The organism is Acinetobacter sp. BSP-28 (assembly GCF_044130285.1).
Classification (GTDB): domain Bacteria; phylum Pseudomonadota; class Gammaproteobacteria; order Pseudomonadales; family Moraxellaceae; genus Acinetobacter.
On the sequence record NZ_JBIQOB010000010.1, the window covers coordinates 1 to 57671 of the forward strand.

62 protein-coding genes, 2 pseudogenes and 1 riboswitch (1 of these 65 running past the window's edge) are annotated in these 57671 nt (G+C 39.0%); of the genes and pseudogenes, 39 read left to right on the top strand and 25 right to left on the bottom strand.

Annotation, left to right across the window (positions count from 1 at the left end; genetic code table 11):
* Nucleotides 1–50: 50 nt before the first annotated feature.
* Together ACE01R_RS08835 and ACE01R_RS08840 are read left to right on the top strand one after the other, a co-directional pair.
* Complete coding sequence (locus tag ACE01R_RS08835) at nucleotides 51–257, top strand: hypothetical protein (protein WP_395550545.1); 207 nt, start codon at nucleotides 51–53, stop codon at nucleotides 255–257.
* Nucleotides 244–819, top strand: a complete 576-nt coding sequence (locus ACE01R_RS08840; protein WP_395550546.1) for a DUF4256 domain-containing protein — start codon at nucleotides 244–246, stop codon at nucleotides 817–819. The genes ACE01R_RS08835 and ACE01R_RS08840 overlap by 14 nt, the downstream gene beginning before the upstream one ends.
* 61 nt (nucleotides 820–880) lie before the next feature.
* On the opposite strand, the gene ACE01R_RS08845 is transcribed toward ACE01R_RS08840, so the two are convergent.
* The 7 genes from ACE01R_RS08845 to ACE01R_RS08875 form a co-directional block, all read right to left on the bottom strand.
* Nucleotides 881–1456 carry a lytic transglycosylase domain-containing protein gene (locus ACE01R_RS08845; RefSeq protein ID WP_395550547.1) on the bottom strand — a complete coding sequence of 192 codons (576 nt, stop codon included), beginning with the start codon at nucleotides 1454–1456 and terminating at the stop codon, nucleotides 881–883.
* 216 nt (nucleotides 1457–1672) lie between these two features.
* Nucleotides 1673–2215, bottom strand: coding sequence for a type 1 glutamine amidotransferase domain-containing protein (locus ACE01R_RS08850; RefSeq protein WP_395550548.1), 543 nt, complete (start codon nucleotides 2213–2215; stop codon nucleotides 1673–1675).
* A gap of 385 nt (nucleotides 2216–2600) precedes the next feature.
* Nucleotides 2601–3086 carry a GNAT family N-acetyltransferase gene (locus ACE01R_RS08855; RefSeq protein WP_395550549.1) on the bottom strand — a complete coding sequence of 162 codons (486 nt, stop codon included), beginning with the start codon at nucleotides 3084–3086 and terminating at the stop codon, nucleotides 2601–2603.
* A 102-nt stretch (nucleotides 3087–3188) separates the two neighbouring features.
* Nucleotides 3189–4388, bottom strand: a complete 1200-nt coding sequence (locus tag ACE01R_RS08860; RefSeq protein WP_395550550.1) for an acyl-CoA dehydrogenase family protein — start codon at nucleotides 4386–4388, stop codon at nucleotides 3189–3191.
* A gap of 24 nt (nucleotides 4389–4412) precedes the next feature.
* Complete coding sequence (locus ACE01R_RS08865) at nucleotides 4413–5699, bottom strand: acyl-CoA dehydrogenase family protein (protein WP_395550791.1); 1287 nt, start codon at nucleotides 5697–5699, stop codon at nucleotides 4413–4415.
* Nucleotides 5700–5932: 233 nt separating this feature from the next.
* Nucleotides 5933–7306, bottom strand: coding sequence for an ABC1 kinase family protein (locus tag ACE01R_RS08870; RefSeq protein WP_395550551.1), 1374 nt, complete (start codon nucleotides 7304–7306; stop codon nucleotides 5933–5935).
* Between the two features lie 375 nt (nucleotides 7307–7681).
* Complete coding sequence (locus tag ACE01R_RS08875) at nucleotides 7682–7987, bottom strand: hypothetical protein (protein WP_395550552.1); 306 nt, start codon at nucleotides 7985–7987, stop codon at nucleotides 7682–7684.
* A gap of 200 nt (nucleotides 7988–8187) precedes the next feature.
* Between ACE01R_RS08875 and ACE01R_RS08880 the strand changes: the two genes are divergently transcribed.
* From ACE01R_RS08880 to ACE01R_RS08900, 5 genes are all read left to right on the top strand, one after another.
* Nucleotides 8188–8553 carry a lysozyme inhibitor LprI family protein gene (locus tag ACE01R_RS08880; RefSeq protein WP_395550553.1) on the top strand — a complete coding sequence of 122 codons (366 nt, stop codon included), beginning with the start codon at nucleotides 8188–8190 and terminating at the stop codon, nucleotides 8551–8553.
* Nucleotides 8554–8656: 103 nt separating this feature from the next.
* Nucleotides 8657–9667 carry a 50S ribosomal protein L3 N(5)-glutamine methyltransferase gene (gene prmB / locus ACE01R_RS08885; protein WP_395550554.1) on the top strand — a complete coding sequence of 337 codons (1011 nt, stop codon included), beginning with the start codon at nucleotides 8657–8659 and terminating at the stop codon, nucleotides 9665–9667.
* A 12-nt stretch (nucleotides 9668–9679) separates the two neighbouring features.
* The gene (gene aroC, locus ACE01R_RS08890; RefSeq protein ID WP_395550555.1) at nucleotides 9680–10774 is read left to right on the top strand and encodes a chorismate synthase; all 1095 of its coding nucleotides are present in this window, start codon (nucleotides 9680–9682) and stop codon (nucleotides 10772–10774) included.
* Nucleotides 10775–10927: 153 nt separating this feature from the next.
* Nucleotides 10928–11470: a GNAT family N-acetyltransferase gene (locus ACE01R_RS08895; protein WP_395550556.1), complete on the top strand. Its 543-nt coding sequence runs from the start codon at nucleotides 10928–10930 to the stop codon at nucleotides 11468–11470.
* Nucleotides 11471–11649: 179 nt separating this feature from the next.
* A riboswitch (glycine riboswitch) is annotated at nucleotides 11650–11739 on the top strand.
* A 146-nt stretch (nucleotides 11740–11885) separates the two neighbouring features.
* Nucleotides 11886–13130, top strand: a complete 1245-nt coding sequence (locus ACE01R_RS08900; protein ID WP_395550557.1) for a D-amino acid dehydrogenase — start codon at nucleotides 11886–11888, stop codon at nucleotides 13128–13130.
* Here ACE01R_RS08900 and ACE01R_RS08905 read toward each other — a convergent pair.
* Nucleotides 13100–13621 carry a hypothetical protein gene (locus ACE01R_RS08905; RefSeq protein WP_395550558.1) on the bottom strand — a complete coding sequence of 174 codons (522 nt, stop codon included), beginning with the start codon at nucleotides 13619–13621 and terminating at the stop codon, nucleotides 13100–13102. The genes ACE01R_RS08900 and ACE01R_RS08905 overlap by 31 nt on opposite strands.
* Nucleotides 13614–14258, bottom strand: coding sequence for a hypothetical protein (locus tag ACE01R_RS08910; RefSeq protein WP_395550559.1), 645 nt, complete (start codon nucleotides 14256–14258; stop codon nucleotides 13614–13616). Before ACE01R_RS08910 ends, ACE01R_RS08905 begins: the two co-directional genes overlap by 8 nt.
* 104 nt (nucleotides 14259–14362) lie before the next feature.
* Here ACE01R_RS08910 and ispF point away from each other — a divergent pair, with 104 nt between their 5' ends.
* Nucleotides 14363–14854 (top strand): 2-C-methyl-D-erythritol 2,4-cyclodiphosphate synthase, encoded by a 492-nt coding sequence (ispF, locus tag ACE01R_RS08915; RefSeq protein ID WP_395550560.1) that lies wholly within the window; start codon nucleotides 14363–14365, stop codon nucleotides 14852–14854.
* On the opposite strand, the gene ACE01R_RS08920 is transcribed toward ispF, so the two are convergent.
* The 3 genes from ACE01R_RS08920 to ACE01R_RS08930 form a co-directional block, all read right to left on the bottom strand.
* Nucleotides 14842–15366, bottom strand: a complete 525-nt coding sequence (locus tag ACE01R_RS08920; protein WP_395550561.1) for a protein tyrosine phosphatase family protein — start codon at nucleotides 15364–15366, stop codon at nucleotides 14842–14844. The two genes, ispF and ACE01R_RS08920, sit on opposite strands and share 13 nt — an antisense overlap.
* A 64-nt stretch (nucleotides 15367–15430) precedes the next feature.
* Nucleotides 15431–16522 carry a 3-deoxy-7-phosphoheptulonate synthase gene (locus ACE01R_RS08925; protein WP_395550562.1) on the bottom strand — a complete coding sequence of 364 codons (1092 nt, stop codon included), beginning with the start codon at nucleotides 16520–16522 and terminating at the stop codon, nucleotides 15431–15433.
* A 127-nt stretch (nucleotides 16523–16649) separates the two neighbouring features.
* On the bottom strand, nucleotides 16650–17540 hold the full coding sequence (locus ACE01R_RS08930; protein ID WP_395550563.1) for a sulfite exporter TauE/SafE family protein: 891 nt from the start codon (nucleotides 17538–17540) through the stop codon (nucleotides 16650–16652).
* Nucleotides 17541–18085: 545 nt separating this feature from the next.
* Between ACE01R_RS08930 and lpxB the strand changes: the two genes are divergently transcribed.
* Nucleotides 18086–19279, top strand: coding sequence for a lipid-A-disaccharide synthase (gene lpxB / locus ACE01R_RS08935; protein WP_395550564.1), 1194 nt, complete (start codon nucleotides 18086–18088; stop codon nucleotides 19277–19279).
* Nucleotide 19280: 1 nt separating this feature from the next.
* Here the strand turns inward: lpxB and ACE01R_RS08940 are convergent, their stop codons facing one another.
* Nucleotides 19281–20204, bottom strand: coding sequence for a cupin domain-containing protein (locus tag ACE01R_RS08940; protein WP_395550565.1), 924 nt, complete (start codon nucleotides 20202–20204; stop codon nucleotides 19281–19283).
* Between the two features lie 192 nt (nucleotides 20205–20396).
* Between ACE01R_RS08940 and ACE01R_RS08945 the strand changes: the two genes are divergently transcribed.
* The 16 genes from ACE01R_RS08945 to ACE01R_RS09020 all read left to right on the top strand — a co-directional run bounded on the left by ACE01R_RS08945 (nucleotide 20397) and on the right by ACE01R_RS09020 (nucleotide 35072).
* Complete coding sequence (locus tag ACE01R_RS08945; protein WP_395550566.1) at nucleotides 20397–21614, top strand: alkane 1-monooxygenase; 1218 nt, start codon at nucleotides 20397–20399, stop codon at nucleotides 21612–21614.
* Nucleotides 21615–22799: 1185 nt separating this feature from the next.
* The gene (ybaK, locus tag ACE01R_RS08950) at nucleotides 22800–23267 is read left to right on the top strand and encodes a Cys-tRNA(Pro) deacylase (RefSeq protein WP_395550567.1); all 468 of its coding nucleotides are present in this window, start codon (nucleotides 22800–22802) and stop codon (nucleotides 23265–23267) included.
* Between the two features lie 242 nt (nucleotides 23268–23509).
* A complete protein-coding gene (locus tag ACE01R_RS08955; RefSeq protein WP_395550568.1) occupies nucleotides 23510–24739 on the top strand; it encodes an MFS transporter in 1230 nt (409 codons plus the stop codon).
* 195 nt (nucleotides 24740–24934) lie between these two features.
* Nucleotides 24935–25564 (top strand): 2'-5' RNA ligase family protein, encoded by a 630-nt coding sequence (locus ACE01R_RS08960; RefSeq protein ID WP_395550569.1) that lies wholly within the window; start codon nucleotides 24935–24937, stop codon nucleotides 25562–25564.
* Nucleotides 25561–26079 (top strand): bifunctional adenosylcobinamide kinase/adenosylcobinamide-phosphate guanylyltransferase, encoded by a 519-nt coding sequence (gene cobU / locus ACE01R_RS08965; RefSeq protein WP_395550570.1) that lies wholly within the window; start codon nucleotides 25561–25563, stop codon nucleotides 26077–26079. Before ACE01R_RS08960 ends, cobU begins: the two co-directional genes overlap by 4 nt.
* On the top strand, nucleotides 26079–27131 hold the full coding sequence (gene cobT / locus ACE01R_RS08970) for a nicotinate-nucleotide--dimethylbenzimidazole phosphoribosyltransferase (protein WP_395550571.1): 1053 nt from the start codon (nucleotides 26079–26081) through the stop codon (nucleotides 27129–27131). Before cobU ends, cobT begins: the two co-directional genes overlap by 1 nt.
* 18 nt (nucleotides 27132–27149) lie before the next feature.
* Nucleotides 27150–27767: a histidine phosphatase family protein gene (locus ACE01R_RS08975; protein ID WP_395550572.1), complete on the top strand. Its 618-nt coding sequence runs from the start codon at nucleotides 27150–27152 to the stop codon at nucleotides 27765–27767.
* A complete protein-coding gene (locus ACE01R_RS08980) occupies nucleotides 27764–28510 on the top strand; it encodes an adenosylcobinamide-GDP ribazoletransferase (protein WP_395550574.1) in 747 nt (248 codons plus the stop codon). Before ACE01R_RS08975 ends, ACE01R_RS08980 begins: the two co-directional genes overlap by 4 nt.
* Before the next feature lie 429 nt (nucleotides 28511–28939).
* Complete coding sequence (locus ACE01R_RS08985; protein ID WP_395550576.1) at nucleotides 28940–29422, top strand: hypothetical protein; 483 nt, start codon at nucleotides 28940–28942, stop codon at nucleotides 29420–29422.
* 27 nt (nucleotides 29423–29449) lie between these two features.
* Entirely contained in the window at nucleotides 29450–29923 is a 474-nt protein-coding gene (locus ACE01R_RS08990) for a hypothetical protein (protein WP_395550577.1), read from the top strand.
* An 85-nt stretch (nucleotides 29924–30008) separates the two neighbouring features.
* Nucleotides 30009–30446, top strand: coding sequence for a hypothetical protein (locus ACE01R_RS08995; protein ID WP_395550578.1), 438 nt, complete (start codon nucleotides 30009–30011; stop codon nucleotides 30444–30446).
* 37 nt (nucleotides 30447–30483) lie between these two features.
* Nucleotides 30484–30951 carry a hypothetical protein gene (locus ACE01R_RS09000; RefSeq protein ID WP_395550579.1) on the top strand — a complete coding sequence of 156 codons (468 nt, stop codon included), beginning with the start codon at nucleotides 30484–30486 and terminating at the stop codon, nucleotides 30949–30951.
* Between the two features lie 27 nt (nucleotides 30952–30978).
* Entirely contained in the window at nucleotides 30979–31356 is a 378-nt protein-coding gene (locus ACE01R_RS09005) for a hypothetical protein (protein ID WP_395550580.1), read from the top strand.
* A 187-nt stretch (nucleotides 31357–31543) separates the two neighbouring features.
* Nucleotides 31544–32275, top strand: coding sequence for a molecular chaperone (locus tag ACE01R_RS09010; RefSeq protein ID WP_395550581.1), 732 nt, complete (start codon nucleotides 31544–31546; stop codon nucleotides 32273–32275).
* Nucleotides 32276–32325: 50 nt separating this feature from the next.
* Nucleotides 32326–34620 (top strand): fimbria/pilus outer membrane usher protein, encoded by a 2295-nt coding sequence (locus ACE01R_RS09015; RefSeq protein ID WP_395550582.1) that lies wholly within the window; start codon nucleotides 32326–32328, stop codon nucleotides 34618–34620.
* Nucleotides 34621–34628: 8 nt separating this feature from the next.
* Nucleotides 34629–35072, top strand: a complete 444-nt coding sequence (locus ACE01R_RS09020) for a hypothetical protein (RefSeq protein ID WP_395550583.1) — start codon at nucleotides 34629–34631, stop codon at nucleotides 35070–35072.
* A 45-nt stretch (nucleotides 35073–35117) separates the two neighbouring features.
* On the opposite strand, the gene ACE01R_RS09025 is transcribed toward ACE01R_RS09020, so the two are convergent.
* Nucleotides 35118–35810 carry an LrgB family protein gene (locus tag ACE01R_RS09025; protein ID WP_395550584.1) on the bottom strand — a complete coding sequence of 231 codons (693 nt, stop codon included), beginning with the start codon at nucleotides 35808–35810 and terminating at the stop codon, nucleotides 35118–35120.
* A gap of 1 nt (nucleotide 35811) precedes the next feature.
* Nucleotides 35812–36246 (bottom strand): CidA/LrgA family protein, encoded by a 435-nt coding sequence (locus tag ACE01R_RS09030; protein WP_395550585.1) that lies wholly within the window; start codon nucleotides 36244–36246, stop codon nucleotides 35812–35814.
* Between the two features lie 96 nt (nucleotides 36247–36342).
* On the opposite strand from ACE01R_RS09030, the gene ACE01R_RS09035 reads away from it, so the two are divergent.
* Together ACE01R_RS09035 and ACE01R_RS09040 are read left to right on the top strand one after the other, a co-directional pair.
* Nucleotides 36343–37242: a LysR family transcriptional regulator gene (locus ACE01R_RS09035; RefSeq protein WP_395550586.1), complete on the top strand. Its 900-nt coding sequence runs from the start codon at nucleotides 36343–36345 to the stop codon at nucleotides 37240–37242.
* Between the two features lie 205 nt (nucleotides 37243–37447).
* Nucleotides 37448–37930 carry a winged helix-turn-helix transcriptional regulator gene (locus ACE01R_RS09040; RefSeq protein WP_395550587.1) on the top strand — a complete coding sequence of 161 codons (483 nt, stop codon included), beginning with the start codon at nucleotides 37448–37450 and terminating at the stop codon, nucleotides 37928–37930.
* Between the two features lie 15 nt (nucleotides 37931–37945).
* Here ACE01R_RS09040 and ACE01R_RS09045 read toward each other — a convergent pair whose 3' ends face one another.
* The 4 genes from ACE01R_RS09045 to tusD are packed head-to-tail and all read right to left on the bottom strand — an operon-like array spanning nucleotide 37946 to nucleotide 39338.
* Entirely contained in the window at nucleotides 37946–38257 is a 312-nt protein-coding gene (locus tag ACE01R_RS09045; protein ID WP_395550588.1) for a TusE/DsrC/DsvC family sulfur relay protein, read from the bottom strand.
* Nucleotides 38258–38270: 13 nt separating this feature from the next.
* On the bottom strand, nucleotides 38271–38555 hold the full coding sequence (locus ACE01R_RS09050; protein ID WP_395550589.1) for a DsrH/TusB family sulfur metabolism protein: 285 nt from the start codon (nucleotides 38553–38555) through the stop codon (nucleotides 38271–38273).
* Nucleotides 38556–38575: 20 nt separating this feature from the next.
* The gene (locus ACE01R_RS09055; protein ID WP_395550590.1) at nucleotides 38576–38926 is read right to left on the bottom strand and encodes a hypothetical protein; all 351 of its coding nucleotides are present in this window, start codon (nucleotides 38924–38926) and stop codon (nucleotides 38576–38578) included.
* A 43-nt stretch (nucleotides 38927–38969) separates the two neighbouring features.
* Entirely contained in the window at nucleotides 38970–39338 is a 369-nt protein-coding gene (gene tusD / locus ACE01R_RS09060) for a sulfurtransferase complex subunit TusD (protein WP_395550591.1), read from the bottom strand.
* 580 nt (nucleotides 39339–39918) lie between these two features.
* Here tusD and ACE01R_RS09065 point away from each other — a divergent pair.
* On the top strand, nucleotides 39919–40377 hold the full coding sequence (locus tag ACE01R_RS09065) for a DUF2147 domain-containing protein (RefSeq protein WP_395550592.1): 459 nt from the start codon (nucleotides 39919–39921) through the stop codon (nucleotides 40375–40377).
* A 434-nt stretch (nucleotides 40378–40811) separates the two neighbouring features.
* Here the strand turns inward: ACE01R_RS09065 and ggt are convergent, their stop codons facing one another.
* The gene (gene ggt, locus ACE01R_RS09070) at nucleotides 40812–42554 is read right to left on the bottom strand and encodes a gamma-glutamyltransferase (protein ID WP_395550593.1); all 1743 of its coding nucleotides are present in this window, start codon (nucleotides 42552–42554) and stop codon (nucleotides 40812–40814) included.
* A 1065-nt stretch (nucleotides 42555–43619) separates the two neighbouring features.
* Between ggt and ACE01R_RS09075 the strand changes: the two are divergent.
* From ACE01R_RS09075 to ACE01R_RS09095, 5 genes and pseudogenes are all read left to right on the top strand, one after another.
* Nucleotides 43620–43796: pseudogene (locus tag ACE01R_RS09075) on the top strand (DUF2213 domain-containing protein); the annotation flags it as partial.
* A gap of 89 nt (nucleotides 43797–43885) precedes the next feature.
* Nucleotides 43886–44629: an SDR family NAD(P)-dependent oxidoreductase gene (locus ACE01R_RS09080; protein ID WP_395550594.1), complete on the top strand. Its 744-nt coding sequence runs from the start codon at nucleotides 43886–43888 to the stop codon at nucleotides 44627–44629.
* A gap of 355 nt (nucleotides 44630–44984) precedes the next feature.
* A complete protein-coding gene (locus tag ACE01R_RS09085; protein ID WP_395550596.1) occupies nucleotides 44985–45992 on the top strand; it encodes an SDR family NAD(P)-dependent oxidoreductase in 1008 nt (335 codons plus the stop codon).
* 134 nt (nucleotides 45993–46126) lie between these two features.
* Nucleotides 46127–47521, top strand: coding sequence for a class II fumarate hydratase (gene fumC, locus ACE01R_RS09090; protein ID WP_395550597.1), 1395 nt, complete (start codon nucleotides 46127–46129; stop codon nucleotides 47519–47521).
* 197 nt (nucleotides 47522–47718) lie between these two features.
* A complete protein-coding gene (locus ACE01R_RS09095) occupies nucleotides 47719–47919 on the top strand; it encodes a hypothetical protein (protein ID WP_395550598.1) in 201 nt (66 codons plus the stop codon).
* A gap of 223 nt (nucleotides 47920–48142) precedes the next feature.
* Here the strand turns inward: ACE01R_RS09095 and ACE01R_RS09100 are convergent.
* Nucleotides 48143–48244: pseudogene (locus ACE01R_RS09100) on the bottom strand (transposase); the annotation flags it as partial.
* A 300-nt stretch (nucleotides 48245–48544) separates the two neighbouring features.
* Between ACE01R_RS09100 and ACE01R_RS09105 the strand changes: the two are divergent.
* The 3 genes from ACE01R_RS09105 to ACE01R_RS09115 all read left to right on the top strand — a co-directional run bounded on the left by ACE01R_RS09105 (nucleotide 48545) and on the right by ACE01R_RS09115 (nucleotide 51246).
* Complete coding sequence (locus ACE01R_RS09105; RefSeq protein ID WP_395550599.1) at nucleotides 48545–49684, top strand: GGDEF domain-containing protein; 1140 nt, start codon at nucleotides 48545–48547, stop codon at nucleotides 49682–49684.
* 186 nt (nucleotides 49685–49870) lie between these two features.
* Entirely contained in the window at nucleotides 49871–50362 is a 492-nt protein-coding gene (locus ACE01R_RS09110) for a hypothetical protein (protein ID WP_395550600.1), read from the top strand.
* 281 nt (nucleotides 50363–50643) lie between these two features.
* Entirely contained in the window at nucleotides 50644–51246 is a 603-nt protein-coding gene (locus tag ACE01R_RS09115) for a nitroreductase family protein (RefSeq protein ID WP_395550601.1), read from the top strand.
* A 94-nt stretch (nucleotides 51247–51340) separates the two neighbouring features.
* On the opposite strand, the gene ACE01R_RS09120 is transcribed toward ACE01R_RS09115, so the two are convergent.
* Complete coding sequence (locus tag ACE01R_RS09120) at nucleotides 51341–52546, bottom strand: MFS transporter (protein ID WP_395550602.1); 1206 nt, start codon at nucleotides 52544–52546, stop codon at nucleotides 51341–51343.
* The gene (locus ACE01R_RS09125; RefSeq protein ID WP_395550604.1) at nucleotides 52543–52980 is read right to left on the bottom strand and encodes a MarR family winged helix-turn-helix transcriptional regulator; all 438 of its coding nucleotides are present in this window, start codon (nucleotides 52978–52980) and stop codon (nucleotides 52543–52545) included. The genes ACE01R_RS09120 and ACE01R_RS09125 overlap by 4 nt, the downstream gene beginning before the upstream one ends.
* Before the next feature lie 294 nt (nucleotides 52981–53274).
* Between ACE01R_RS09125 and ACE01R_RS09130 the strand changes: the two genes are divergently transcribed.
* From ACE01R_RS09130 to ACE01R_RS09140, 3 genes are read left to right on the top strand one after another with little or no spacing between them, the layout of a single operon-like run.
* Nucleotides 53275–54714, top strand: a complete 1440-nt coding sequence (locus tag ACE01R_RS09130) for a cytochrome ubiquinol oxidase subunit I (protein ID WP_395550605.1) — start codon at nucleotides 53275–53277, stop codon at nucleotides 54712–54714.
* Nucleotides 54711–55715, top strand: a complete 1005-nt coding sequence (gene cydB, locus ACE01R_RS09135; RefSeq protein WP_395550606.1) for a cytochrome d ubiquinol oxidase subunit II — start codon at nucleotides 54711–54713, stop codon at nucleotides 55713–55715. The genes ACE01R_RS09130 and cydB overlap by 4 nt, the downstream gene beginning before the upstream one ends.
* A 9-nt stretch (nucleotides 55716–55724) precedes the next feature.
* On the top strand, nucleotides 55725–55838 hold the full coding sequence (locus tag ACE01R_RS09140) for a DUF2474 domain-containing protein (RefSeq protein ID WP_291354485.1): 114 nt from the start codon (nucleotides 55725–55727) through the stop codon (nucleotides 55836–55838).
* Between the two features lie 124 nt (nucleotides 55839–55962).
* On the opposite strand, the gene ACE01R_RS09145 is transcribed toward ACE01R_RS09140, so the two are convergent.
* Together ACE01R_RS09145 and ACE01R_RS09150 are read right to left on the bottom strand one after the other, a co-directional pair.
* Nucleotides 55963–56517: a thermonuclease family protein gene (locus tag ACE01R_RS09145; RefSeq protein ID WP_395550607.1), complete on the bottom strand. Its 555-nt coding sequence runs from the start codon at nucleotides 56515–56517 to the stop codon at nucleotides 55963–55965.
* Nucleotides 56518–56782: 265 nt separating this feature from the next.
* A protein-coding gene (locus ACE01R_RS09150; protein WP_395550608.1) for a LysR family transcriptional regulator crosses the window boundary here: on the bottom strand, nucleotides 56783–57671 show its 3' portion. Its footprint extends 29 nt past the window's final position; only the last 889 of its 918 coding nucleotides appear in the window; the start codon falls outside the window, past its right edge; the stop codon is at nucleotides 56783–56785.

The following is a 57671-nucleotide window of genomic DNA, read 5'->3' on the forward strand; positions in this document are numbered from 1 at the left end:
AACTCAGAAGTGAAACCTCTTAGCGCTGATGGTAGTGTGGGATTACCCATGTGAGAGTAAGTCATCGCCAGCTCATTATTCTAAAGCCCCCTGATCCTAACGGACAGGGGGCTTTTTTTGTGGGAAAAATATACCACTTAAAAAATAAAAACATGGTAGAGCTACAAGTTATTATTATTTTGAAACTTCTTATCCATGAAAGAAATAATGCAAAATGTTTAAAAAGAATAGAAAGGATTAAAAATGAAAGATGGTAAGCAAAAAGAAAAATTATTAAGTGAAGAGCAATCAGTAAATTTATTTGCTATTTTAAAGAAAAGATTTGATCAGAATATGCATAGGCATAAAGCTATGCACTGGCTAAAAATACAACATAAACTGGAAGCAAGTCCTGATAAAGTATGGTCACTGCACGAAATGGAGCAAACTGGTGGTGAACCTGATGTGGTATTACATGATCATATCACTGACCATTATATCTTTATGGATTGTAGTATAGAGAGTCCATCTGGTCGAAGAAGCTTTTGTTATGATCGAGAAGCATTAAATTCTAGAAAAACCAATAAACCTGAAAATTCTGTTCTCGATATGATTTCATATATGGGTGTCGAATTGCTAACAGAGCATGATTATTATGAGCTGCAGGCGATAGGTTCAATTGATATGAAAACTTCAAGTTGGTTGTTCACCCCAGAAAATATCCGTAAAAAAGGTGGGGCTTTATTTGGCGATAAACGTTATGGTCGAGTTTTCATTTATCATAATGGGGCTGAGTCATATTGTGCTGCTCGCAGTTTCCGGGCTTTGTTAAGAATCTGAAAGCAATAAATCAAGCGATAAAAATAGCTCCTATTCATGGATAGGAGCTATTAAGTTAAATTTATAAAGCACCTTTTAGTATTTTATGATGTTGCTTAACTTGCTCTGCATACTTTTTCCCTTGTTTTTTCATCTTGTTGTTGGTGTTATAACCCGCGGGGCCTACATTATAGTAGGCTAAAGCCTTCGGCCAACTTCCGGCTTTACTGTTGTATGAGGCTAAAATATAAGTACCACAATTGATATTATTATATTCTTCAATTAAATCACCTGGACAAGTTTGTTGCCAATAACGTGGAATGACTTGAGTTAATCCGACAGCCCCAGCCGATGAAATCACATAGTTTCTATAACTTGATTCTTGTCGAATTACAGCTGCTACTAATATTGGATCCACATTATATTTGTCAGCACTTTGAATAATCATGGGAGAAACACGGTTTGCAGTAGCTGGTGCAACTGAATAGGCTTTTTGTATACCTGTTGATAATTTTGCAGAGCGTTTAGCAACTGAGTTGCTAGAAGTACATCCGACAAAAGCTAAGGTAGTAATAATTATAGCTACTGATTTAAAAGTACATAAATGATAGTTGGATTTTTTTGAAGGTAAAAGTGAGAAATGCTGTGTAAAAAACAAAATTCAAAACCCAAAGTAAAATTTTATTGTAGCTATGCTAGTGGGCTGAATAGGATGAGTCAAGCGCTGACATTTTGATGGATTGGATCAATTTGATAAGTATTTTCACATGCCTAATTTATAATTAAAAATAATTCAATTATTTAAACTATGAATAAATTGTCCCATTATTTTAATGGGACTTTTCACATAAAAATATTTATTAAAAAATGATTTTTAATGATCCAGTTCTTGCAAAATTGCCAGATTAAATGCAGGAATATCATCTGGACATCGTGATGTGATCAAAGGCCAGTTATGGGTATTACAGCGATGTACTTCTTCATCTATCCACTTGGCACCCGCATTTTCCAAATCTAACTTAATACTTTTATAAGACGTTAAATTTTTATCTTTAATTCGCTGTGCATTGATCAGTACCCACGGTCCATGGCAAATAGCAGCAACAGGTTTATGATTGTCAGTGAAATATTGAATGATTTTATGTGCATCTTGATTTAAACGGAGCGTATCGGCATTTACAGTTCCTCCGGGTATGACCAAAATATCATAATCCTCAGCAGAGACTTTAGCCAAGCTCGTTTGAGGGATATAAGAGGCTGCAGGTTCATTATCACCCTTAACTGTTTGTACTTCCTTTTGTTCTTCTGCCGCATGAATCACTTCAATTCCTTTCGATTGGAGAAATTCAAGAGGCTTGATCAGTTCATCTTGTTGGACACCGCTGTTGGAAGTAATAAATAGTGCTTTTTTAGTCATGATAATGATCCTGAATCACTTATTTAAACATTGACATTAACAAAGTAGTTTAAGATCGCTGTACAAATTTTGGCTTATTCTTGTTAAGGTTTGAAAGATGCCAAAAAATAAGCCCCATATCTTGATGAGGCTTATTTTATCTTGAGACTGTGAGTGACTTCTGTCTTAGCTTGATGCTTCCTTTATATCGTTTATTTTTTTTATTATGGAAACTTCCTGTTTCCTGACGCTTTGAGCATAAAATTATGACGGCATATGCTGTAGACGTTAATGAATACTTTCAGTGTAAGTAGAAGTAGACATCAGGTTGTAAATATTGCGTAAAAATCATCCTGATTTACCTGATAGCGTTCTGTATAGATAAAAATGTATAAAATAAGACTTATTACAGTCGCTTTTCCATCCAGATCTCACAGGCATGGCTATGCCCGGTGTTTCCCTTAGGTTGATCTAAATATTGAAAACCTAATTTTTCATAGAGTTTGACTGCTTGCCAAAGTTCTTTAGTCGTTTCCAGATAACATGTCTGAAAACCATGCAGTTGTGTAAACTGAAAGGCTTTTGCTAAAAGTTGTTTGGCGAAACCTAAGCCTCGAACTTCAGGTAAAAAGTACATTTTCTGAATTTCTAAAATTGTAGAATCACCCTTTAAAGGTGATAAGCCACCGCCACCCAGAATTTTACCCTGTTGATTTTCAATTACCCAGTATTGGGCATTTGATTGCTGATAAACTGTATATAAATCATCTAAAATAGGATCGGCTACAGCAAAACCAGATTCAGGAGCAAGGCCAAACTCTTTAGAAACTTCACGAATAACCTGTGCAATTTCAGCATTGTCTTGGGGTTGAATAGGTCTGATCTGGTACATAAAACTCAATAAATAAAATAAAAGGAGATTGATTTTTATAACGCGATATCTAATAAAAATCCATCTTTTGTCCGGTTTTACGCGTAGAAAAAAGCGACAAATTTATTTTAATTCACTAGAATTTTTGCCTAACTCACGTCGAGCAATAATCAGTTGCTGAATTTGTTGAGTACCTTCAAAAATATCAAGAATTTTTGAGTCACGTGCCCATTTTTCTAACAATTCCTCTTCGTTATAGCCCACACTTGCTGCAAGTTCGACACATTTTAAAGTAATTTCATTACAGATACGGCCAGCTTTGGCTTTGGAAATGGAAGCTTCACGTGAGTTTGGTTTTTTATTATCTGCCATCCAGGCTGCTTTCATGGTGAGTAAACGAGCAGCTTCCCATTCTGCTTCCATGCGGTAAATCTGCGCAGCAATATGCGAGCTCTGTAGATAGGGAGTCTGGTAATTTTCATCTAACTGATCTTTGAAAATTTCCTTAATTCTTTCCAATGAAGCTTTGGCACATCCCACCGCCATGGCTGCGACCAATGGACGGGTATTGTCGAAAGTTTCCATGACACTTGCAAAACCTTTAGCAATATCAATTTCAGCATGACCCAACAGATTTTCTGTAGGTACACGGCAGTCAATAAAGCTGATCACAGCCGTATCGGATGCTTTGATGCCCAGTTTATGTTCAAGACGTTCTACTTTCATTCCAGGTGTTCCTTTAGGAACGACAAAGGATTTAATGGCAGCACGGCCGAGTTTCTTGTCCAATGTTGCCCAGACTACTACAGCATCGGCACGCTCACCCGAGGTTACGAAAATTTTTTCACCATTTAAGATGTAATGGTCACCGTCTTTTGTCGCTGTAGTTCGAATAGCGGCAGAGTCTGAACCACAGCCGGGTTCCGTAATGGCCATGGCCGCCCATGTGCCTTTAAAGCGCTCCAGCTGTTCATCATTGGCGACAGCAGCAATCGCAGAATTACCTAAGCCTTGACGCGGCATGCTTAGCAATAAACCGGTATCGCCATAGCACATTTCGATCACGCCAAGTACCGTAGACATATTGACGCCATTTTTGTTGCCTGAATTTGCATAGCCACGTTTGCCCACTGCAGCACCGGCATTGATGCCTTCGCCACCATCATTCATACCATCAATGAGTGAGGCGAACATGTCAAGTTCTTTGGGATAGCTGTGTTCGGCTTTGTCATATTTACGTGAAATGGGCCGTAGTACATTTAAAGCTGATTCATGAGCTTGATCTATCAACATTTTAAATTTTTTAGGATTTTGTAAATTCATCTGCATCATTCCTTATTGGATAGATTAAGCATGTAAGCCCGAATGTAAAATTGCTGTAGCGCGTAAATCACGATACCAGCGCTCAACCGGATGCTCCTTGGTAAAACCATGCCCACCCAGAATTTGCACACCATCGGTACCAATTTTCATTGATTTCTCTGCACAGAGTAGGCGTGCTAAATAGGCTTCCCTGTGAAAAGGTTTGCCAGCTTCCGCCAAGCTGGCTGCATTTAAAATCAGCATGCGCATGGCATCAATTTCAATGGCCATATCTGCAATCATAAAAGCTACACTTTGACGGTGTGAAATGGGTTCGCCAAAAGCAGTACGTTGATTGGCATATTGAATGCAGTAAGCTTTGACTGCTTCACATGTGCCTACCGCCATGGCACACCACATTAAATTGCCCAAGTCTAAAAAGGCCGTATAGTTAAAATCTTGATCACCTAAAAGTTCAGCAGGGGTATTTCTGAATTTTAAGGTCACTGTTTCGGCAGCTTTTAAACCCATGGCTGGACTTTTTTTCGCAGTAATACTGCTGTCACGTTTAACCACAAAAACTTCTGGCGTGCCATTCAGTTCTGCATTCACTAAAAATAGATCGGCAGTTTCTCCTAACAGAACTAAGGTTTTTTCTCCATCAATCACATATTGTCCATTGCTAGATGTGGCCTTGGTTTTTAATTGAAGTGGATTAAAAGCAGGTGTGGTTTCCTGGATGGCAAAGGTGGCGTGTATCTCTGCATCATTTGCAAAGCTGGACAAATAGGTCGCCTGAACTTTTTCAGAACCCCATTGTGTAATGGCATTAATTACGCTAAAGGTTGAAAGTAATCCGGCAGTTAAGCTGAAATCACCTTTGGCCAAATGTTCTGCAATCAAAATATTGCTTAAAATATTTTTTTCGGTGGCCACTCCACCCAAGGCTTCAGGCAAAGCATAATAATTTAGTCCCAAGTTTGTTGCATGTTGCCAAAGCGTTGCAGGAAATTGTTCGTTATTATCTGCCTGAGCTGCCAGTGGATAAAGCACTTCGGAGGCAAACTGATCCATAGCATCACAGCTCATTTGCTGTTCTTCAGTCAAACTTAAATCAAAGAGTGATTTCGGTTGATTGGGCAAACGTTGCTTACTGACACCGGAGCTGGCTTTAAAAACTTTTTGGGTTTTGCTTAAGGTTTTAAAACCCATTTTTGAACTTTGATAGAGAGATTTTTCCAGAAATTTACGCAGTTTAAATTGATCCAGAACATCACTGCCTGCAATTTTTGTAATGAGGGATAGCCCAAGTCCTTGAGCCTTATTTACCATATTGGTCATTTTTTTCGTCCATCGATTTTCGATTCTTTATATTTTTATGCTGACATGTGAGTATGGAAATGACTATGTCATCGCTGACAATTAAAATTGACTTGGATAAACGGTAAAAAATAAGTTTAAATTTAATTAAGTTATTGAATATTATTTATTTTATTGTGTTTGTGGTGCAGATTGAAAAATAGAAATTGACTAGAATGACAGAGAGTCATTCTAGTCTGTACAGCTTATAAAAAATCCGCCACCATTTTCCGTACATTGGTTTTTGCATCAATGACAGTCATAAAGGTATAGGCACCAATGAATTTACGACTAATAAACATAAACTCTTTAGGCGGCACACTGAAATAACGCGATGCCATCGATTTGGAAGCGCGTTGCATGACACGGCTATGGAGTTGGCTTTTTTTCCAGTCATAGCGCTGATTTTCATCCATCACACCTGCAGGCAAGTCTGGATTATTCATCAGGGTGCTAAAGGCTTCAGTAGCCAATAAAAATACTTTAGCCATATCTGGCTTGATGCTTTGCGGAATAGAATCAAAGAATTCATAACCGGTCATCGCATGAACCATTTCATCGATATTGTGATCATAACCGGCTTTGATCAGATTACGAGCGACTTTCAGCAAATGTTCATCAAACTGGCGGATTGCACCGAAATCCAGTAACACAATCTTGTCTTGAGTTTCTGCACCATCTCCCAAACGCACCAGATAATTGCCAAAGTTTGGATCAGTTTGCATTTCGCCCCATTCAAAAATCTCACGAACTGCAATTTCGAGAGATGCTTCACCTAACTGGTTGCGACGTTCTTGAGGAAGAGAGAGCATGACCGGGCTATTGATTGGCACGCCACGTTCAAAGGTCATGCACAGAATTTGGTCAGTGCAATATTCATCAATAATCTGAGGTACGATATAGCGCGGATCATCTTTTAAACGTTCGGCAAAGCGGCGAGTGGTGTCCGCTTCAATCTTGTAATTGACTTCGCGATGCATCATTTCACGCACTTCATCAAACCACTGATCAAATTCACGGGTTTGCGGCACCATGCGGGTCAGTTTGAGCATATTTCTAAACAGGCTCATGTCTGAATCAATTGCATCTGCCACGCCAGGATACTGGATTTTTAATACGATTTCCAAACCATCTGAGTTGCGTGTGGCACGGTGTACCTGGGCTAAAGAAGCCGTGCCTAAAGGTTCATGATCAATGGTTAAATCATGCAGTTTTGAACCTAATTGTTGTTCTAAGTGTGCCTTGATTGCCGGCCAAGCTAAAGCAACAGTTTGATTATTTAAGGTATTGAGTGCCTGAGTGATTTCTTCAGGTAAAAAATGTTCACCATACAGGGCCATCATTTGCCCGATTTTTACAATCGAGCCTTTTAATTTACCTATTTCGGAAACAAGATAATCAGCCTGTTCTTTCATGGCTTTTTTACGTTTCTTTTCTTTTTCTGCTTCGCTTGAAAACATGGTCGTTGCATTAGATGCAGCCCAACGCGTTCCTGCGAGTAATGAGGCTTTAGCGATAGATAAGCGTCGATCCATGGAAGAAGTTTTAAGTTGTTTAAGCTTATCGTTCTGATCTGACATTAAACAAAATCCTTTAATCAGCAAGTCGCAGAATATTTAATTGTAGCGGATATTACCGTTTATTCACGTATTAAAAAAGTTCAACGTACTTAATGGAGCGTAAATATTTTTAATATTTAATTTATTGCCCTGAAAAAGATTCACTAGACATCTTTCATAAGTCCTTTTATTTCTCCTTGCGCAGATTTGAAATACATTTCAATTCAGCTCAGGGCGAAAAATAAAGAGGGTGTTAATCATTATCAAAGAAGTTTACTGTACTTGGCTAAAGTGGCTCTTTAGATGGATTTGGGCTTCGATTGTTTAACCATGATGATATTTATCATGAATATATTGATATGGCAGCAAAGCTGCTTCCCAGGGATAAGCTGATATTTACATACGGAATTGAATTTTAATATCACTTTTTTGCTTTAATAAATTTTTATTGTCTTGAATATGTTTAAAAATCATGGCTTGAACCGTGTCATGCTGAAAACCGAGTGCATAACCTTTGACAATAATGATGCTGGGAAAACTAAAAAACAGATATTTTGCATCATCTTCTGACGGGCTGCTATGAATGGCGTGTTCAAGCAAAGTTTGCTGAAAGAATTTTTTTTCGCTTTGTACCTGTGCAGAATCGCTATCATTCCAGTAGGTTTGGCGCATTGCCATTAAGTTATTGTGTTTATAGCTCATAATGATAAAAATATTTTGTAGAAAAAGAATTGAAAATATATGGGGATATTTTAGCCAGATTCAATATGCAATATGAATGATTTTTTTGAGTTGGGGAATAAATGATCGAGTTATAGGAATTTGCACGTGATTGATGTAGTATCAAGGCATAAACACAATAATAGTATTTAATATTAAGTCTTTTAGGGCAGGGGAATATTATGCGATTGGCAATATCAGTGATGCTGAGTCTGGCTGCTTTCTGGTCAAATTCAGTTTTAGCTCAAGGCTATTCTGATGAATATAATAAATGTCTCAACACTTCTTATGGTGAAATTGAAACCGTCAAAAAGTGTGTCGAAAAAGAACTGAAAAATCAGGAAAAACTTTTAAATAAAGCTTATAAAGGCTATATAAATAAGAATGTGGTTAATCAAAGGCATATCGAGCAACGGCATAAACTTTGGCTTAACCGTGTGGATCAAAAATGCTATTTAAAAGTAACGTCTGCCTATATGGCCGTTAAACAATCCAAGTGTGTACTCGAAATGACAATGGAGCGTACTTACTATTACCAGACTAAATAAATTCGCTATAGATATTTGTTTTTAATCTGGTCGAAACATTATAAAACCCCACAAAACAAGGTATCATAAGGCGTTTTAAAAATTGACCTTGGAGATGCCTTAAGTGGATCAACTGACTATTAGCCCTGAACATTTACAGGAAGCCGCTGAAAACCTAAGCACAATTCGTGATTTTATCCGTTTTGGTGTTTCAGCTCTACGTCAATACGATGCACACTTAGGTCAAGGTACAGAAGATTTTTTTGCTGAAAGCTCGGCTTTAGTCCTGCAAACACTGGCATTGGACTGGAATGCCAATCCTGAAATTTTAGATGCGAAATTGCTGCCAAGCGAAAAAGCAGAATTTATCAGCTTGCTGGAACGTCGCATCAATGAAAAAGTGCCAACTTCTTATTTATTAAATCTGGCTTATTTCTGCGGTAAACCGTTTTATGTCGATGAACGTGTGCTGATTCCACGTTCGCCGATTGCAGAATTGATTAATCAACGCTTTGCACCATATTGTCTGGATGAACACGGTTTGATGCGTGAAGCCTTAAACAATCTTCCTGAAAATGCACAACCACAAACACCACGTCGCATTTTAGATATGTGTACCGGTTCAGGTTGTATTGCGATTGCTTTGGCTTATGCCTTCCCTGAATCTGAAGTGGATGCTACAGATATTTCTAAAGAAGCTTTAGAAGTGGCATCGATTAACGCTGAACATCACAATATGCAATATCAGGTTGCATTGATGGAATCGGACTTGTTCGCAAAAATTCCTGCTGAAAATCAATACGATTTAATCGTATCGAATCCTCCGTATGTTGATGCAGAAGACATGGCGGATTTACCTGCGGAATTCTTGCATGAACCTGAGCTTGCACTTGCAGCAGGTCAGGACGGTTTGGATCTGGTGCGTAAAATGTTAGCACAAGCTGCAGATTACTTGACTGAAGATGGCTTGATTGTCATTGAAGTTGGTAATTCTGAATGGGCGATGAAACAGAACTTTAATACGGTGGATTTCCACTGGTTAACTTTCCAAAATGGTGGTTCAGGGATTTTTGCTTTGACAGCAGAGCAGTGCCGTAAATACCGTGATTTATTTGTACAATCTGTTCAAGCATAAGGAGTTGTGAACATGGCAGGTAATAGTATTGGACAACTGTTCCGTGTAACGACTTGCGGTGAATCTCATGGCGTTGGCCTGATGGCGATTGTCGATGGGGTGCCGCCAGGGATCGAACTGACTGAAGCAGATTTACAAAAAGATTTAGACCGCCGTAAACCGGGGACTTCTAAATTCGCAACTCAGCGTAAAGAACCGGACGAAGTGGAAATTATTTCCGGCGTCTTTGAAGGTAAAACGACTGGTACATCGATTGGTTTATTGATTCGTAATACCGACCAGAAATCGAAAGACTATGGCAATATCGCGCAAACCTTCCGCCCAGGCCATGCAGACTATACCTATACTCAAAAGTATGGTTTCCGTGACTATCGTGGTGGTGGTCGCTCAAGCGCGCGTGAAACTGCAATGCGTGTAGCTGCGGGTGCAATTGCGAAAAAGTATCTGGCTGAAAAGTTTGGTATCGAAATTCGTGGTCATGTAACGCAAATCGGTACTGAAAAAACTGAAAAACTGGATTGGAATGAAGTTCCCAACAACCCATTCTTTTGTGGCGATGTAGATGCAGTACCTCGTTTTGAAGCTTTAGTGACTTCACTCCGTGAACAGGGTACAAGCTGCGGTGCCAAGCTGGAAATTCTTGCAGAGAATGTTCCAGTAGGTTGGGGCGAGCCAGTCTTTGACCGTCTGGATGCGGATATTGCACATGCCATGATGAGCATCAATGCCGTTAAAGGTGTAGAAATTGGTGACGGTTTCGCAGTTGCAGAACAGTTTGGTCATGAAACCCGTGATGAATTGACTACAGATGGCTTCTTGGCAAACCACGCTGGTGGCATTTTGGGTGGTATTTCAAGTGGTCAAACCATTCGTGTGGCGATTGCCTTAAAACCTACAGCAAGTATTACCACACCAGGTAAAACCATCAACTTGAATCGTGAAGATACTGATGTACTAACCAAAGGCCGTCATGACCCTTGTGTAGGTGTGCGTGCAACACCGATTGCTGAAGCGATGTTTGCCATTGTGCTGATGGATCACTTTATGCGCCACCGCGCACAAAATGCAGATGTAGTTGCGCCGTTTGCTCCGATCGAGCCTAAGTGAAGAGCAAAGCACACTGCTTTGCCCGAATGCAGTAAGTGATGTGCTTTTTATGATTCAATAAAAAAACCAGACATCAAGTCTGGTTTTTTTATTGCCTGATTTTTTATCTATTATTTGTGGTAATTTCTATGAAACAGAAATTTTTAGAAAAAAATGAAAGCATTAAAATATAGACTGGCAAATGCCAATGATGTTGAAGTTCTTATTGCGTTGATCAATCAGGCCTATCGTACCAATACAGGTTCAAGCTGGACCAGCGAGCAGAATATTGTCAGTGGAGATCGAATCAATGATCAACAGTTATTGCAAAGTTTGGCGCTACCGAACTTTTCTTTATTTGTTGCTGAAATGGTTGAAGATTTAGAACCTAAGATAGTGGCATGTATAGGCTTAACCTTTCAGAAGGATAGCGTGGAAATAGGTACTTTTTGTGTAGCTTCAGATTGGCAAAATCAGGGCATTGGAAAGCAGATTTTAGCCTATGCGGAAACCCAAGCCCTAGAAATACTGCCAACCTTAACTTGCTATGATATGTTTGTGCTGGATGCGAGAACTGAGCTGATTCAATATTATGAACGATGTGGTTATCTTAAAACACAGCATATTGAGTCTTATCCAATTGATGCCAATGTAGGACAGCCATTGATTGATCTGCAATTACAACAGATGTCAAAGCCGGTGCTAAAAGTGATATAAGCTAAGTGATTAAAACAGTGCATCACATCAATAAATAGCCTAAGCTAAATCATTTAGCTAAACTGGTTTTAATTCTAAGTATTTGAAAGACATATTTATTTATATTTAAATAACAGTGCTTAACAAATAAATGAATTTAGTGCTCGCGCATGGTATAAAAATTGCTCATATTAATATAAGTAATTATTGCAGGAGAGATGTTCTTCTGTGAACACGCCGAAGGAGCAACGACCCCGGAAACTCTCAGGCAAAAGGACTGTAATAATTTAAAAAATCTGGAGAGAAGCATAGTAAAAGCTATGCTCACCGAAGGGGATGGTCTGCGTTAATATTGATAACGACAGGATCGAAGCTCTCAGGTAACAATGACAGATGGGGCTCATAGAAATGTCTCTACATTTCCAAGGAGAGTCGTATGTGTCATATCGTCGTGATCGGGGCAGGTATTACCGGAGTTACTTCAGCTTATGAGCTGGCAAACTTGGGCTATAAAGTTACAGTTATTGACAAGCATTTATATCCTGCCATGGAAACATCATTTGCCAATGGTGGACAACTTTCTGCCTGTAATGCAGAGGTCTGGAATCAAAAAGCCACCGTACTGAAAGGTATTAAGTGGATGTCAAATAAAAACGCACCACTATTGCTCAATCCATCATTTGATCTGCATAAATATGGCTGGTTGATGGAATTTGTAGGCAATATCAAACATTATGAAGCCAATACTCGCGATACCGTTAAAATGGCACTATTGGCGCGTGAGCGTTTATTTGCAGTTGCTGAACAGGAAAATATTCAGTTTGATCTGGAAAAACGCGGCATTCTGCATTTTTACCATACCAAACTGGATTATGAGATCGCCAGCAAAGTAAATGAACTTCTGAATCAAGGTGGACTGGAAAGAAGGGGAATTACACCTGAAGAAATCAAAGCTATAGAGCCAAGTTTAAAAGGTGAATATTATGGCGGTTTTTATTGCCCGGGAGATGCAACAGGAGATATTCATAAATTTACCACCGGACTGGCCAAAGCCTCTGAAAAATATGGGGTGAAATACTTGTTTGGCACGGAAGTGACGGATGTAAAACACCATAAAAAAGGTGTCACTGTGCTTTACCATGCCAGTAATGAAAATATGCATTCAGATGCAGCTGTTGTGGAATCACTGGAAGCAGATGCCGTGGTGGTTTGTGGAGGTGTGGGAAGCTATCAGCTGGCCAATTTATTGGGTGATCGGGTCAATGTTTATCCGGTGAAGGGTTATTCGATTACCCTGAATCTGAATGATGAAGATAGCGTTAAAAATGCGCCGTGGGTCAGTTTGCTGGATGAAAGTGCAAAAATTGTGACTTCACGCTTAGGTGCAGACCGTTTACGTGTGGCAGGCACGGCTGAATTTAATGGTTATAACCGTGACATTCGTGCAGACCGAATTCAACCACTGACCGATTGGGTGAATATGAATTTTAATATCACCACTGAAAATGTCGTGCCTTGGGCAGGTTTACGTCCGATGATGCCCAACATGATGCCGATGGTCAGTCGAGGTCGCCGTGAACGGGTTTTTTATAATACCGGACATGGTCATCTGGGCTGGACTTTATCTGCGGCCACAGCCGTCATGATCAGTCAGCAAGTCGCTTCACAGCATCCCGTTTGAGAATACAAAAGCATGGAGTTATTAGCTTCATGCTTTTTTATGATTTTATCAAATAGAAAATCATAATGGAGCTCTGCTAATTTATCATATTCATATTTTTGTTTATCAGATGGAACAGGGTATTTCCCATTCCAAATAATAGATTCTGTGAAAATTTTTAAAAATTTAGATTCTTCATCAGTAATATCTATTTGTGCATCTTTGGAGAGTAAGATTAAGTTATGAGTGGATTTAAACTTTATATCCTTTTTTACGCAAATTGCTTTATAAAGAACCTCTAATGAGAGGCCACATAACATAGGAAAAACAGGGTAACAAGCGATATTCATTGAAAATCCGCTTCCTAATTTTAATTGTTCAGCGATATTGTTATCTGAATCTCTCATTGCAAACCATAGAGCACCAGCAGAGGCTCTTAAATCATTTGATTTGTTATACCAATATTGATGCGTCTTTTTTCTAAATTCAAAAGAACTAATATTTTCAATCATAAACCCGATAGATTCCTGCAAACCGTTCACAGCCTTTTTGCTTGGTTGTCACCGATAAAATTGCCTTGTTAAAATCGAAATGGTATTTGCAATCATGTTCGTTATCGATGATCTCACTTTTTTGATCGGAGGTGGTATAGGCTAAAAAGGGGATCGTTTGAGTTTCTAATTTATTGTTTGGGCTGCGGTAGGCTACGCCTTCAATTTTAATTTTATCTTTGGTCAGTTGATGAACCTGTAAATGTACCGGTTGACTGGCAAAGTCACCATTTTCAAATTTTAAATAATGATTGGTTAATGTCTGGTTTAATGATGTATAAAAATTCAGATCTTCAATGCGTATTTCAAATTGCTGTTTATAACAATCCAGACTTTTACATTGCTGTAAACGCTTAAACCATAAGCGGTGTGTATCTTCGAGTAAATGTACCGGTGCATCACTGACCAAAAAGGCAGTAATATAATGGTTACTCAGTTTTTCCCGTGATTCTGCAAAATTGTCAGCGCAAATGTTTTTCATTGATGCTGTATTGGGTTGCGAACAGTCAATGTCTTGAGCATATGCCATAGTTGAGCACAAACAGCCAATACTGAATAATGTGCCTAATGTTTTAATGAGATTAATATCGGTATTCACAGCTTGATCGCTTATAATTTCACTATATTGCGCTGCTGTAACTATAGCGAAATAGAAAGCGTGAATACAACATCTCAATCATTTATTTCTTAAGGATGCTTAACGTGATTGCACAAATTCGAATTGGTCAGGGAATGGATGTACACGCCTTTGAAGAAGGTGACTTTGTTACTTTAGCAGGGGTTAAAATTCCACATAGCCAGGGTTTAAAAGCACATTCAGATGGCGATGTGGTGCTGCACGCTTTATGTGATGCTTTATTAGGTGCTTTGGCTTTGGGAGATATCGGGCAGCATTTTCCAGATACCGATGCAAGATTCAAAGGAGCGGATAGCCGTGTTTTGCTGAAACATGTGTATCAGCTGATTTTAGATCGTGGTTATGTACTGAATAATGCAGATATTACCGTCGCCTGTGAACGTCCAAAACTGGCCAAACATAATCTGGAAATGCGTCAGAGTATTGCAGATGTACTGGATGTGAATGTTAACCAGATCAGTGTTAAGGCCACGACCACTGAAAAGCTGGGCTTTACTGGACGTCAGGAAGGGATTTTATCGATGGCAACGGTGCTCGTTTCCCATCAGCCAAAATGATCTGGATGAATCAACGACTGTTGTAATTCCTGAGTAGCTTTACGACCCTGGAGTTGTAGGGCTACTGCATGGATTAAACCGGTCCAGGTTTCATTCGGTTCCCAGATATTGTGCATTAGCTCTTGTGAAGTTGGCATGTCCATATCCATATAATATTGACGATATAGATACATCAAACTGCTGACATGATGATTGGTCGCACAGTGAACCCAAACCATCTGTTCCTGTACTAAATGACTGAGCAGGTCTAATACCAGTAAACATTGGTCATCAGAAGGCATGTCTGCTGAAATGGGCAGCTTGATATAATTTAAGCCCAAACTTAAACAAACTTTATCTTCATGATCTAAATGCGGCTCAGCATCAGACAATGCCAGATTCACAATTGTTGTAACACCGTATTCTTTAATCAGCTTTAACTGTTCCGCCGTAGGCTGGGCAGAAGTGAATAGGTGTTCGTGAATAAACTGGAAATTTTCGATATGACTGAGTGCATGTTCAATTTCATTCATCAGATAAAATTTTTCCTAAGGTTAAAGTAGAAACGCCATCTATCTAGATGGCGTTTTAAATCTCTTAGCGATTTGGTAAAACGTCTTTCAATGCTTCATGCATATCGAGCAGGGCTTTTTCAGTGGTTCCCCAATCGATACAGCCATCAGTCACCGATTTGCCATATTCTAGCTCATCCAGATTTTCAGGAATATCCTGACGACCACCTTTCAGATGACTTTCTACCATAATACCTACAATGGACTTGTTGCCATCCTGAATTTGCTCGGTAATGTTTTTCAATACCAACGGCTGTAAGTACGGATCTTTGTTAGAGTTGGCATGACTGGCATCAATCATGATCTTGTTGCTCACTTTGGCTTTGGCTAAAGCATTTTCAGCTTCTGCAACCGAACCTGCATCGTAGTTCGGTTTGCCATTACCGCCACGTAGTACCACGTGTGCGTACTGGTTACCGCTGGTACGAATTACTGAAACCTGACCTTGATCATTCAGGCCGAGGAAGCTGTGGCCATGTTTAACCGATTGCATGGCATTGGTTGCAACCGTTAAGCCGCCATCGGTACCATTTTTAAAGCCTACCGGTGAAGATAAACCTGAAGACATTTCACGGTGCGTCTGGCTTTCGGTAGTACGTGCACCAATCGCTGACCATGAAATTAGGTCTTGATAATATTGTGGTGAGTTAGGATCGAGTGCTTCAGTGGCACATGGCAATCCTTTTTCATTCAGTTCAACCAGAAGCTGACGACCAATACGAAGACCTTTCTCAATGTTGAAAGAGTCATTCATGTCAGGGTCATTGATTAAACCTTTCCAGCCTACCGTGGTACGTGGCTTTTCAAAATAAACACGCATCACGATATAAAGGGTATCTTTAACTTTTTCGCTTAAAACTTTGAGGCGATCGGCATATTCATGAGCAGCCACGGTGTCATGAATTGAGCAAGGACCAATGACGACAAAGAGACGTTTGTCTTTACCATCCAAAATATTGCGAATAGTTTCACGGCCTTTAAGGACGGTTTGATAGGCATGCTCAGTCAGAGGTAACTCTTTTTTTAATTCTGCAGGAGTTACAAGAGGCTGAATGCTTTGTACATTCACGTCATCGATGTCAGATTGTGTAATTGGTTTTGACTGTAGTGTATTCATTGCCGTCACTGGTTCGATCATACAAAAAATTATTTCATCACCTGAATATAACACGAATATACATTCACCATGTTATAAAAAAGATCAATATATAGGTCAAAAAAAAGTGATGAATCGTATAGTTAAATTAAACAGCTGTCGATTTTTCAATACTGATCACTTGTGCTGTAGCCGGTTTTTCAACAGGTTTTGCTTTGACCGGATGCAGCATGAAATTCATGCCTAATGCAAATAGGGTAATGCCTAGAATCTTACGGATAATTTTTTCAGGTAGACGAGAACTGATTAAAGTTCCCACCACAATTGCAGGAATTGAACCGACCAATAACCAGCCGAGCAAGTGTAAATCTACATTTCCAGAACTCATGTGTCCAAGTCCTGCAACCAAAGTCAACAGCACAGCATGGACTACATCGGAACCGATAATACGGATCATGGGTAAATTCGGGAACATCAGCACAAGCGCCATAATACCAAATGCACCTGCACCAACTGATGAAAGGGTCACAAATACGCCAAGTACAATGCCCATAATGATAATATAAGCACGTTTGTCTTTTGCTTGGAGATTAACCTTTTCTAGATCCTGCGTCATATCCAAAGGTACATCTTTACGCATCTTGTTAAAGAAGCGTTCAATGTGACCACGGAACACGATAGAAATACCAGTCAGGGTCAACATAAAGCCCAAAACCATGGTCAAAACAGCTTTATAGCTACTTGATTGGCTAAGATAGTTTTCTAATACCCAATGTGTTGCAAATGATGCCGGGATACTGCCAACAGCCAGCCAGATAACAATGGGCCAGACAATATTCATTTTTTTGGCATGAACTAAAGACCCGCAAAATTTTGAAATTGCGGCATAAAGCAAGTCTGTTCCAATGGCGATATGAGGTTCGATTCTAAACAGGCTAATCAGGATCGGGGTCATTAATGAACCGCCACCGACACCTGTAATCCCAACGCAGAAACCGACCAAAACACCTGCTAAAATAAATTCTAATGGACCAAACATGGTTATATGCCAAATATCAAAAAACGTGCATATGTTATGACTTTTTCATATAAGTCGTTGTCTTTATTATTGATTTACTTATTCTAAAAAGAGATATAGCAGGATTTTATTTTTCTTATGTTACGCGTTGAGACTTTTGTATGATTAAAATTAAATATTGAAAATTCAGCATGATAAGCATTCTTAAAATATAGATTGGCAGAAAGGCATATGGTTTTTCATGCTTTGAAGTCATGATTGCTTGCCTGATATATAGTTGAGTGAGAAACCATATATTTGGAAAAAGGATAACAAGTAAAAACTGAACAATAATGGAAAATATCAGGGTGAAAATAAAATGTTTTTTTGCCCACTGTCACTGGCTTTGAAAAGGTTATAAAACTTCTTGCTGAAGCCATGTATGTACCGAACGCAAATTTCCCCAACACAGCATTTAAATTTATTGTTTTGCTATAGTTTGAAGAGATTAATGCTTAGTCATGTAAAGATAAAGGACTATGCTAAAATATTGAATTATTCAGCCGAAGGACGTATGGGGAAAACACTTGCAAAATAGAAAACTAAAAATTGGAATGGTGGTTGGTGAGGTTTCAGGCGATACACTTGGCGCTAAACTGATCCGTAGTTTTCGTGAGCAAGGAATTGATGCCGAATTTGAAGGCATCGGTGGTCCGCAGATGATTGCTGAAGGCTTCAAAAGCTATTATCCGATGGATATTTTATCCGTCATGGGCATTGTGGAAGTCTTGAAAGATCTGAAAAAACTCTTTGCAGTGCGTGATGGTTTGCTTGAAATCTGGAGCAAAGATCCGGTGGATGTCTTTGTCGGGATTGATGCGCCAGACTTTAATTTACGTTTATCTAAAAGCTTGAAGCAGAAAAATTTACCCATCAAAACCGTGCAATATGTCAGCCCTTCGGTCTGGGCATGGCGTCAGGGACGGGTACATGGCATTAAAGCCAGCATTGATCTGGTGCTGTGTTTATTTCCGTTTGAAAAAACCTTTTATAAAAAATTTGACGTGCCGGCAGCATTCGTTGGGCATCCTTTGGCCAGTCAATTGCCTTTGCAAAATCCACTAATTGAAGCCAAGCAAGAGCTGGGCTTGAATGTGGAACAAAAATATATTGCCCTGTTACCGGGAAGCCGCCGTGGTGAAATTGAAAGACTGGGTCCGTTGGTGCTTGATGCAGCCAAAATCGTGAGTCAAAAACACCCTGAATACGTGTTCCTGATTCCTGCAATTAATGATGCACGTAAACAGCAGATTGAAGCATTGCTGCAACAATATCCTGCTGATTTGGTCGCTAAAATCTGTTTGCTGGAAAATACCGATACGGAATCGAAAATTGGTCGTCAGGTAATGAATGCCTCCAATATTGTAGCGTTGGCTTCAGGAACCGCAACTTTGGAAGCGATGTTGTTACATCGTCCGATGGTAACTTTTTATAAATTGAACTGGCTGTCTTACGTGGTGATCAAATTCCTGATCAAAATTCCATATTATTCCTTACCGAATATTATTGCGGGTAAAAAAGTCATCCGGGAATTGATTCAGCATGATGCAACGCCTGAAAATCTGGCTGCTGAAATTGAAAAACTGATGAATGTTGAAACAGCACAAATTCAGGCCATGCAGCACATCACCATGCACAAGCAGCTGCTGGCAGGAAACAGTGAAGATCCGGTTCAGGCTATCTTAAATACTTTGAAGGCAGCCCCATCTGATCAAACCTAGGCTACTGGAACTGCTGACGATATTGGCTTGGGGTTAAATTAAACAGCCGTTTAAAGGTTTGGCTAAAGGCGGTTTCGGATGAATAACCGACACGATGGGCAATTTGCTGGATCGACAATTGCCCTTCGCGTAAATGCTGCGATGCCAAACGGAAACGATATTGCTGTAAATAGGCTAAAGGTGTTTCGCCTACGATACTGCTAAATAAAGTGGCAAATTTAGAACGCGACATGCAACATTGTTCCGCCAAGCTTTCAACCGTCCAGGCCTGATCGGGCTTACCGTGAATAGCAGCCAAAGCATTGGCCAGTTCGGTATGGGCTAAAGCTCTGAGCCAGTTATTGGAATCCTGCAACTGGGCAATATAATCTCGTACACATTCAATAAAAAGAATACTGACCAGATGATCGAGAATTTTGTCGCGACCCGGACGAATTTGATAGGCTTCTATGGCCAGAAAATGTAATCCGATTTGTAGCCATTCAGGGGCCGTACTGCCGGTAATATGCTGAATATGGATATAGTCGGGCAGGGCATTGAGTAAAGGGCGAGCCATAATGGTATCGATATGACAGCGGATGGCCAGAATCAGTGCCGGTTCACCGCTGGTACTTCCAAACTCGATGGTGGCCTGCCTTCTTTTATCAAAAAGACTCGTAATATTAAGTGCTTCCACCAAATTGTCTTTGTCATTACTTCGGCAGGTATGGTTTTGCCCTGAAGGGATCAGGATTAAATCTCCCGCTTCGAGCTGCAGCATTTTTTCCGATTTGAATTGGATGTTGAGCGTGCCCGCCAGAACCACATAGCCAATCATTGCATCCTGTTCCTGATACGCATAGGCCCAGTGACCTTGCGGTTTTAAATAAATATATTCAGATTTATTCAGATGAATATCGTCAAAAATTTTACTTAAGGCATCCATGTCTTATCGTTCTGTCATCATCTAATAAAAATTATAAAAAGCCTTGATTGATATCCGCATGTGTTTTTAGGTCAAATATTGGCTAGATATGCCAAGGACGTTTGCATAGCTTTTTTGGACGTTTACAACTGTTCTTGAAGACCTATTTCTAGAAATATAACGTTAGAACAAAAAATAGGGAAGATCGTCAGGATGAATGCACCAGTAAATTTAAATCAAGCCACACTTCAGACCCTGCCCAATGCTTCAGGCTTGGCCCTCGACAAAAAACGCTACTGGTGGCTGCTGAGCCCCGGTTTGCCGGTGATCGGTATGGGGATTTTGGCTGGCTATCAGTTTGGTCCTAAAGCCACGAAAAAAATCTTTGCCTTGGGCGGACCTTTATTGCTGCATGTGATTATTCCAACTGTCGATGCTATTGTGGGCAATGACAATAATAATCCCGATGATGAAGAAATTAAGTCCCTCGTAGCGGACCCTTATTATGACCGCATTGTGAAACTGTTTATTCCTTTGCAAATGGCAGCTAATCTATTTGCGGGCTATGTAGTAACACGAAAAGATGTTTCATTGTTAGATCAGGTATTGCTCGGTATTTCCATGGGAGCGATTAATGGCGTCGGTGTAAACACGGCACATGAGCTGTCGCATCGACCGCATAAAAAGGATCATTATCTTGCCCATGCCACATTAGCACCGCTGTTTTATAATCACTTTCGTGTTGAACATCCTTATGGACACCATAAGCGAGCGGCAACGCCTGAAGATCCTGCCTCTTCGAAAATGGGTGAAACTTTCTACGAGTTTTGGCCTAGAACGGTATTTGGTGGCATTAAATCATCCATCGAAATTGAAAAGAACCGTTTAAAACGTAAAGGCTTATCTTTCTTTAGCAAGGAAAATGAACTGTTTCAAGGCTGGGCGATGAGTGCCGGCTTCCATGCCACCATGCTGAAGTTATTTGGCAAAGACGTGATTCCTTATTTGGCCACACAGGCATTCTATGGCATCAGTTTATTTGAGATTATTAACTATATTGAGCATTACGGTTTAATGCGCGATAAAAAGGAAGATGGTACTTATACACGTACCATGCCTGAGCATAGCTGGAATAACAATAACATCACCACGAATTTGTTCTTGTACCAGTTGCAGCGTCATTCAGATCATCATGCCTATCCGACACGACCATTTCAGGCCTTACGCCATTTTGATGAAGCACCTGAATTGCCGAGTGGTTATGCCACCATGTTATTGCCGGCTTTAATTCCATCGCTATGGTTTAAAATGATGGATAAACGTGTATTCGAGCATTATAAGGGTGATTTAAGCAAAGCCAATATTCATCCAAAACGCCGTGCCAGTATATTTAAAAAATTTGCTGTGGTGGACCGGTTGTTGAATAAATAATAGTTGATAATCAGCTTAATATTTAATTTTTCTGAATCAGTTTTTGATCGATAAATAATTAAAAAAGCCCATTCGAGGGGGGATGGGCTTTTTACAATATTGTATTTTATTGATTTTATATGAAAATTTAATTACATTTTGCATAACGTGGATTAAGTAATTTTAGGAAATCTTTAGGATCAAAATGAGAAAAATACTAGTATTCATAATAATTTTGATAATTTATTTTTTCTATTCTAATTATATCCTTAAAAACGATGTTGAAAAATCAATTTTAGCTACCGATAAAGTAAAAGTCTGTGGCAAATATCTTGGTATCAAATCTATTCCGGGGCCTACACGAGGTGGGCCAACAGATTATATTTATTTTAAAAATGATGATGGAAGTGTCAGTCAATTTCTATATATTCCAAGATATCAGGATAAATTATTTAATCTAAATCAAATATATGCTAATGATAGAGTGTGTTATTACTACTCATTGAAATACACCATAGAAAACAATAATTATTTTATTAGTCAAATTGATATCTTAAAAAATTAGATAGTACTCAATCAAAATTCTTCCATTTAACATAATGGGGATTATCGAAACTTTTTTTATAAGTATTATTATTTATCAAATATTTAAACAAATAAATACAAAACCAAAAAGCTTAAAAAACCCACGATTTAATAACTCATATTTTTTCAATCGAATCTGTAATCATTTGCCAGTAAAAATTACTAAAAATACTCAAAATTGTTTTTTTCGCTTAAATTCCAATATTGCTGGATCTGAAAAAATCCACAATTTCTGCGGAAAATTCTAGAACAAACTTTAAGCAGCGTTGTACGCATATGCTCACATCATTTCCGGTTCTTTGCGCCTATACGACCTCGCTGTAATTTCCTATCATGGGGACATAGAGAACAGGAAGTTCCAGATAAGAATAACAAGAGTAAGAACAAGGAATGTAAGATCAGACAGGAGTCAGATCTAAGCATCAAATACGAAAAAGCCCGACAGGATGTCGGGCTTTTTTTATGTCTAAAAATGAGTTCCTACCACTACATAGGTTTATATGGGGCTAATCTCTAAAAATAGACAATAATACCAAGCAAACAAAATAGCCTGAGTATGCTAAACATTCATTTCTAAAGGGCATATAATTTGTTTATCTCGTTCTTAATATTTTCAAAAAAATGACACCAGCTTGCAAAATTTTAAAATCCAATAAAATTGAATTTTCTATCCATGAATATGAACACGATGCCAATGCGAAAAGTTTTGGCCTAGAAGCAGCCGAGAAACTGGGCTTAAGTGTTGAAGAAGTCTTTAAAACGCTGTTGGTGACTGATGATAAGAACTACTTTGTAGCGGTTTTACCGGTGAATCATCAATTAAATTTAAAGAAAGTGGCAGCAGCTGTAGGCTGTAAAAAATTACAAATGGCCGATCCTAAAAATGCTGAGCGCTTAACAGGCTACTTGGTTGGTGGGATTAGCCCGGTTGGACAGGAGAAACGCTTAAAAACTGTCATTGATGCTACGGCCCAAGATTTGCCAAAAATATACGTTAGCGGGGGTAAAAGAGGTCTGGATATTGGCGTAAAACCCCAAGATTTAGCCCAAGTTCTAGGTGCACAATTCGTAGATGTGCTGGACTTGTAAAAATCTACTTAAATACTGCTCATCAGCCCTAAAGCAATTTAGGGCTTTTTTTATGCAGATTTTAGCGATTGGCGGTACTGACAAGGCCTAGCAAGATACGATTAAATATGGCTTTGCTTGTACATGTTGAATTGATGACCAAAGCTATTACGTGAAGGAGTCAATTTCACCCTGAAAGAGATAGCTTGTGTTGCCTCTGATCTCTTATGCATCCAAACCAGGATTAGGAATTAAAATAAACAATGGATAAAAATAACAAAATTTTCATTGCTACAAGTCTGGCGAATGGTGGTTGTTTTTCTATGGTTTTGCCCATACTTGCACCTTTGGTTCGCCAAATGAAAATGACAGAATTGCAAGGCGGAGCTTTAATTTCGGCAGGTGCATTATTGATGGCAATAGGAGCCATTTATATTTCAAGACAGCGAAATAAATACAGTATTTATCGCTTATTAAGTGTGGGTTTTATCGGTATAACTCTCACCTGGGGGGTATTTACTGTCGTCCTGGCTTATGGGCTTGAATATCATCTTGCTGCGATGTTGCTGTTTACATTGTTATTGTTGGCTCGGGCAAGTATGGGCGTATTTATGGCGATGCCAATCATTGCTTTACAAACTTATGTGATGACCAAATATACCGCAGAACAGCAACGCAGCCAGTCCATGTCCAAGTTTGGAGCGTTAAATAGTGCAGGCCTAGTGCTTGGTCCATTTTTAACTACACTTTTATTGGCTTGGGGCATGCTCACGCCGTTATGGGTTGCCTTTATTATTTTTGCTTCAATTAGCCTCTTTATTGTGCTGAAATTTGATCACCAAGAGGCTGAGTTTTCTCATATTTCTGAACAGGATATGCCCACTGAAAATCCGGTATTTCCCCACAAGGAAGAATTTTCTTTACGTAATAGTATGGGCTGGTTTGTATTAGGGTTTAGTCTCTATATTGCTATTGTCACATTAAATCTCACCGCAGGCTTTTATATTCAGGATCAATTTCAAATTTCGACTCGGCAGAGTGCAATTTACTTTGCCCAATGTTCTTTGATTGTCGGTATATCATTAGTGATTATGCAAACAGCGATTTCCAAGTTTCTAAAATGGTCTGTGCAGCGCTTACTGTGGATTGGTCTGGTGTTTATGATGCTAGGCTTGATGATTTCTATTCACACCACACATATACATATTTTTCAAAGTGCTTATATTTTATATGGAGTAGCTGTGGCTTGTCTTACTCCTGCATTTACCACGGGTGCTGCCCAATCTGCGCCACAGCATTTGCAGGCTAAAGTTGCCAGTTTTTGTACTGCAACCCAGGCCTTGAGTTTTGTATTTGGTCCGTTGGTCAGTACCGGTTTGTATCAGTGGCATAGTGATTACCCATTTTATTTGTTAATAATCATGTTTATGCTTCTGGCTTTTTATTTCCTGTGTTATCAAAAGAAAATGCAGCTATCGTCAGTGCCAGTATGATTTTATTAATGAAGTTATCCTTCCAAGTGGGCTGTTAGATATTTACAAATGAAGTCACGATGTTTGTGACATGATTTAAGTCTATAACAAGCTGAATATAATTCATTATTAGCTGAATATTACTGAATCAATACTTCGAGAAAATTAACATCATTCATGTTTTAATAAGATGATTGAATTTAATGTGAATTTTACGTGTTTTTGAAACCTTCTATGCCGGTGGTTCCTACGCTTGCACAGGACTATCCTGAGTGGCATAAAGGGCGTACGCATTATTCACTCTGGTATCTGGAAATACAGCAGCCCGAGTTACTGCATTATTTACAGCATCTGCGTCAGCACTTTTCCGACATACTGTATACACCAAATACACGCCAGTTTCATATCACCTTATTTATTTGCGGATTTTTGACTGCACACAAGCAAGATTGGGATGACGATTTTAGCCATCAGCAATTACAACAGCAGATTGAACTTTTAAACCGGAAAAAAAAATATTCATTTAAACTGAAGTCGGGATACTTAAACAGTTTTGAAAGTGCGCTTTTTATTGAAATTGATGATAGTGAAGGAAGTTTGGCCGAGATTCGTCAACAGTTCTATGCCTGTTCAGAAGAAGTCGCACCCTTACAATATTGTCCTCATATCACTTTGGGCTTATATAAAGATAATATCAATAGCGATGCAGTTTTTGAGCGAATACAAAATATTCCACAGCAGCAATTTGAATTTCAGGTCCAGCAATTAACATTTGGAACCTATCGCGCTCAAATGCTGCAGGGACCGTTAACCCCATACCATCAATTTTTATTGGGTGATGCATGATCCAACTTATTTTAGGCGGCGCCCGTTCCGGTAAAAGTCGTCTTGCAGAACAAATCGCAAAAGATTCAAATCTTAAAGTGGCATATATTGCAACGGCACAAGCTTTTGATGCAGAAATGCAAGAACGTATTCATCATCATCAAGCACAACGTCCAGCGCATTGGGCGGTGATTGAAGAGCCTCTATATCTGGCCAATTGCTTAATAGAACTGGATCAACCCAAGCAAGTGATTCTGGTCGACTGTTTAACCTTGTGGATGAGCAATTTATTGATGCATGAGAATCCTGAATTACAGATGCATCAATGCCAAAAGCTGCTGGACATTTTACCGATATTAGAGTCAGACATTATTTTAGTCAGTAATGAAACCGGACTGGGCATAGTACCCATGGGCGAGATCAGCCGTAAGTTTGTGGACGAATCAGGTCGTTTACATCAACAGCTTGGACAGATTGCCGATAAAGTGATGTTTTGCGTTGCGGGTTTCCCAATGATTTTAAAAGGAGAGAAATAATGAACTGGTGGTTAGATGTGTGTAAAACGCCAAGTGCAGAAGCCAGACTACAGGCTGCAGAGCGTCAATTACAGTTAACCAAACCAACCGGTTCACTTTCCGAACTGGAAAATGTCGCGATTCAATTGGCCTGTTTGCAAAACAATCAGCGCCCGAACATTGATAAACCGTGGATTACCATTTTTGCCGGTGACCATGGCGTGATGGAAGAAAATATTTCAGCCTATCCGCAAGCTGTAACCCGTCAAATGCTGCAAAATTTCACCAGTGGTGGAGCCTGTATTAGCGTGATTGCCAAGGAATACAATGCCAGACTGCAAGTGATTGACTGCGGTTCAGTCGGTGATGCGTATGAATATGCAGGCGTTGAACGTTATTGCATTATTCCGGGTACGGCTAACTTTGCCAAACAAGTTGCCATGACTGAAGCACAATGTATAGACGCTTTAAATCTTGGTCGTAAAAGTGTAGAGGAGGCAATTGCAGAGGGTGCTTCAATCTATGTGGCTGGGGAAATGGGCATTGGCAATACCTGTTCCGCTTCTGCGGTCGCCAGTTTTTTGCTGGATGAACCCGCGGAGCAACTGACCGGTGTAGGGACAGGAATTCGTGAAGAACAGCTCGATCATAAAAAGAATGTGATTAACCAGGCGATAGCATTACACCAGAAATATGTAGGCAATGATGCATTTAAAGCCTTGTGCGCCGTGGGTGGCCTAGAAGTGGCTGCAATGGTCGGTGCTTATATTCGCTGTGCACAGTTGGGTTTGCCTATGGTGGTCGATGGCTTTATCACTACAGCATCTGCATTGGTAGCGGTACGATTAAATCCAGCCGTACGTGACTGGATGCTGTTTGGACATCAGTCTGCTGAATATGGTCATCAACGTTTACTGCAAGAACTGAATGCCAATCCTTTGCTGAAACTGAATTTACGTTTGGGCGAAGGTAGTGGTGCAGGCGCTGCATTGGGGGTGATTAAACTGGCATGCAGTCTACATAACAACATGGCTACTTTTGCTGAAGCTGCTGTAATTGGCAAAAAGGTTTAACCTTTTTTTGTGTAGGATGTGAAAATGTACAGGATTGATCTATTGCGTCATGGTGAAACCGAGCTGAGCCATACTTTGCGTGGCTCGACTGATGATGCCTTGACGGATTCAGGCTGGCAGCAAATGCACCATACGGTAGTTCAATCCCTAAAAAATAATGCACATTTTAAACCTTGGGATATTGTGTTCAGTTCGCCTTTGCAGCGCTGTGCTTTATTCGCAGATGAAATCGCCAACAATTTAAAGCTTGAACTCATTTTAGATCGCAATTTGCAAGAAATGCATTTTGGCGACTGGGAAGGTGTTTCTACTCAAGAGATCTATGAAAAGCAGCCTGAGTTGCTGGCGAAGTTTTGGGAAACTCCAACCCGATTTAGTCCACCTAATGCCGAAACCATGCAGCAGTTTCAGCAACGTATTTTAAATGCGATGCAACAGGTGCAACATTCTATGCAGCAAAATCAATTTGCACATGCAATGGTGGTCACGCATGGCGGGGTGATTAAACTGTTAAAATGTCTGGCATTCAATCAACCCTTGGATAATATTTTAAAAATGTCTGCTGAACTGGGGCAATTCAATCATTTTATTCTGCATGACAATTTAAGCATTGAATATGTGGAGCAATCAGTATGACGCCATTTTTTATTGCGCTGCAGTTTTTAACGACATTTCCGGTTCAATTAAAACAAATGCCAAGTAAACAACAAAATGGGCAATCTTTGCTGTTTTATCCATTAGTTAGCTTGATTATTGGCCTGATTCTATTTGCACTTGCCTATCTTTTACAGGCTATTCCGGTCATTTTATTAAGCAGTGTGATTTTAGTTGTGTGGATCTGGCTGACTGGTGGTTTGCATATGGATGGTCTGGCAGATACAGCGGATGCCTGGGTGGGTGGTTTTGGTGATCCTGAACGTACCTTAGCCATTATGAAAGACCCGAGCTGTGGGCCAATAGGGGTGCTCAGTTTGATCATCCTGTGTCTGCTAAAATGGTCGGCACTGTATGTATTATTGGAACAGCAATACTATTCAGCACTGATTTTATTTCCGTTATTGGGTCGTTTAGCACCATTATTTTTATTTTTAACCACCCATTATGTGCGCCAAAAAGGTTTAGGCACTTCAATTGCAGAATTTATTCCGAAAACTGCCGCCATTATTGTATTTGTATTAAGTTTACTTACATCAGTGTATTGGGGATGGGCTGGAATGCTGTGTGCTCTATCTATGCTAGGTACATTGCTTTATTTAAGACACAAATTTATCCAGCGTATTGGCGGTATTACAGGGGATACCGTAGGCGCAAGTATTGAAATTTGCGAGGTGGTGAGTCTGCTCGTGTTTGTAATTACTTTATTTATTTTAATGAAATAAGATAGTGTTTTATATACCCAATACACCACTCGTATTTAATTTTTAGAATGATGAAAATTAAGCACAATAAAATACTGTAAAATCATTTAATGACATTTAAGATAATATAATTATTTATAAAATAATCAGATAATAAATTAAGTGAAAATTATTTTATTTGTAAGTGAGATTGTTAATATATCCTTGAAAATAGTATTAATTTAAAAAAAATTAAGCTCAAAAAATAAAAAAAACAAAAATTTTATTATGGTATGTAATTATTTTAAATACATCTTATTGAAAAATAATAATTAATTCAAATTGATGAGGCTTAAATTTGTATTTTTATTTTGTCTTTTTGTTGCCGAAATACCTATTTACAGTGATATGAATCTCTTTTTATTTCGCATTTAATCGCGAGTAATCATTTTGATTAAATGCGTGGTACTGATGAAACAGAGCAGTATGAAAATTTCAAATATTTTTCTGATGTTTATTTTTTTGCATTTTTCAGGAAATATTTATGCTGCAAACCAAAGTTATTCAGTTGATGTGATCACGACTATTCCTGTGAGTTGTCAATTTTCAAATGTTAGTCCACAAATTATGGTTTCTGAAAATGGTGGTGTTTCTACAGGAAGTTTTAGTTTGAATTGCAATAAGCAATTTGACCTGAAATTTGGTGCCAGGTCTTTAGCGGATGGAGGGGGATCTACTTCGGTGCGAGCTGACAATGGACTGAAGTTGAACACTGTCGTGAAGTTGAACTTTATGGGAAACGACTATGTTTTGGATGCGGTTAAACAGATTCGGGCATTAGATCCAGCAAGTTCAGAGACAGGAACGGTCAGTATAAATCTTGCAAATCCAATTACTTCAAATACACCTGCTGGGGTGTATAGGGACATTTTGTATTTGGAAGCAACTTTTTAATCACTCATTTTATGAAAGAGAAAAACAATGAAAACATTAACAAAATTTGCTGTCTTTGCAGCAATGCTAGTGGGGAGTAGCTTGACTCAAGCTGCTACGACTACAGCCAGTATTCCTATGGGAGTGGACATTCCTAAAAGTTGTACATTTTTTGATGTTAGCTCAGGAATTATTGTTCCAGAAGATGGATCAGAAGCAATTGGAAACTTCAAAATGTCCTGTAATACAGGATATTCCGTATTTTTTAATACAGATTCAAGTATTTTAGGAACAGGTACTTACGTTAAAAATGTTCAAGATATTCAAATACCGACAGCGACATCGGTCACATTGTGGGGGTACACAAACGTGATTACAAATAGTTGGACATATATTGATGGTGGACCTAATTATATTGGACCGCAATCAGGGAATTTTAAAGTTAAATTAAAGAGTCCAACCACAGCAACAACACCTGCTGGTATTTATACAGATACTTTAAATATGACTGTGACCTATTAATTTTTAATAAAAGAAGCCAAGAGACAATCTTATGAAAATATTCATAAAATCTGCTGCAATTTTAACAGTCTTATTGGGGAGTAGCTTGACTCAAGCTGCTACGACTACAGCCAGTATTCCTATGGGAGTGGAAGTGCCTAAAAGCTGTTCATTTTCAAATGTAAGTTCAGGGTTGGTGTTGCCAGAAGATGGAAGTGAAGTCCAAGGTTCTTTTACATTTTCCTGCAATATGGATGGTGGGTTTGATCTAAGTACTTTCCTCGATTCTGTTAATAATACAGGTCATGCAACTGTGGTAAATAGTGAGGGAATACACCTACCAATAACGGCAACTTTAACAGGGAATGGCTATGGTAGCCGCTCTTTAAATAATGCCAGTTCAGCACCATTTGTTTTGTATGTAAGTGGTTGGTTGAACAGTAATATTCAATCTACTATTAAAGCAAAATTAGTTACTCCAACCACAGCAACAACACCAGCCGGTGTGTATACAGATACATTCCGTGTGAATGTCAATTATTAATTTTCACTTCAACTTAAAAACAAACGAGAAAAAAAACATGAAAATATTAACAAAAATTGCTTTAGCAACAGCTGCAGCTTTATCTAGTGCTTTAACTCAAGCCGCGACCACTTCTGCAAGTATTCCAGTCAGCCTGACAATTACAGAAAAATGTACCATCAGTGATGTATCAACCAATATTGTTATTCCAAATGATACAACAAGTGGTACAGGCAGTTTTAAAGTGACTTGCAATACACCGTATAGCATTAGCACCAGTACAGCAAATACTACAAATGCAACAACATTTGTAAAATCCACTACAAATACAAGCCATACTTTAAATACCAATATTACGGTTGATTTGAATGGTGCGGCTGTACCAGTAAATGCTGGTACCCCATTGGCTCAACCAGGTTTAGTGGTAGATACCTATAATGTAAATACTGCTCTTGTAGCTGCGGTGGTTTCAACTACACCTGCAGGTACATATAACGATACTTTAAATATTAGTGTTGATTACTAAATTTAAATTTTCATGGAGAATAAAATCATGAAAAAACTATTTTTAGCCTTAACAACATTAATACTTGCTGCGCCTGCTTTTTCTGCAACGGCAACCTCATCTATCCCGATGAGCGTTGAAATTGCCAAGCAATGTACTTTTTCCAATGTTGGTTCTGAAATTATTCTTAAGGAAGATGGCTCAGATACGACTGCAGGTTATACAGTAACGTGTAATACTCCATATAGTATTTTTACTGATAATGCGAAATGGTATGAGGGTTGGTATTCGTATATTTCAAATGCTCAAAATGAGTGGTTAAAAACTGGTGTAGGCACTCGTGCAGTTCGCGATAATGCGTTAGTTACCTTACATGCAGGAACACCGCTTGCTAGACCTGGTTATTCTGTAGATGACTATGTATGAGGTTAGCATTCATGTTTCGACGCCTATCACGGCAACCACGCGTGCAGGTGTTTATACAGATACTTATTTGGTAAGTGTATATTATTAATTTATAAAACAAAAAATGCATAAAAGGTAATAGATTTACCTTTTATGCTTGTTTCATTGTGAATAACAAATAAATTTTAAAACTTGGGGTGAAATAAATATGAAAACTGTAAAAAATAAAAACGGTTTTTTATTTGCATTATTAACGTTAATAGCACCGGTAGCACATGCAGATCTAACCATTTCCCCCGTTCAATTATATATTTCTGGTGCACAGCAACAACGCAGTACTACAGCAAATTTAAATACCAAAGGTGAAAAAACAGATCGCACTTACGAAGTCAGTGTATTTCGCTGGTCTCAGGATGAACAGGGAAATGATATTTTAACCCCTGATTCTGAGTTAGTGGTAAATCCCAAGGCACTTATTTTAAAACCCGACAGTAATAAAGTGATTCGTTTCGGATTTCGTCAATCTATTGAAGCCATGAATTTAAAACAAGAAGCCACTTGGAGGGTGAAATTCATTGAAATTCCATCAGCTCTACAAAAAACAGGCATGAGTATTGCGTTGAACTTTAGTGTGCCGGTATTTGTAGGTAATGGTTTCCAACCTGACATGTCTTTTAATTTTGTTAAGGACTCAAAAAACAATACTGTTCTAGTGGCTAAAAACAACGGTAAAGCACATTTTCAAATGACTAAATTTAGTATTCAAGATGCATCAGGCAAGGTATTAAAAGATGTAGATATGATGAAATATGTTTTGCCAGATCGTCAAATTTCTATTCCTTTGGAAGGGTTTCATCCAGCCTCTTTAAAACAATTAAAGTTTGTTATGGCATCTGCTAACTCAAAAAAATCCGTTATTTATGATATTTCGGAGCAATAGAATATATGGGTAAACCCAAATATAATCTGATATTCCTTGCGCTTTTGCTTATGGTTCGACCAGCTCATGCATCAGCAAATGCAGTGCTGGGGGCTGAAGATAACGAAGAAGTACATCAAGATGCAATTCTTGGATTATGGATTAATGGCATAGATCAACAGCAAGATGCTGTACTGACAGTCGTAGATCAAAAAAAATATATTGAGTGCAATGTATTACAAGCCAATTTTATGGATACTGCCAAATTTCAGCAAATTACCCAAATGGGAGTTCCATATTGTCTTATTTCTGAAGCGGATATTAACGTAGTTGAAGATATAGATTCACAATTACTTAAAGTGAATATTCCGACCCATTATATGCAAGGGCAACATATTCAAAATGCTGAAATGCAACTGCCAGAATTACCGGGTTTAGGTGGATTTATAAATTACGATGCCTTTTATCAAGAAGGTGACTATTCCAAGCAAGCCAATGCTGTGACTGACTTAGGTATTTTTTGGAAAAATACATTTTTTAATAGCAGTCATATTTTTCGCAAAAAATTTGAAAATAGTGGAGAAGACTTCAAAACCAATACACGATTAAGTACATCTTTAGTATTTGAATTTCCAAAAAAATTAACCACTTTACAACTGGGTGATAATGTCAGTACCAATACTGGCATATCTCAGTCTTATTATTTTGGTGGTTTTCGTTGGGGTACGAATTTCACTTCACGACCAGATTTTGTCTATTGGAATACGCCGTCTTTTAAAGGCAGTGCACTGGTTCCATCTACCATTGATTTAATTATCAATGGTAATAAAGCCTATAATTCTAAAATAAACCCAGGTGAATTTAATATTGATAGTAATATTAATTTTCGCGGATTAGGCAGTGCAGAAATGGTGGTCCAGGATATTATGGGCAATAAGACTGTACAGAATATCCCTATTTTTGTGAGTGAACGCTTATTAAAGCAAGGTCTAGCTGACTATAGTCTTTCCAGTGGCAAGTTACGCTATAACTATAGTGAAGAAAGTGATGACTATCGTGAATGGTTTGGTAGTGCATATTATCGACGTGGAATCACAGATAAAACGACTTTGGGGACAGTCATTGATTATAGCCATGATTTAAAAAGTACAGGACTATTGTGGAGTCAGTATTTATATAAATTAGGTTTATTTGAACTGAACTCTGCTTATAGTCATGCGAAAAAGGGCGATGGATATACGGTAAGTACAGAATTTAAAAGAGATAAAGATAAATATAGTCTGGGTTTAAAGACGCAATATTATAGTCCAAAGTTTCTCATGTTAGGTATGGAAGACATCAAGGATCAATTTCTGCCTGAACGGGAAAGCTTAATTTATTTGTCTAAATCTGGAATTCCTGTTTTGGGGAATTTATCTTTTAGTTATGTTGAACAAAATTATAGAAAAGTGACAGATCGCGATGATCAACGCATTTTTACCCTGCGTTCCAGCCGTACTTTATTTGACAATTTAAGTATGTCTGTTGGATTTAGTTATGATGCAGGCGATCAAAATGACCATCGTATCGACTTATCGCTCAGTTATCGTTTTGACGATAAACATGCAGCGTATTTTAATCAGACTGATTCAGATTCCAGTAATCTAACTTTTGTTAAAAATACCTCCAATGCAGTTGGTGTAGATTATGCGATCGGGGCTGGACGAGCAAATGAGCAATATACCGGAAATGTGGCGACACGTCTTAAAACGCAAGTAGGTGATTTAGATTTACAGTATTTACAGACAGGAAGTAATAACAGTTATAGCGCAACGTTCCATGGTGCGTTGACCTGGCTGGGGCGTAGTGTGGATTTAACCAAATCCGTCAATAATGGATTTTCTTTGGTCAAAGTAACCGATAGTCCAAATGTTGATGTATATCGTAATGATTTATTTATTGGTAAAACCAACAAGTATGGTGAAATATTTGTCCATGATTTAATTGTGTATACCAACCAGCATCTTTCATTTAATGAGAACCAGCTGCAAATTGAAGACAAGGTAAACACGTCTCGTCAAACCATTATGCCACTGAACAAACGGGGGTATGTTGTGGAATTTCCAGTCGTACGTACACGTGAAGTCAGCTTTAAATTAGTCAATGCACAGGGGCAAAGTTTGGCTCAAGGCAGTCAGGTGACGGTAGATGAAAATAAAGAAGATATTTATCCGATTGCGAGTGATGACATCGTGACAATTTATGGTCTAATCAATGGGCAACATATTTTAAACGTTCAAATTTCAGCAACTGAATCATGCCATGTAACTTTAGATTTAAAAGTGGATGAATCCGGTGATATTCCACGAACTTTAGTGTGTAAATAGGTGAGCATATGAAATTGATAATCCTGAAAATTTTAGTGAACAGCACTTTTTATTTCATTTGTTCACAAGCTTTTGCTGTATGTACCATTTTCGATACGGGGGCTGGAACTATAAGACTTCAACCGACATCTGCAAGTACATCCACCGTACAGCTGGATATTAAATGTGATTCGGAATTTAATATTCGCTTTGATAGCCAAAATCTAGTGGATGCAAGTGGCAAAAGCACTTTAAAAAATGATGCTGCAGCAACACTTTCAAAGTTAAAAAATTATATTGATGTTCAGTATCAATTATCTGGTGATGCAGGTTCACAATGGCAGTTGTTAAAAAATCAGAAAGAAAAGGCCAAGCATAGCTATATTATCGTTGCCAATTTAGGCACGGTGAATTTGGCTAGCCTGGCTGCAGGAGATTATAGAGATCGAATTTCGGTTTCTATTGATTATTAATCGAATGATATTTTTAGAGCATGGGGTCAAGCATGCTCTAAAAAATTAAAGAAAATTGACAACAAAATGAATAATGCCGGGTCCCAGCAGCACCATAAATACGCCTGCAAGCACCATACTCAAACACGCCGCCACACCTTCCTCACGATGGCGCATAAAGGCTTTACTGGTCCCAAAACCATGCGCTGCATTACCAAAAGATGCACCTTGAGCAAAGTGTGAATTGAGTTTAAGTGCAAGCAGGAGCATATCTCCCATTGCAACGCCAGCAATCCCGGTAATCATGGTAAATAAAATCACCAGTTCAACTGAACCGCCTATATTTGCGCTTAATTCCATGGCAAAAGGTGTAGAAATGGAACGTGCCATTAAACTATAAGAAGTGGACTGGTCAAAATGAAATAATTTTGCCAGATAAAATGAACTGATCACACCGACAATCATGCCAACCACAATGCCTAAACTAATCGACAGTGCATGTGCTTTAATCACTTGACGGTATTCATAAATCGGAATGGCAAAGGCAATAGTTGCAGGCCCTAACATCCAGATCAGCCACTGATTTTCGACCATATAGGTGTCATAGGAAATATTGAACAGCAGCATCAATATCACCAGAATTAAGGGAACGAAAATACCCGGCGCCAACAGCATGTAGGGATATTTTTTATGCAGTTTTTTAACCAGTACATAACAGATGAGTGTTCCGATAAAACACAGAAGTGCAGTCAAATTCATATTATTTTCCCTGCTCTAATAGGTGTTTGGTATGCGATTTATGCTTGAAACGAGCTTCCAGTTTAAAACCGAAATATACGCTATAGGCTGTAGCGAGCATCACACAGAAAGTACCGATTACAACCGATAAAATTAGTTGCCAGCCTTGGGTCAAAAGCAGGTCTTTATATTTAATAATGCCAACCACACAGGGAATAAATAATAAGACCAGTTCACCGAGAATAAAATCTGAACCAGTTTTGATCCATTGCAGTTTAAATAGGCCACTCAGTAAAGCGATTAAAACCAGTAACAGGCCAATAACCCCAGCAGAAACCGGTAAATTAAGCGCTTGTTGAATCAAGGAAGAAGCCCACCAAATCAGGATCAGTACACTGAGCTGTAGCACAACTTGGGCCATATAAATCAATTGAGGAGAACGTAAGGAGGTAGACATAATCAGGAGGTATAAAAGCGTAGCTATATTTTAAATTTGACCCACTGTTTATATTATGAATAATAAAAAAAAGATTATGCTTAAATGGAATGATAGGTGGATATCAAGAGTCTGACCATGTTCGTTAAAATTGTGCAATTGCAAAGTTTTACCCGAACAGCTGAAGAGATGTGTGTTACCCAACCCACCATCAGTAAAGCCATACATCACCTGGAACAGGAAATTGGCGTGCCTTTATTTCATAAGGGCGATGCCGGTCGTAAACGGGATGTTACCTTAACCTATACGGGGGAGCAGGTTTATCAACATGCGTTGGTCATACTGGAACAACAACAACGAATCTTTGAAACGGTGTCTAAAATCCGGCAGCTGAAACAGGGAAAATTAACCCTGGGTTTACCACCATTAGGTTCTGTTTTACTCAGTAGTTTAATTGCCAAATTTCACAAGCAATATCCACATATAGAATTAAGTTTTCTGGAAGTCGGTGCTTCTGCGATTGAAGATGCAATTTTGGCGAAAAAAGTCGATGTCGGCATTTTACTGGGGCATTTAAAACCACTACTTAGCGGCATCCCGATTATGGATTCACCTTTATGTTTGCTTTCCCGGAAACAAACCCAGTGGAAAGACCGACAAACTGTGAAATTGATTGAATTAAAAGAAGAGTCATTTTTACTTTATGATGATTCCTTCAGTTTAAACAATATGATTATTCAGGCTGCGAATTACGTCGGTTTTGAACCGCATGTGGTGTGTAAAAGTAGCCAATGGGACTTCATCGCCAAAATGGTCGAGTCGGATGTCGGGATTGCTTTATTACCGAAAATTTATTGTGAACAGCTGGATCTGGAAAAATATAACATCAGCATACTGGAAAGTCCTCATCTGAACTGGACGCTGAGCATGGCCTGGAATACCACTGTTGCCATGAATCCTGCAACACGGGCATGGTTAAAAATTATTGAGGAAAATCAAAATGAAATACATTTTTAGTCCAGTTGGCACAGCTTGAAATATGAGAAATCTGTAGAAAAATACAAGGATTAATGAGCTAGATTTTTAAATAAGTTCAATCTGATCAAAGTCTTGTTTCGCTATTTACTGGATTAAGCATGCAATCCTTTTAATATCGCAAGGAATACGGTACTTTTCTTGCTTAAACTTTCTTGTTGATGTTTTTCTTTATGAGATGTTCTTTATGAAATGGGACGACATAGGCGAACAGCCTTGTTCAATTGCCAGAACCTTATCGGTGATTGGTGATCGCTGGACATTATTGATCTTACGCAATGCCTTTTTGGGCACCCGCCGTTTTGATTCTTTTCAGCAAGATTTAGGCATCACCCGTCATGTCTTGTCCGAGCGTTTAAAAAGACTGGTTGAAAATGATATTTTAGTGAAAACGCCCTATGTTCAAAGACAGGAACGTTATGAATATCGTTTAACAGAAAAAGGGTTGGCGCTGTATCCTATCTTAATGTCTATGGCGCATTGGGCAGATGAATGGATGCATGAAGGTTTTGGGCAGCCTTTGCAATATGTGCATAAAAGCTGCGGTCATAAAATGACGCCAAAACTGGTGTGTTCAGAATGTAATGAAACTATTCATGCCAAACAGGTGAAACCTGAAATGACGCAAGATTATTTTGATTATCTGGAACGATATCAAATACAGGCTTAAATCTTTTCTCAGGATTTATAGGCAATTCGGCGGTTTAGGGATGCCTGCCAGACGGCTTAAATGACGTGCCACCAAACCGGTATTAAATTGATCTTGTAAGACTGCATTATTGATGTCAGCACTGACGGTTTTCATCAGGAATTTGATCAGTGGACGGGTGGCTGGTGAATGTCCAAACTGTTGATAGAACTGGCGCACGGCATGTAAAACTTCAAAATGCCATGCTGTAAGTTGCAGCTCCAAAGTATTTGCCAATTCTTGAGCAACCGCTTCATTCCAGATAGTGTAATCGACTAAGTGACCATCTTGATCGAGTTCTAAATTCATTATTAATCTCAAATTAGTTCAAGCGAATACAGCGGTTATGATTCAGGCAAATATCTGCAAATTCTGCATAAGAAATCAGCTGTAAATTTTCGGTTTTTTGTCCCGCCAGGATTTCTGCATCGTTGTCCAGTACATACACCTTGTTCAATTGTTGCAGAAATGGATGTTGCAGTTGCAGGACTGATTCACCCATCATCACAACCGTATCTTCAGGGCTATAAACCTGTTGCAATTTGCTCAAAACATTCGGGGTCGCTGAAAAAGTACTTTGCACCAAATATAAGCTTTTATTCGACATAATCAGTTTACTCTTCAACTTTACCAGTACAGTACAAAATCAAAACTTTGAATGAAATCAGGATTCAACTCAACAAATTTAATATCCTGTTGAGCATTGGCCACAAAGTGTGAATGTTGATGTTTGTTTTCAATCAAAATCGGGCTAAGGTCATAAAATTCAAAGCTATCGACCATATTGGATGCCAATTTAAAGGCATGTTTAAGCTGATCGAATGGCAGTTCTGCATGGAGTAAACTTAAGGCCGCATCTTGCAGTAAGACTTTAACTTCACAGCCAAAAGTTGCTAGTACCATCGTGGCCGACAGGCTTTCATGCACCTGCAGATTGGCCAGATTGGCTTGGGTCAGAATAACGAGTACAGATTTCACACAATTTACCTTTTAAAAGCAACAAAGACCAAAAAATATCGTCTTAGAATTGAATCAGACGTTGTGTTGATTGCACTGCATCGGCAAGTTCACCCAGACCAACCAGTTCAAAGCCTTGTGCAAGATTGTGTTGGCTAATCTGATGTCGTTTGGCGTTTTCCTCATCGCTAATACCACGCGCCAAAGCAGCACTCACGCATACCGGTAAGCGAATCGCCAGTTTCTGCCATTCTTCCGTCAAGTTACGCTGATCATCCGGAACCCATTGCAAGGCATTTGCTACAGCTACACCGTCTTGATAGAAGAACACGCGGAATGCCTGGTTTTTAGCGTGCAAGACCTGAGCCAGACCCAAGGCATGCCAGGCATAGATTGAGGTTGGAGCAGAGGTAATTAGTAATAAGGTACTCATCGAAATTCACTTGAAGAATGCCCAATCCAATATTGATGCATCCAAACTTCATAAGAAAAGGGTAGTATACAATGATTTTAGGTAGTATCTAAAGAATTCAGCACCAAATGTTAAAATTATTTTAAAAATAATTATTAAAAAACAATATCTTATTTATTTAATGGGAAATGAGATGTGCTAAAACCTATTTTTAATCTGCATGAAATTCCCCGTATTTTCTTCCTTTTTTTACATTATCGATAAAATAAAAAGTAATCTGAACCAGATCTACACCAATGCTGACCTTTTCAGAAGAAAACCCATCACTGGGATGGGTGGGGGCGTTACTTCATTATTACATGTTATGGTTTCTTTGGTCTTGGCTTGATAGTAATTGAGCGTTGTAAAAATAAGGAGGGTGCTAAATTGTGATTTAAAGATGATATCTTGATTTTAATCTTTAATTAGTTTTTGAAATAGCTATCAAATATATATTTAATTCTAATGAAATTAATGTCTTAATATAAAAATAATTGTTATACTCTCGCCAACTTTGAGCACAGCCGTGCTTATTTACTTCTTTGAATTGTAAATACTTTTTATGAACCGTAAATTTTTTGCTGCTATTGCATTATTTTTTGGGCTAATCAATCCATTAGCTGCTATGCCATTCGATCCGTTAATCGGCACTTGGAAAGTTATTGATGATCGTACTGGTTATTATGTTTCAGACATCGTAATTCGTAAGAATTCTAAAACACAACAGTACAGTGCTGTCATTACTAAAAATCGACCTTTACCTGGTGTTGCTAGTTCTGAAGTATGTAGCAAATGCCAAGGTGAACTGAAGAATCAGCCAATTTTTGGAATGGAAGCTCTTAAAGGTCTTGTTGCTGATACTAGCAATAAACAATTTAACAAGGGTCTTTGGATTAATACGCAGGATGGGCGTATATATGATATTGATGCCAGTTTAAATGCTGCTGGAGACCAAATGAAAGTCTATGGTAAAGCTAAAAGTGCCAATGTAACCAGCATCATGACTTGGAAGAAGCTCTGATATAATTCTCAAGTAATTATTTTTATTGGTAAATAAATTATAAGCAAGAATAGGCAAAAGAAAACCCACTCATGGTGGGTTGTTGAGATAGGTCTTGCTTAGTTATTACAGGTATCGTCTTTCATATGAGACCTTGGGTAAAGAATAACCAGTTAGTGTTTCAGAAATAAGAAACCCACCGAAGTGGGTCTGTGCGATCGAATACTATCCGTAGTATTTGATCGTTAAGGTATGCTTAATATATTACTTTTTTATTTAAGCTTGTTTAACAACTAAGCGTATAGAATTTTTGGTGATGTTTCAAAAAGTATACTGGCGTTAAATAAACCCATTGTTGAGGTAAAAGAAAGTTAAATTAGAAAGGGATCGGTCAACTTTCTGTGAATATATTTTTTGGCTCAGTAAAAGCCAATGATGTTTGTTTCTGGTAACCCTTAATATCCGCGCGTTGCGCCATCCGGATTACGTGGATCAGAATAGCCATAGATGCCATCCGGCAGAATTTGGATGGTCTGGGTTCTGCCCATGGTGGATTTCTGCACAATCTTATGACCTTTTTGCTTTAATAATTCGAGGGTATCTGCACTGATGCCTTTTTCCACACGGATTTCGTCCGGTAACCACTGGTGATGAATCCGTGGTGCCGCCGCCACTTCAGCCGGGTTCATCTGAAAATCGATGCTATTGATCAGAGTTTGTAGCACGGTACTGATAATTCGGGAGCCTCCCGGACTGCCGGTGACCAGCCAGGCTTTATGGTCTTTCAATACAATTGTCGGTGTCATTGAAGACAGGGGACGTTTATGGGGAGCAATGGCATTGGCATCTCCGCCAATTAAACCAAAAGCATTCTGTACACCGCGTTTGGCTGAAAAATCATCCATTTCATTGTTGAGTAAAATACCGGTACCGGCTGCGACAATACCACTGCCAAAGTTGAAATTCAGGGTATAGGTCACCGAAACCGCATTGCCGTGTTGATCGACCACAGAATAATGTGTGGTTTGGTCACTTTCATAGGGGATTGGGTTGTTGGGCTGAATGGATGCCGAAGGACGGGCTGTGGTAGCGGAAATCTGCTGAGCCAGCATTTTCGCATATGGCTTTGAACTAAGACCTGCCACAGGCACATGCACAAAATCAGGGTCTCCCAGATATTTAGACCGGTCGGCATAGGCCAGTTTCATGCTTTCGACCAGATAATGCAGGGTCTGGGCACTATTTGCTCCCCACTGTTGCAAGGGGAATTGTTCTAAAATATTTAGCATTTGTACCAGATGTACACCGCCGGAACTTGGCGGTGGCATGGTGACAATCTGATAGCCTTTATAATTGCCTATGATGGGCTGACGTTCGATAATTTTATAGGCATGCAGATCACTTTTTTGCATGATGCCCTGATGCTGCTGAATTTGTGCAATAATTTTGTCGCCGATTTCACCACGGTAAAATACGCGGCTACCTTGTTGGCTAATTAATCGCAAGGAATGCGCCAAATCCTGCTGAACCAAACGTTCGCCATAGCGTAAAGGCCGATCGGCTTGAAAGAAAATAGTACGTGAACTGGGCCATTTCCCTAATTTATCTTCAGCTGCATTCAGCATTTTGGCCAAAGAATGGCTGACCAGAATTCCGTTTTCCGCCAGTTGAATTGCAGGGGCGATCACCTCTGAGAGGGGCAAGCTTCCCCATTTTTTCAGGGCATATTCTAGACCTGCGACTGTGCCAGGAACTCCGATGGCATCATGTGAATACAGCGATTTTCCGGCAATAATATTGCCATTTTCATCCAGATACATATCCCGTGATGCACGACGTGGAGCTATTTCACGAAAATCCAGTGCAATATTTTTACCAGATTGGGTATCATGCAAAATCAGAAAACCGCCACCACCTAGATTACCGGCATGTGGTAAAACCACTGCCAAGGCAAATCCAACGGCAACGGCTGCATCGACCGCATTGCCACCGCGTTTCAGAATGTCCAAACCGACCTGACTGGCGATTTCATGTTCGGAGGCGACCATACCATTTTGCGCCCGAACCGGATGGAAAATGTCATTGTCATAATCATAACTGCTGAGCGTTGCCTGATTGAGTGCGGTATTTGCATAAATTTCAGTGGAAAGGCAACAAAGTGTGGCCAAGCTGAGTTTCAGGGCAAAACGGATAAACATATTATTTCTCAAGCAAACGAACAGTCGAAGCCACACAGCATTTAGCGCACTATCCGCGCGCCGTTTTTTTGGTGCCTTAGTATACGCTTAAATTCATATCGGGTTGGGGATTGAAAGAAAAAGCAGGCCAAGCCTGGTCATTGATCTGGATTTTTTAATATTTACTATCAAAAGATAAAATTCATTTATTTTAGTAAAAATAGGTAAAAAAAACTGCAAACTCGATGTCGCACGAGCTTGCAATTAGGAATTTCACCGAGGTATTTTTTATTGTCAAATACAGATTACGGTAATAAAAAATTAAGTAAACATAAGTGTTTTTTATACAAGCATTTAAATTATAAATGATTTTTGTCTAAGTTTTTGTTTTATATTGAAAAATTAATAAAGTAAATAAGAATTTTTTATATTTGCGTATTAGATGATCAGTTAATCCCATAAAAATTTTATGGATTTTATTTAATCTGATCTGAATCAAGATTTATTCATGGGGAAGCAATGCTCTGATTCTTAAAATTTCGCTTTCATGGTGCAGTTGAAATTGATTAAAAAATGATGATTATTGTCTGATAAAAAACCAAAAAATAACTCAAAGCAAACAAGCGGAAACTATTTATACATATTTTTTATACTTTGTAATTTGCTTTGGAGTGGTAATTTTTTAACCACATTAAAGAGAAAGCACGTTAATAAAAACAATAAAATGGCGATCAAGAACTACACCCGCTTAATCACACCCCAGATTAAGCGGGTTTTTTAATATTAAATTAATCATTAATTGGTTTTTCATAAAATATTGATTTATATTGTTTTATTTTAATTTTTAGCATTTCAGCCAGTGAATGTTATTTGAAAATTGTGTGAATAATATAACAAAAAGTAAAATTTTGATTTAAATATTATAAATTTTTTGTTGATTAAATAGCCGAGCAGTATTACTGCATATAAACCGCGCGTGTACTAGGTCTACGGTGGTTTTTTTAATGGCTGAAATATATGAATCGACATTCGATACACATCAAAATTGGTGATTTTGCACCATCGTAGTCTTCACGATCTCTCACACCAGAGGGATTTTTACTTTGTAAGGGTGCAAAACTAGCTAAAGCCCCACAGGTACGCAATTACTCCTCTGAAGAGTTCGGTGGCATTCAGGGCTTCAAGGATGGTCAGCCATTTGGGGTCCATACCTCGGCTGCAGAATTATTCAGTAAAAAAACATTGCCAGCCTTGAAGGAATAGTATGATAGACCCAGTCTCAACAAAGAATTGAGATGCTGAACATTACAAAGTCTTGCGACTTACGCTTAAAATTAGAAATGGAAAAAATTATGTCAAATAAATTCAATAATAAAGTGGCCTTAGTTACTGGAGCTGGTTCTGGTATTGGCAAAAGTACCGCTATGCTTTTGGCCCAACAGGGCGCAAGTGTGGTGGTTTCAGATATTAACCTGGAAACTGTTCATAAAGTTGCTAATGAGATCGTGTCTTTAGGTGGGAAGGCTGTAGCAAATAAAGCTAATATAGCTGAGCCTGAAGATATGAAAGCAGTGGTTGAATTTGCTGTCAGCACATATGGCGCACTGCATTTAGCATTCAATAATGCGGGAATTCTGGGAGAGCTTAACCCAACTGCAGAATTGAGCATTGATGGGTGGCATCGTGTGCTTGATGTTAATCTAAACGGAGCATTTTATAGCATGCGTTATGAGATTCCTGCAATATTGGCTGCAGGAGGTGGAGCGATTGTTAATACCTCTTCAATTGCAGGCTTAATCGGGTTTAAAAATATTCCTGGCTATGTGGCTGCAAAGCATGGTATTACCGGATTAACAAAAGCAGCGGCATTAGAGTATGCGGATCAAGGTATTCGCATTAATTCAGTACATCCTGGTTATATTAAAACGCCTTTAAGTGCTGAGATTGATGAGGTAGAGATGGTGAAATTACATCCTATTGGTCGAGCAGGCTATCCGGAAGAAGTCGCTCAGGTCGTTGCCTTTCTGCTCTCTGATGATGCTTCATTTGTGACAGGCAGTCAGTATGTGGTCGATGGTGCATATACTTCGCAATAAAAAACAACAAAGATGGCTATCTGTGTTTAGTTGTTTGGCTAAGATCATGTCTTATCGTGTGTTCTATGTAAAAGTATTTCCATGTTTTCATTTTTATTCCTTTTGATGAGCCTCACCATTCATTGAATAAGTTTTTTATTTTTTTCATAAACAATATACAGTTCATAGCCATAACTGCAACACATGCAATATTCCAAATCTTTAAGATGGTGCTATAGTGCTCTTGCAGATTAGCCGACTCAAGAGAATTTTGAGTCGGTTTTTTGCTTTTAATATCTGTGGATAAGTTGTTGTAAACACCAAAATTACACCAATGAATTGCAAGGTACTGATTATTATAAGGAGTATCTATACAATGATTTTAGTGACTGGTGGTTTAGGCTTTATAGGCTCACATATTGCGTTAAGCCTGATGGCTCATGGACAAGAAGTCATCATTGTTGACAATTTATCCAATGCAACTTTACAAACCTTAGAACGACTTGAGTACATTTCCGGCATGTATGTGCCTTTTGTCAAAATTGACATCCGTAATACACCCGCCTTAAACAAAGTTTTTGAACAATATTCTGTAGAAGCCGTTATTCACACCGCTGGTTTTAAATCAATAGAAGAATCTGCGCTTAAACCGCTGGAATATTATAACGATAATGTCAGTTGTATTATGAGTTTGCTGCGATCTATGCAGCGTACAGGCATTCGAACCTTAATTCACTTATCCAGTTTGGCAGTCTATGGTCAGTCCAGCTTAATTCTGACCGAAGATACGCCGTTTAATTATTCCTACCCCAATCCCTATATCAAATCGCAGCAGATGACGGAAGAAATTATCCGCGATACCGCACTGACCGACAATGAATGGAAAATTGCCATTTTAAGATTGTGCAATATTGCCGGAGCTTTTGAACATGCCGTGCTCGGGGAGTTTGTTGCGCCATTGCCGAAAAACATTATTCCACTGGCTTTACAGGTTGCAGCGAGAAAACGTGATTATATTGAACTACGACAGCAGGCCCAAACCCTGGATCGTACTGTTGAGCGCAGCTTTTTGCATGTCTTGGATTGCTGTGATGCCATTTTCGCAACTCTACAATGGTTAAGGGCTCAGCCTTATACTTGTGATGCTTTTAATCTTGCAGGACAAAATATGTCCATTCGAGCCTTGCTCAGTGAAGTTTCAAAAGTCACCCAGACTGAAATTAAAACCATTGATGCGCCGTTTTATACTTATGCTGAACTGGATCAGGTGGGGGCGACCTCAGGCAAAGCCCATGAAATTTTAAAATGGCAACCTAAGCGCACCATTACCCAAATTATTGAAGATGCCTGGCGTTTTTATCAACAAACACTGAAGGGAAATTAAAGCAGCTGAGAAACAAAGTGCAGTATGTAAATAATAATCATTTACAATTATAATATGTTTGATTAAGATCATTAAATATGGCAAAACTAATGAATTGGCTTAAGTAATAACACTACATGGATATGAGGTTGAACATGCAAACACGTATTGAACATGACACCATGGGCGATGTTGAAGTTCCCAGTGAAGCAATGTGGGGTGCGCAAACACAGCGTAGTTTGCAAAACTTTAAAATTGGCCAAGAACGTTTACCGCGACCGATGATTCGGGCGATGGGTCTGGTAAAAAAAGCAGCAGCTATTACCAATGCCGAGTTAGATCAAATTCCGCATGAATTGTCACACTATATAGTCAATGCAGCAGAAGAAGTGATTGCCGGAAAGTGGGATAGCCAGTTTCCACTGGTGGTGTGGCAAACCGGGTCTGGTACGCAAAGTAACATGAACTGCAACGAGGTGATAGCCAATATTGCCAATCAGAAACTGGGCAATCCTTTAGGTTCGCAAAAACCGGTCCATCCCAATGACCATGTCAATCGTGCACAATCGACCAATGATTCTTTTCCAACCGCCATTCATGTGGCCGCAAGCCTACAAATCAATGAATTGCTGATTCCTGCGGTGCAACGTTTACGCGATACTTTAGAGGCTAAATCGCAAGCATTTTCTGATATTGTGAAAATTGGCCGTACCCATTTACAGGATGCAACGCCCTTAACACTGGGGCAAGAATTTAGTGGCTATGTGTCACAACTTGATCATGGCTTAAAACGTCTGCATTATGCCTTATTGGGTTTATATGAATTGCCTTTGGGGGGCACAGCAGTCGGAACAGGCTTAAATGCACATCCTGAATATGCAGTAAAAGCAGCGGCACAATTGGCGACTTTAACAGGTTTACCATTTGTAACGGCTCCAAATAAATTCGAAGCTTTGGCAGCACGGGATGCTGCAGTGTTTGCCTCTGGAGCTTTAAAAACATTGGCCGCAAGTTTAAATAAAATTGCCAATGATGTTCGCTGGCTGGCCAGTGGCCCGCGTTGTGGTTTTGGTGAAATCCTTATTCCTGAAAATGAGCCGGGTTCAAGCATCATGCCGGGCAAGGTTAATCCGACCCAAAGTGAAGCGATGACCATGGTGGTGGCACAGGTGTTGGGGAATGACACGACAATTAATGTCGCTGGAGCTTCAGGCAACTTTGAGCTGAATGTGTTTATGCCGGTGATTGCATTTAACCTGTTGCAATCGATTCAGTTACTGGGCGATGCATGTAACAGCTTTAACGACCATTGCGCCGTTGGCATTGAGCCAAACCGGGAAAAAATTGATCATTTCCTGCATAATTCACTCATGTTAGTCACTGCCTTAAATCCTGTTATTGGTTATGAAAATGCAGCCAAAGTCGCCAAAACGGCTTATAAGGAAGGCAAAACCTTAAAACAGGTCGCAGTCGAATTGAATCTGGTGACTGCGGAACAGTTTGATGCTGTGGTGATTCCGGAAAATATGGTTTCACCTAACGTGAAATAAGCATCTAAAGGCTGGAACAGCTATCAAGTGATCATCAGTGATTTTTATCTGGGGATATATGCGTACAATATACTTAGAAATTAACGGCTGATGATTGACTATGCTTGATGTTTTGACTTAAAAGCTCGCCAAATGGTGGGCTTTTTTCATCTTTATGTTAAATTAATTGCATAATTAAAAGCCCATGGGGGTTGTCTGTGAAAGAAGCACTAAAAGAATATCGCATTGAAAGAATTAAGCTTGAAGATGAAATACAAGAGTTTCTTACCCGAAAATTCGCAGAATTTAAAGACAAGACTGGGGTTGAAGTTATTCATTTAGACGTAAACATTGAAGTACTCGATGATCATGATGCAGATGCTTTTATTGAAAGTGTGTTTGTTGGTACAGATTTATAGTGAACAAGCAGAAAGTCGAAGCCCATCGAAGGTGGGCTTTATTTAATACGCATAAATTTACCTACCATACAAACAGTTATCAAATTGGGCTTGGAGTGCTAATCCTCCCATAAATAACCGAAGTTAAAAGTAGAAGTTAAGCAGCAATTAAAAGAGGCTTTCCTTTATTGGCCTGATGTGGTCTTTCATGATTGTAATGCCTGAGCAGCACCGCTGCATAAGGACTCATGCCATGTTCACGAGAAAGGGTAGCTACATGTGTGCCAGACTCCGCCTGTTTCAAAATAGACATGATCTGGCTGTCAGTAAATTTAGATATTTTCATGCAGAATTTTCTGCTTGTATTTTAAGAGAAAATTCTACTTTTAGGTCTTATTATTTTTAGGGGGGATGACCTAACCAGACCATACGTGTAGTCACAATTTTAAGTACGATTACATATTTCATTATTGGACACTTCTTAGCATTTCTACCCGGCAATTAGATAAAATGTAAATTAACAAACGACTTAAGAGCAGGAATGATAAAAAATACAGCTTTTATTTTTAAAAATAAATATTTATTGAATAATTTTAGCTAAACAATTTAGAATAAAAACTACACAGCTCTAGGTGTCATTCAGTCCGTGAACCTGCCAGATACCCAGTATTTTTTGTTAGTTTACCCGATTTGCTTAATGCTCATTGGTGCAGTCTTTATTGTTGCACATTTATGGTTTAAAGCTCCCAAATATTTATTGTGGATGGGTCTGAGTTGTATTTTGCCATCAGTAGGATTAGGTGCACAGACACTGATGACAAATGTACAACTGAAACTGACTGCCCCATGGTTTGCACTTTTCTATTTAGGCGGGGCTTGGGCAATTGCACAAGGAATGCTGTTAAAAGCCAATTCCAAGTTAAATATATTTGTAGCTTCTCTTTTTATAATAGTGGCTATGACTTCTCTTTTATATTTCAAATATATCGATGAGCAGTTATGGCCACGCATAGTTACAATTAATATTGTGATTTTATGCTTAGAGGCGTTAGCAATTCCGAAAGTGTATGCTTTATTGAAAAGAACAGACGTCTTGGAAAAGCTTTTATGCTTGAGTTACTTTCTCTTAGTTGCTTATGCTGTTATCAGAACTTTAATCGTTATTGTATACCTTCAAAATGTGCAAATGGTAAGCTTAGCCACAACAAAGTGGTGGATGATGATGATTGCTGTAAATATACTCATCAGTCTGTGGTTTGCAATTGTCGTTTCAGCTGTAGCTGTAAAAGAAAAGTTTAGTATCATTAACGAAGAAAGATTGAAAGATCCTTTAACGCAGCTGTATAACCGTAATGGTTTTTTAGAAAAAACAGAAGACTTATTTAAAAAATTGCAGCATGGTGAAGTTTATCTTGTGATGTGTGATATTGATCATTTCAAGATGATCAATGATACCTGGGGACATACCGTAGGGGACAAAATCCTATGCACAATTGCGGATATATGCAAATGCAATATTCGGCAAGGTGATGTTGTCGGCAGATATGGCGGAGAAGAGTTTATTATATTGTTGCAAAGTTCAGACGAAAAATCTTCATTAGCTTTAGTTGAACGCTTACGCAAAAAAATTGAAGATCAACTTTTTATTAATAATATTAGAGTTACGGTAAGTTTTGGAGCAGCTCGAATAGATGCGGAATCTCAGTTCATTAGTGCTTTAGAAATAGCAGATAAACGTTTATACAAAGCTAAAAATGCTGGCCGAAATAAGGTTTGCTTTAATTAAGCTTTTTTATTTATATGTCGAAATAAGGGCATATGTCCCAAAGGAGTGAGATTTATAAAGCTTAATTTGACGTTGAATTAACTGACATACTTGTTAAAATGCCTTTCTTTTTCTGTTTTCATTTCTATTTGACATTTGTTTGAATAAAATTTTGCAAGACAGTGTTTTATTTAAGGATCTTTCTCAATGCTCACCATTTATTTAACAGATATCCAAAAGCAGGTGCAATTTAAGGATTATCCGGGTGAGCATCCTGTTAAATTTATTTTGAATTTTAAAAAGATTTTTCCAAGTGTGATGGAATTATTACTTCCAGTTCTGCCTAGCGATGAAAATCTGGATGAAATGACCTGGGAATCGACCACTGAAGACTTTGAATTGTTCAAATTATTACTCAGTGGCTGGGGCGTGATTGAATTACGTTTAAATGCGATTTCTCAATTTAAAAATAAAAATTTTGCCGATCAGCTGGTTAAAACTGCGCAGCAAAAGCGTAAAGAGTTTGCTAAAGCCAATAAGATGCTGAAAACAGTAGAATTAGATTATTTATTTATGCACGAAATTCATGCATTGATTGATGCAGAACTGGTTGAAATTGGTGAAAAATTCTATTTACCAACATTGCGTGATCTGTGGAAGCATAAAGTTCCGCAAAATGTGTTGAATGCCAAATTCTAAAACACATTAAAATGCGATAACAATCCTCCAAATATTGGGGGATTTTTTATGTAGTTTTTGCTTGTAAAAAGACAGACTTAAGTTATCTGCCGGATTCTATATAAAAAATTAAAGATTTAATTATCAATAAAATGTACTAGAAATTGGAATTATTATTGCATATGGTAGAGCACAACAAATTTACATCTGCATTGTTATAAAAGTTGATAGTTCACATTTTCTTAACAGTGTTGGTGTGTTGTTTCAAATCTTCCCGAAGAAATATCACAGGATTTCATTCAATGTCGAATCAGTTTTTAGATTTAATTAATAAACGCCGTACTATTTATGCTGTGGGTAAAAATGTAGAGCAAAGCCCAGAGTATTTAACTGATTTGATTAAGCATGCCATCAAGCAAAGTCCATCATCGTTTAACTCGCAATCTTCACGTGCAGTCATTCTGTTTAATGAACAACATGAAAAATTTTGGGACTTGGTGAAAGAAAAACTGAAATCTTATGCCAAAGATGAAGAAGGTGCGGCAAAAACCAGTGCCAAAATGGACAGCTTTGCTGCAGGTGTAGGCACAGTTTTATTTTTTGAAGATATGGATGTGATTAAAGGCCTGCAAGAGCAGTTCCCATCTTATGAGGAAAACTTCCCTGTTTGGGCAGAACATTCAACGGCTATTGCCCAGTTCGCGACCTGGACTGCCTTACATACTGAAGGTTTGGGTGCATCACTTCAGCATTACAACCCGATTGTCGACGAACAGGTTCATGCAGAATGGGATATTCCAGCATCTTGGAAACTGCGTGCTCAGCTGGTCTTTGGTTCAGTAGAAGGCGAAGCTAAAGATAAAAATTATATTGATGATGCAACCCGTTTTAAAGTATTTAAGTAATTCATAATCTTCCGAAATCCCCCTTGATGAAATGGGGGATTTCTTGCATTTAGCCAACAGTTTTTAATTTTTCCTGGCGCTATCGTCAATATCGTTAAGCAGCTTTAATGGCGTTGCTTTTCACTTTATGTCCATGTAGCACATAGTAGAAACCGATACAGAACAAGGCTGCAATTGCACTATACATATAGAGCTGAGCATAATTGATATAATCCAGCGCCATACCAATAAAGTAAGGACCAAAGCCGAGTCCTGCATCCAGGAAGATGAAGAAGGTCGAGGTAGCAAAGCCCATACGGTCCAGTGTGGTACTTTTTACCACAACGGTTTGGCAAACCGATTGAATGTTGCCATAACCCAAACCAAGTAGACCTGCACAAAGCAACAGAGTGAACGGACTATGCGCCTGACTAAGCAGATACAGGGCAAGGCCCATAATTATAAATGCCGGATACATAATGATATTTTCACCTTTACGATCCATCAGCGGGCCGGTAAATGGACGTGAAAATAAAATGGCAATGGCATACATCAAGAAGAAAAATGAAGCTGCTTCCACCAGATCAATTTCTTTGGCATAGAAGTTAATAAAGGATAAAACTCCTGAATAACAGATAGATGCCAATAGCATGATGATCGAAATCGGCAAAGCTTTCATTTCAATAAACTGGGAAATAAAACTCGGTTTTTTCACATTGACTTGAGTTTCAATGGTTTTGGGATGTTGTGGCAAGTTAGGCACTTCAATCAGCAAAGCTACGATTAAACAGCTCATAGCGACCAGGCTAGATAAGGCGAAAATCGCAGTATAGCCGACGTGCAGCATCATCCAGATGGCCAGGAACGGGCCAATCGCGGTACCTAAAGTGCTGCTCATACTATAGTAACCAATACCTTCACCACGACGGGTCGGCGGTAAAATCTGGGCGATGATAGTGCCCAATACAGTCGATGCCATACCCATCATAAACCCATGCATGAAACGCACACCCAGCAAGGCAGTGACATTCATGGGAATAAAATAGAATCCGGAAAAAATCAGAAATCCAATCAAACCCACAATCAAGGTGGTTTTTTGGCCGAAATGCTCCAGAAACTTACCGACAAATAAACGACCAATCAGGGTGCCGACAATAAATAGACCTGAAATCAAACCTGCCTGAGCAGTGGTTGCACCCATTTCAGCGACGGCATAGCCGACAATGACCACCACCAGCAGATAAAAGGTCAGCACCAGCTGAAAGTTAATCGAACTGACAAGAATAAAATTTCTGGTCCATAAAGGGATATTTTCACTCATGACTGGCCACCTTTCATCTCTTGCAGATGTTCCATCAGTTTATGCAGGGTGTTTAAGGTGCTGTTTTGAGCAGCCTGATCTAAAGGCAATAACAGCTGTTGTTCAAACAGATCCAGTTTTTCAGAGCATGCGGCAAAAAGCTGTTGACCTTGAGTGCTCAGGATCAGTTTCTTTTGCCGTTTATCTTCAGTGTCGACCTGATCTAAAACCTGCAGTTGCATCAGTGCATGTACCCGTTTGGCAATCGAAGGCTTGGAAACATTCAGATATTCCGCAATGTTGATAGAGGTACAGCCTTGCTTAAGCTGTATGACATAGAGCACCTGCCACAAGGAATAATTCAACTGATGTGGAAGTAAAATGGTATTGATTTCATCGCTCATTAAGCGTGCACAGCGCAGCAATGAAGCACGAAATTTAAGGGGATTTGGCATAATAGTTAGCTAGGGTAACTAAATTAATTTAACTTTATGCCTCTTTAGTTGATTGTTCAAGTATCAAGCAATCAGAGAGAATGATTTATTCTTAAAATAGCTGAGTAAGCGCAATGTCACTTTAATTCACATTCATCAGTTGAATTCCAAGTTGGCTACAAAGCCAAGCAATAATAAATCAACATACTTTGTTTAAGATTTAAGGGTATTCTGAATCAGATTAAAACAACAACAGAGTACTATTGAGTAGCAAGGTGCTTAATCACCACATCAACGAATTAAAAAGGTGATGTTATGAATCTAGGACTAACTGCACTTGAACTGGCCCGAGTTCAATTCGCTTTCACTGTATCATTTCATATTATTTTCCCCGCTATTTCCATTGGTCTTGCAAGTTTTCTAGCTGTTTTAGAGTGGCGCTGGCTCAGAACCCAAAATCCGGTCTATCAGGACCTGTTTAAATTTTGGGTCAAAATATTTGCCATTGCCTTTGGTATGGGCGTGGTTTCAGGCGTCGTTATGAGTTACCAGTTCGGTACCAACTGGAGTGAGTTCTCGCGTGTTTCCGGTAGTGTAACTGGACCGCTGCTGGCCTATGAGGTGCTGACAGCATTCTTTCTGGAAGCCGGATTCCTCGGCATTATGCTGTTTGGCTGGGGGAGGGTAGGTCCTCGGGCACATTTCTTTGCCACGGTCATGGTGGCGGTCGGCACATGTATTTCCATGTTCTGGATCCTTTCATCCAATAGCTGGATGCAGACCCCACAAGGTTTCAGCATTGAAAATGGCATTATTGTGCCGCAAGACTGGTTGGCTATTGTGTTTAATCCTTCTTTCCCATATCGCTTGGCGCATATGGCAATGGCTGCATTTTTGGTTTCCGCTTTATTGGTCGCAGCGACAGCAGCATGGCATTTGCTTAAAGGTCGTAGAGATGAACTGGTAAAAACGTCTTTTTCCATGGCTTTATGGATGATTTTGGCTCTTACACCTTTGCAGGTTCTGATTGGAGATCTGCATGGTATCAATACCTTAAAGTATCAGCCTGCAAAAATTGCCGCGATAGAAGGGCACTGGGAAACCAATCGTAATGAAGGCATGCCTCTATATTTATTTGGAATTCCAGATATGCAGGCAGAAGAAACCAAATATGCGATTGGTATTCCAAACGTTGGAAGCCTGATTTTAACCCATTCCATGAATGGTCAAGTTCAGGGTTTGAAAGAATTTGCACCTGAAGATCGGCCAAATTCCACCATTGTATTCTGGAGCTTTCGGATCATGGTGGGTCTGGGCGTGCTGATGCTGCTATTGGCTCTTGTCGGTTTATGGTTAAGACGAACCGGTCGTTTCTATGAAAGTCCCTGGTTTCACCGCTTTGCTTTATTGATGGGACCCTCCGGTTTTATTGCAATGTTGGCTGGTTGGTTTACGACAGAAGTTGGACGTCAGCCTTGGGTGGTCTATGGTGTGATGCGGACTAAAGATGCCTTATCACCAGTATCGGCAGAACAGGTGGGATTAACCCTGATTATCTTTGTTGTAGTGTATTGCGTGGTTTTCGGAGTTGGTATTTATTACATGCTTCGAATCATGCATAAAGGTCCTGAATTTGTTCATTTCGTGCCGCATAGTGAAGAAAAAGTCATTCAAGCTTCACATCGTCCATTGGGTAGTACTGATGAAGAGTTGGATGGTCAGCCTCTCGACAATCACCAGGAGAATGACAAATGATTGATTTATCTTTTATCTGGATTGTAATTATTGCTGTCGGCGTGCTGATTTATGTGGTGCTGGATGGCTTTGACCTAGGGATTGGCATCTTGTTTCCTTTCTTTAAAGCGCAACAAGAACGTGATGTGATGATGAATACCGTTGCTCCAGTATGGGACGGCAATGAAACCTGGATGGTCTTGGGTGGAGCAGGCTTATTTGCAGCATTTCCCTTGGTGTATTCAACGGTACTTTCTGCACTCTACCTGCCCATCATTCTGATGGTGGTGGCCCTTATTTTCCGCGGAGTGGCTTTTGAATTCCGTTTTAAATCCAGACGTAACCGACATCTTTGGGATATGGCCTTTATTGGTGGTTCTATTTTAACCGGATTTTTCCAGGGCATTATATTGGGCGCGTATATTCAAGGGATTAAAACCACCAATGGAATATACACCGGTGGTGGTTTGGACTGGTTAACGCCATTTTCAATCTTCACAGGTATAGGTGTGGTGGTGCTGTATGCCACACTGGGCTGTGGATGGCTGATCTTTAAAACGGATGCAGACCTGCAAAATCGAATGTTTCAGCTTATGCCGAAGATGATTGTTGCCTTATTCATCATTTTTGGCTGTGTCAGTATTTATACGCCTTTGGCTCATCCTGAAATTGCCGAGCGCTGGTTTAGCCAGCCGCAACTGACTTATTTCAGTCCTGTACCCATCCTTGTACTGGTCTTTACCTATCTGGCTTTACGTGCCTGCAAGCAACGCAAGGAACTGAGTCCATTTATTTATACTTTGGCACTGGTATTTCTGGCTTATACGGGTTTTCTAATCAGTTTATGGCCATATATCATTCCACGTTCAGTGACTATTTGGGAGGCTGCAGCACCACAAAGTAGCCAGCTATTTACGCTGATTGGTGCATTGCTGCTGATTCCGATCATTATTATTTATACAGGTTTGTCTTACTGGGTATTCCGCGACAAAGTACGCATTGGTGATAAAGGCTATCATTAAGGAGCAAATATGAAACTCTCACAAACCCAGTGGTTTATTGTGTTGTGGCTAGGTGGATTTTTTGCTTTGGCATTGATTGCTGGAGCGTTCCGGCTGCTTGTTCAGTTGGCTTATTATATTTAATTCTACAAGATAGCTGTGGCCTGTTAGAAGCAGGCCACTTTTGTCCTTGCTAAGCAGTGATCTTTAATATGTTGAGATCAACTCAGCCCCATCTTTAGTGATTATTATCTTTTCTATTGGAATCCTATTTATTTTGTTTGCGATAAACACTCGGGCGTACAGGACGGGAATTTTTCCATAAACCTTTTTTTTGCTTTTTGGCTTGGTTTTGTAGGGCTAACCATTTTTGTTTTTGCGTGGGATTTTTAATATATTCCTCATAAACCCAAGCTGCGCCACGCTTCACCAGTTCCTGATTGATATTGCGTCTGAAACGATAAATGACTCCAACACAACGGCCATAACGATCGATATCGGTAATTTCGACCCTGACCAGTTTGTAATACACCATTTTTTTGACCAGGCGCTGTGATTCCTTGCCATAAGTTTGGTTCGATTCAGGGGCATCAACATAGGCAAAACGTAGTTTGGTTTCTGAGCGACGCAAGTTATAACGCGTACAGGTCAGGGTATCGCCGTCACTTACCGCAATGACTTTGCACCAGTATTTTTTTCCTTTTTTGAAGGGTTTAAATACATCATTAAGGTAAGCGTTAATTTTTCGGAAAATAAAAAACAACGCTACACAAAGCAGCATGCCCAAGACAATGAGCCAAATAGGGGAGAGGTTCGCCAGCATAAATAAAATTTGTAGAATTTGGCTTGAAAACAGCAGACAAAGTTCAACAATAAAAAGATAAAAAATGAGCTGTTATATTAATGGAAATACTAAAAAATGATGGGTTGAGAAATAGCCAAACAGCATTAAAAGCCTTGCCAGCTCAGCATTTCGGCTATTTATTCAGCACAAGGTTAAATTTAAATAAATCATGATTCAGATCGACACATCATAACAAAACCAGCCATAAATAGCCTAAGTAAATTAGTATTCCCATCAAAATAGCCTAAGCAAAAATTTTATAAATTTCGCTTCGCAAAAATTGATGCCGCGAATTCTCTTTCAAATCCTTATGCCAATACATCCCCATATTAATTAGCGGTAAGTCTACAGGAACTGTAAAAATATTTAATGCTGTCGAAACTTGTAAATGGCTAAGCAAATTTTGAGGAATAGTTAAAACCACTTCAGGATTTTGTAGCAAGATTTGCAACGCCGTTGAGTAATGCTGACAACGTAAAAAAATCTGACGGGAAAGTTGCTTACGATTTAGATAAATATCTTCCAGTAAAACACCAGTACGTCTGGAGGAAACACCAATATGCGGTGAAGCCAGATAGATTTTTTCATTCATGTTCTGCTGCTGGGTGCAGATCATAAACTGGTCTTGTACCAGTTTTTCAAATTGAATCTTTTCACCAAAGTTTTGTTCTAAATCAATCACAAAATCAATTTGCTGAGTCGCCAGGTCGGTGACAATGGTTTTACGGTCGAGTTTGCTACTGAAAAATTGAATCTCTAAATTCAGAGCTTGAAAATGCTGCACCAGTTTGGGGAAAATCATCGGCTCAATTTCATCATGCACTGCTATTTTCAAAGTTTGCACCATACTTGGTTCAAAACTTTGTTTTTGCATGGAAATGCTTTGAATCGCAAAAAGCGCATTTTTAATAATAGGATAAATCTGTTCAGCAAAAGGTGTGGGCAACATTTTACTGCCGGCACGCGCAAATAAATCATCCTGTAAATGTTGTCTTAAACGCTGTAAGGCATGGCTGGCAGCAGATTGGCTGATACACAAAATCTGTGCAGCCCTGGAAATGCTTTTTTGTTCATAAACTGCAATAAATAAGGGGTATAAGTTAATGTCTATGTGATGAAAAACACTCAGGTCA

Coding starts and splice junctions, on each gene's coding strand:
- ACE01R_RS08840 (WP_395550546.1), top strand. CDS start 244: ATGAAAGATGGTAAGCAAAAAGAAAAATTATTAAGTGAAGAGCAATCA.
- ACE01R_RS08850 (WP_395550548.1), bottom strand. CDS start 2,215: ATGACTAAAAAAGCACTATTTATTACTTCCAACAGCGGTGTCCAACAA.
- ACE01R_RS08855 (WP_395550549.1), bottom strand. CDS start 3,086: ATGTACCAGATCAGACCTATTCAACCCCAAGACAATGCTGAAATTGCA.
- ACE01R_RS08860 (WP_395550550.1), bottom strand. CDS start 4,388: ATGAATTTACAAAATCCTAAAAAATTTAAAATGTTGATAGATCAAGCT.
- ACE01R_RS08865 (WP_395550791.1), bottom strand. CDS start 5,699: ATGGTAAATAAGGCTCAAGGACTTGGGCTATCCCTCATTACAAAAATT.
- ACE01R_RS08870 (WP_395550551.1), bottom strand. CDS start 7,306: ATGTCAGATCAGAACGATAAGCTTAAACAACTTAAAACTTCTTCCATG.
- ACE01R_RS08875 (WP_395550552.1), bottom strand. CDS start 7,987: ATGAGCTATAAACACAATAACTTAATGGCAATGCGCCAAACCTACTGG.
- ACE01R_RS08880 (WP_395550553.1), top strand. CDS start 8,188: ATGCGATTGGCAATATCAGTGATGCTGAGTCTGGCTGCTTTCTGGTCA.
- aroC (WP_395550555.1), top strand. CDS start 9,680: ATGGCAGGTAATAGTATTGGACAACTGTTCCGTGTAACGACTTGCGGT.
- ACE01R_RS08895 (WP_395550556.1), top strand. CDS start 10,928: ATGAAAGCATTAAAATATAGACTGGCAAATGCCAATGATGTTGAAGTT.
- ACE01R_RS08900 (WP_395550557.1), top strand. CDS start 11,886: ATGTGTCATATCGTCGTGATCGGGGCAGGTATTACCGGAGTTACTTCA.
- ACE01R_RS08905 (WP_395550558.1), bottom strand. CDS start 13,621: ATGATTGAAAATATTAGTTCTTTTGAATTTAGAAAAAAGACGCATCAA.
- ACE01R_RS08920 (WP_395550561.1), bottom strand. CDS start 15,366: ATGAATGAAATTGAACATGCACTCAGTCATATCGAAAATTTCCAGTTT.
- ACE01R_RS08925 (WP_395550562.1), bottom strand. CDS start 16,522: ATGAATACACTACAGTCAAAACCAATTACACAATCTGACATCGATGAC.
- ACE01R_RS08930 (WP_395550563.1), bottom strand. CDS start 17,540: ATGTTTGGTCCATTAGAATTTATTTTAGCAGGTGTTTTGGTCGGTTTC.
- ACE01R_RS08940 (WP_395550565.1), bottom strand. CDS start 20,204: ATGGATGCCTTAAGTAAAATTTTTGACGATATTCATCTGAATAAATCT.
- ACE01R_RS08945 (WP_395550566.1), top strand. CDS start 20,397: ATGAATGCACCAGTAAATTTAAATCAAGCCACACTTCAGACCCTGCCC.
- ybaK (WP_395550567.1), top strand. CDS start 22,800: ATGACACCAGCTTGCAAAATTTTAAAATCCAATAAAATTGAATTTTCT.
- ACE01R_RS08955 (WP_395550568.1), top strand. CDS start 23,510: ATGGATAAAAATAACAAAATTTTCATTGCTACAAGTCTGGCGAATGGT.
- cobU (WP_395550570.1), top strand. CDS start 25,561: ATGATCCAACTTATTTTAGGCGGCGCCCGTTCCGGTAAAAGTCGTCTT.
- cobT (WP_395550571.1), top strand. CDS start 26,079: ATGAACTGGTGGTTAGATGTGTGTAAAACGCCAAGTGCAGAAGCCAGA.
- ACE01R_RS08980 (WP_395550574.1), top strand. CDS start 27,764: ATGACGCCATTTTTTATTGCGCTGCAGTTTTTAACGACATTTCCGGTT.
- ACE01R_RS08985 (WP_395550576.1), top strand. CDS start 28,940: ATGAAACAGAGCAGTATGAAAATTTCAAATATTTTTCTGATGTTTATT.
- ACE01R_RS08990 (WP_395550577.1), top strand. CDS start 29,450: ATGAAAACATTAACAAAATTTGCTGTCTTTGCAGCAATGCTAGTGGGG.
- ACE01R_RS09000 (WP_395550579.1), top strand. CDS start 30,484: ATGAAAATATTAACAAAAATTGCTTTAGCAACAGCTGCAGCTTTATCT.
- ACE01R_RS09005 (WP_395550580.1), top strand. CDS start 30,979: ATGAAAAAACTATTTTTAGCCTTAACAACATTAATACTTGCTGCGCCT.
- ACE01R_RS09010 (WP_395550581.1), top strand. CDS start 31,544: ATGAAAACTGTAAAAAATAAAAACGGTTTTTTATTTGCATTATTAACG.
- ACE01R_RS09015 (WP_395550582.1), top strand. CDS start 32,326: ATGGTTCGACCAGCTCATGCATCAGCAAATGCAGTGCTGGGGGCTGAA.
- ACE01R_RS09020 (WP_395550583.1), top strand. CDS start 34,629: ATGAAATTGATAATCCTGAAAATTTTAGTGAACAGCACTTTTTATTTC.
- ACE01R_RS09025 (WP_395550584.1), bottom strand. CDS start 35,810: ATGAATTTGACTGCACTTCTGTGTTTTATCGGAACACTCATCTGTTAT.
- ACE01R_RS09030 (WP_395550585.1), bottom strand. CDS start 36,246: ATGTCTACCTCCTTACGTTCTCCTCAATTGATTTATATGGCCCAAGTT.
- ACE01R_RS09040 (WP_395550587.1), top strand. CDS start 37,448: ATGAAATGGGACGACATAGGCGAACAGCCTTGTTCAATTGCCAGAACC.
- ACE01R_RS09045 (WP_395550588.1), bottom strand. CDS start 38,257: ATGAATTTAGAACTCGATCAAGATGGTCACTTAGTCGATTACACTATC.
- ACE01R_RS09050 (WP_395550589.1), bottom strand. CDS start 38,555: ATGTCGAATAAAAGCTTATATTTGGTGCAAAGTACTTTTTCAGCGACC.
- tusD (WP_395550591.1), bottom strand. CDS start 39,338: ATGAGTACCTTATTACTAATTACCTCTGCTCCAACCTCAATCTATGCC.
- ACE01R_RS09065 (WP_395550592.1), top strand. CDS start 39,919: ATGAACCGTAAATTTTTTGCTGCTATTGCATTATTTTTTGGGCTAATC.
- ggt (WP_395550593.1), bottom strand. CDS start 42,554: ATGTTTATCCGTTTTGCCCTGAAACTCAGCTTGGCCACACTTTGTTGC.
- ACE01R_RS09080 (WP_395550594.1), top strand. CDS start 43,886: ATGTCAAATAAATTCAATAATAAAGTGGCCTTAGTTACTGGAGCTGGT.
- ACE01R_RS09085 (WP_395550596.1), top strand. CDS start 44,985: ATGATTTTAGTGACTGGTGGTTTAGGCTTTATAGGCTCACATATTGCG.
- fumC (WP_395550597.1), top strand. CDS start 46,127: ATGCAAACACGTATTGAACATGACACCATGGGCGATGTTGAAGTTCCC.
- ACE01R_RS09110 (WP_395550600.1), top strand. CDS start 49,871: ATGCTCACCATTTATTTAACAGATATCCAAAAGCAGGTGCAATTTAAG.
- ACE01R_RS09115 (WP_395550601.1), top strand. CDS start 50,644: ATGTCGAATCAGTTTTTAGATTTAATTAATAAACGCCGTACTATTTAT.
- ACE01R_RS09120 (WP_395550602.1), bottom strand. CDS start 52,546: ATGAGTGAAAATATCCCTTTATGGACCAGAAATTTTATTCTTGTCAGT.
- ACE01R_RS09125 (WP_395550604.1), bottom strand. CDS start 52,980: ATGCCAAATCCCCTTAAATTTCGTGCTTCATTGCTGCGCTGTGCACGC.
- ACE01R_RS09130 (WP_395550605.1), top strand. CDS start 53,275: ATGAATCTAGGACTAACTGCACTTGAACTGGCCCGAGTTCAATTCGCT.
- cydB (WP_395550606.1), top strand. CDS start 54,711: ATGATTGATTTATCTTTTATCTGGATTGTAATTATTGCTGTCGGCGTG.
- ACE01R_RS09140 (WP_291354485.1), top strand. CDS start 55,725: ATGAAACTCTCACAAACCCAGTGGTTTATTGTGTTGTGGCTAGGTGGA.
- ACE01R_RS09145 (WP_395550607.1), bottom strand. CDS start 56,517: ATGCTGGCGAACCTCTCCCCTATTTGGCTCATTGTCTTGGGCATGCTG.